The following is a 57,671-nucleotide window of genomic DNA, read 5'->3' as shown; positions in this document are numbered from 1 at the left end:
CCGTCTTCGCCGCCCCGCTGGTATCGGTCCTGGTCGCGTGGGCCTGGCTCTGAGGAGATGGTCAGGGCCAGGCCGGCAGCGGGAAGGCCGTCAGAGGGAGACGAAACGGCAGTGTTCCGGCTCCAGCTCGAGTTCGATCGCGGGCCCCGGGCCAGCCACCCGGCGCAAAATCGCGCTGGAAGGGTAGGTGGTGGTGCCCCAGCTGCCCTGGGCGCCTGGCCGGTCCAGGACGAGGACCCGGTCGCTGTAGTCGGCCATGCCGGCCGGCAGGTGCGCGGCGGTGACCGGGACGTCAGGGTCGTCCGGGTCTTCGGTGACGACCTGCGAAGTGACCAGGACGGCCAAGTTATATTCGCGGGCCAGGGAACGGAGTTCTGCCATGGTCGCGGCGGTGTCACGCCCCTCGTCGGTGAAGTCGCTGAAGTGCCAGAGGGAGTCGACGACCCACAGCCTGAGCGTAAAGCCTCTGCGGGCTGCGGCCAGCAGGCCGGCTCGAAGGCTGTCGGGCGCGCTGGTACCCACATGCGCGCCGTGCCGGAGCAGAGGGGTGGCGTCGAGTTCGGGCACCGCGGTGGCCTTGAACGTCTCCCAGCCGCCGGGAGGCACCTGCGAACGTACGTCGAATCCGTATCTGGCGGCGATGACCTTCTGGGCCAGGGCCTTGCTGGTGATCTCCCCGGAGGTGAACAGGGCGCCGATGCGCTGCTGTGCGTTGTGCAGGGCGACGTTCAGCGCCAGGGTGGAGCGGCCGGCCGTCGGCAGTGACACCAGTGCCGTCACCGTCCCCGGGGCAAGGGATGCAAGCGCGGCGGCGTCCGCGCCCCACGGCCAGAGGCACCGCGGCGGCACGGGGGGCTGTGTCGTGGGCAGAGGGCTGGTGGCGGGTGTTGTCCGGATGGCGCTCGCAGTGGTGACTTCGCGGGTCAGGAGGTCGACGGCCGCTGCTCGTCCCTGGGCGTCGAGGGGGGTGGGCAGGCGGCCGGCGGCTGCGGCTTGCCTGACGCGGCGCAGTGCTTCCTGGTAGCCGCATCCCACGGCGGCGTTCAGATCCTGGGCGATGCGCTGCTGGTGGGTGATGTTCCGGGTCATGACAGCTCCTGCGCGCTGGCTGTGCCGTCCCACCCCGGCGTGCCAGGTGCGCGGGACGTCACGGTCATGTCTGCGGGCACCGCTGTTCACGCCTTCCGAGCGGCCGCTCAGGTTCGCCTTCGGTCAGAGGTGGGTCTGGGCCGTGGCACGCGCAGACGAAGCACGTGCCGTAGAGGATAGCCAGTTGCCCGAGGTGGCCGGAAGGGCCGGTTCACGCCACCGGCGGGCCCGTTGTCGGGGCCTGTGACCGGGGTGGTGTTCAGCTCGCTGGGGACGAAGGGGCGCGGCACTCGCCGGTGTAGAAGGCGAGGAGTTGCGAGCCGTCGTCCAGGACGCTGCGGGGCTCACCGGGTTCTGCCGTCCTACGTGTTCGACCATCTGAGCGTGGACCGGGTCCGCCGGTAGACGCGTCGCCGCCCTGGGCCCGCGTCTGCGGTCATCGCGTCCGTCGGCGCAGGAGGATCTTGAGCGTCTCGCGGGCGTCCCTGCGCCGCTCGGGGCTCCGCGAGACAACCGAGACAGCCGCGACCGAGGCCACGCTGGCGGTGTAGAGGGCGCCGGTAAGAGCAGCGAAGAGGGCGGTCTCGGTGAGCAGGGTCGGCAGCGTGGACATGGTTGAGGTGCCTCCAGGGTTGAGTCCGGGTCGGTCGCCGCCCGGGCACCTCCATCAGGCCACGGCGCAGGGCGCAGTAGGTTCAGGACTGAAGAAACCGGAAGAAACCTGAAGGAACGAAGTCGAAGGGGGTCTCGATGGCGGAGGCGAGGGGCGGGGCTTCGCCCCAGGAGACCGCCAAGCAGGAGTTGGGCGTCGCGCTGCGCTCGGCTATGGCCGAGCGGGGGTGGCGGGCGGCGGACCTTTCCCGGGAGTCGGGCGTGGTGGCACCCACTCTCTCCTCGATCCTCAAAGGTGCCTCTGCCGGTAACAGCGCGAGCTTCAACGCGATCCTGGACGCTCTCTGCCCGCCCCCGACGGCACAGGCACCCGGCAGACACTTGCGTCAGGAGGAGAAGGAGGAGCAACAGAAGCTCCGGCAAAGAATCCAAGGCCTGTGGGAGGACGCAACTCGGCGGGAGCCTCGTCCTGGGCGGCAGATGGAACGATCGGATTTGCCACTCGATGCGTCTGGAACTGCTGGCCGACCAGCCGTGCGCGCAGAGGTCCCGGCAGCCGAGGTCGCCGAACGCGCTGCCGTAGCGGCTGAGCGCTTTCAGGCACAGCAGGAGGTCGTGGACACCTTCGACAGGGCCGCCACCGGTGTCTTGAGTGACGCCCGGGAAGCCTATGAAGCCTGGGTGGGGTTGCCGGAGTCCTGGCCGGACGTCGAGGACGCGCTCAACGCGCTTTGCCGCACCGGGCCGCAGGACGTGATGGCCGACGTGGTGAAGGCCGCCCGGGAGGTCCGTCTCCTTCTCATCTTGCTACCGCAGTCTGCGGCCTGCTGCGCTGCGATCCATATGCTCGACGCCGAAGATCGAGCAGCCCTCGACCAGGTCGCGATCGCGGTCCGATGGGCTGACGGGGCTATCAACGCGCATGTACACGCTGCGGAGGAGCGGGCCCGGGAGGCGATGACGAAGGTTGACCGTATGGGGGGCGGCTTCCTCTGGGTGCACCTGCGGGAGGGGGAGCTCCTTGAGGCCATGCGGCCGCGGTACCAGAGGGCGATCGCAGCGGCGGACGTAGCGTTGCGGGAGTTCCGTTCCCTGGTCAGCCGCCGCCTGTTCGCACCGTACCTAGCGGACTCGGAGTAGCTGCGGCGCGTACGGCACGATCCCGGACGAGCTGCCGGTCGGCCCGCGGTCTCAGCACTCGCCCCAGGGGTCAGCCGAAGGCGGGGACGGGGTTCTCATCCGTCCAGTCGCCGTCGAAGAGGGCGGCGACGAGCTGCGCCTGCTCGGCTTTGATCTGACCGGTCCGCATCTTGGTGCGGGTCTTGGCGAACCAGGGGCCGATCTTGACGGTGTCGCCGTCGACGGTGATCGTCTCGCGGGCAGTGGGGGCGCGACGTTCGCGGTGGAGGAAGAGTTCGAGGATCTGAACGGTCTGGGCGAAGGTGCGCCGCGTTGTGGGGCGGGGTGTGAGATCGCTGGTGGCGGGTGTGAGGTTCAGGGCGGCCAGGAGGCGGTGCTGGCCGGAGTCGAGGGTGGTCCAGGCGGTGAGCTGGCGGGCGGCCCAGCTGCCGAGGTTGATGGTGCCGACATGGGTGTCAGGGGTAAGGGGCTGGCCGGTCTCGATGTGGCGGCGCGCCAGGTGGTATTTGCGGTGCCAGTCCGGGCCGTGTGGGAGCTGCCAGTCGGGGTCGACGGCCGCCAGGTCGGCGGCGCGGGCGGTGTCGAGGCGGCCGCGTGTGGCGAGGGAGCGTTGTTCGGCGAGCCAGCCACCGAGAGCGGTGGTGGCGGGGGCAGCAAGGTGGCCGTGCGCGCGGTGGTAGTCCGCGGCGGCCGTCAGGCGGGCGCGCCACGCGGCGGCGTGCTTGTCCCAGATCATGCCGAGCGCGTCGAGCTCGGCAGTCCAGTCGGGTTCGAGGCGGCCGGCGGTTGCGGCGTCGCGCATGGTGGTGATGAAGCGGCCGAGTTCGAAGCCGGCCGGGTCGGTGTGGTCGGTGGGGACGTCGAGGTGGCCGTAGGTGTCGTGGAACGCCTGGGCGGAGGCGAGGCCTTCACGGCGGGTGCGGGTGAGGGCGCCGCGGGGGTTGAACGCGATGAGGTCCATCGCTTGGGCGATGCGTTCGGGGTGGATCGTGTAGTCGAAGTGCCAGCGGTGCTGGATGAGGCTGCTGGTCTCGGTGGTGAGGCGGTTGGCCTTGTTGGGGAGGCGTTCGATGATGCGGTGGTCGTGGCTGGCCAGGGCGGTGGTGATGGCCCAGACGGGTTCGTAGGGGGTGCCGAGGATGTTCTCGGGGTCGTCGGCTGGCGGGATGTAGACGGGGACGATGAGGCTGGCGGTCTTGCCGGATACGTCCAGGCGTAGGGCGCGACCGAGGCCTTGGACGCAGCGGGTGATGCTGCTGGTGGGGTCGGCGAAGACGACGGCGTCGACGCTGGGGATGTCGATGCCTTCGGCGATCACTTTGGCGTTGGTGAGGATCGCGCGGGGTGAGGCGGCGAAGCGGGCGAAGATGTCGGTGCGCTGGTCGGCGGTGTGGTCGCCGTGGACGTGGAAGACGTCGGGGTCAAGGCCGGGGAAGCAGTCGGGGTCGGCTGTGCGGAGGCGGCGCAGGGTGTGGGGCAGTTCGCGGGTGAAGCGGATGGAGTCTTCGACGAGGTGGAAGAAGACCAGGACCCGGCGCATGGAGTGCTTGGTCATGGCGTTCAGGACGGCGAGGTGGAGTGCGGTGGTGCGCAGGGCGTCCTCGGGGCCTGTGCCGGGGGTGGTTGTGCCGGGGGCGGGGAGGTTGAGGCGGGCGCGGAGGTCGGTGTCGGTGACGGTGGGGACCACGATGCGGTAGTCCGCGGCGACCCCGTCGGCGATGGCCTGTGCGAGGGGGTACTCGAAGACTTTCTTTCCGTAGACGGTCTCGTTGTCCATGCTGTTCGCCGCCGCGTCCGTGTCCGGCACGGGTGTGGTGCGAGGTTGGCGGCGGGCGGTACTGGCGGACTCGGTGAGGTTGGGAGCGGCGAAGCTGCGTGGGGTGGCGGTCATGTAGAGGCGGCGGTCGGTATGGATCCGGGTCGCGTCGTTGATGACGGCCCACTTCTTGTCCGCCCGGCCGGCGATGCGGTGAGCCTCGTCCATGATCGCGAGATCGAAGGGTGGCACGGTGTAGCGGGTGTGCTGTGTCGCCTCGATCTTGTCGAGTGAGTCGTAGGTGGAGATCACTGTCAGGGCGGGGAGCTGGTCGTCCCTCTCCCCCACGACCGACATCAGCGCCGCAAGGGCATGCGGGCTGCTGGTGGAACCGACTCGGCGGGCAGCGAGCGCGTCGTGTGCCGTGGTGTCCATCGAGGACACGATCACCATGTGCTCCAGGTGACCGTCACGGCGCCACGCGAGCGCGGTCTGCGCGGCCAGGTCCAGCGTGGGCACGACAACCAGGACCAGGCGGGCGCCGAGCTCGTCCGCGGCCCGGATCGACGCCAGCGTCTTGCCTGTCCCTGTCGCTGCCACGTACAAGGCCCGGGTATGCGGGCGGCGCAAATGTCGGACCACCGCCCGCAGGCCGCCCTCCTGGTCCGGACGCAGCACGGGACGGTCGGCGGGACGCCAGACGGTGGGCTCGACCGATGTGACCATGCCCGCCATCATCCCGTATCGAATCGGAGCGGACCGGTGGGTGATCCAGAAGCTCCCCGCCCGGCGGACGGCCTGGGGCCCAAAGTCGTGCGCGGTCTGCCGTCAGCTGGATCATCAGCTCGGCAGTCCGAAGGCCGCAATCATGGCGGTGCAGCACGGATGCCTCGTGCACGATCCCCCGTCTTTCCTCAGCCCAGCGCATCCCATCGGCTCGTGGCCGTGACCCTCGCCGCTCACACCTCTCCCGGCAGCACGACCGGCGTCGCAGAGGCCGGTCACCTGGCGCGCATGAGCAGGCTCGCGCGCCTCGATCTGATGGACGCTGTGGAGCTGCTCGTCGCCCGTCAGGCTCTCGGCTCGTGGAATCTCGACCCGTACACGGACGACCTCACTTGGATCACCGGCTCGCAGCGATCCCCGGCAGGTACAAAAAGCCGCCTGTAGCCGACCCGCGCCGGGTGCCAGGCCGCACCGCGGGGTTCACGTGGCTCATCGACTCGGCATGTGTACGGAGTCATGCGGGGATGGAGGCCACGGTCCGGTGTGGCTCTGTGCGGATGATGCTGCGGGGCTGGTGTCAGGTCGCAGGGGATCGGATCTGCTGGCGCCGAGCAGCATGTCGATAATGGCGCTGTTCTCTTGGTAGATCCTGCCCTCGACGCCACTGCGGTCGCGGGGAGGTTCATGGTCGTTCGTCTCCCTGCCGGCTCGTGGAAGTCGGCTCCAGTCGGGCTCGGAATCAGCAGCGCTGCGGTGTGCGGCATCGTCCATGGCGACGAGTGTGGCGCGGTAGCGATCATGGACCGTCGCGGCGATGGCGTGACCCCATGGGTCGTGGTCCCCGGCGTATTCGAGCGCCAGGCCAGCGTCGCGGGCGAGAGCGAGCAGGGTGTGGTCGACGGCGCTGAGGGTTCCCCTCGTGCAGGCGAGTGGTCTGGTGACGCCGCGTTCGAGTGCTTCGTCGATGAGGGAGACGTTCTCGACGACGAGCAGTCTTTGGCCGGCCTGGAGAGTCGGGGGGTGTGCGGTGAGGTCGTGCAGGGTGAGGTGGACGGGGCGCCGGTCCTTGTAGGCGAGGTTGAGCGCTCGGTCGCTGGGACCGTCGCCGGTGGCCTGGACGTTGAACAGCAGGACCGTCTGGGACAGGCGGTCGGCGACGATGCCGAGGCGGGCCAGGAGCCCGCGGTCGCCCGCCGGCGTGTCGGGCTGTTCTGCGTTCAGGAGGTCGCGGGCCAGAAGGACGAGTAGTGCGCCGCGGCCGTTGTCGTTGAGGTCGAAGTAATGGGGGTCGGCGGCGCAGTGATGGGCGAGGCGGGCCAGTGAGAGCCGTCTGGGCAGGGGCAGGACCGCGTGGGCGCGCGCCAGGGCGTCGATGAGGAAGCGCCGTTTCTCGAGGGTGTCTTCGCTGATGCCGTAGGAGCGCAGGCGCTCGTTGAGGAGTGGGGCATCGGGCAGGGCGTGCGCGGCATGTGAGTCGATTTCTGTGCGCAGGCGGCGGGCTGCTGTGCGCGTGCTGGCGGTGTCTGGGATCTGGAGGCCTGCGGCCTCGATGAGGTTGCGCAGGTCGTGGTGTGTGTGTCCGAGGGCGGTCAGGAGTCGGGGTACGGGGATCGTCGTGCCGCTGTCGCCGGTCCGTAGAGGACGGCGGCGTCCTTGAGGCGTGGTGTGGGCGAGCCAGCCGGCGATGCGTGCCCGGGCGGGCCGGGTGAGGGGGACGGTGACGGTCTTGATGGTCTCGGGGGCGTCTCCTTGGGCCAGGCGGTCGGCCAGGGACTGCCAAAGGGGCCGGATGTCGGGATCATGGAGGTCTGAGGGCATCAGGCGCTCCCTTCGGTCTCGGGCTGCTCGTGTGGTCGCGGTGCGGGGATGCTGGCGTGGATGCGGGTGGTGTGTGGTGTGCCTACGCCGGTCCAGATGCTCGGGATGGTGTAGCGGGCGGTGCGGGTCTTGTGGATGCGGTGGATACCGATGGACTGGGTCTCGGCGACGAGGAGCGGGCGCATGGAGGGCAGAGTGACGACGGCGTCGAAGTCCCAGATCCGCAGGAGTTCGAGGAGTTTGCGCAGGTTGCGTGAGTCGAGGGCGGCATCGAGTTCGTCGATGAAGACCATGTGCGGCCCCTGGTAGCCCTCGGTGGAGTAGAAGGCGTGTGCTGCCGCGAGTAGCGGCAGCATGGTGACCAGTCGCTTCTCTCCTCCGGAAAGGCTCGCGAGGGGGTTGTTGCGGGTGGTCAGCGTGCGAAAGACCTCGGCGTCGCTGGTGGGGTCGTCACGGAAATCGTTGTGGGTGAGTGCGATCTCCCAGGTAAACCAGTTGCGGTAGTTGAAGACGTGCTCTACGCGTTTGGCCCATGTGGGGTGGTTGGCTTCTTCGTTCTTCAGCTGCTCGATGAAGAAGTCGTACATGCGGTCGAAGTTGCCTGTGAGGTCGACTGCCTGGATGAGCTGGAGTGCTTCGGTGGCGATCGGGTCGTTCTTGGGCTGCCACTGGAGGCGGATTCCGACGTTGGCTACGCCTGTCCGGACGCCGTCGAGGGTTTTGGTGATGTCGTCGACGATGCTCTGGGCCGTGTCGATGCGGGTGTTGATGTCTCTGCGGAGTTCGGAGAAGACAACGCCCTTGACTTCGTTCTGCACCTGTTCGCTGAAGTCGTTTTCCAGCGTGGTGATGGTGTGGGTGAGGCCGGCCAGGATGGCGCTGAGCGGCTGCATGTGGGGTTGCGTGGCGCCGGCTTCGCTTGCGTGGCCGAGGTGGGTGACGGTGATCCGCCGCCAGGTGGTGCCGGGGATGTCCTCGGAGACGACGTGCCGGTTGATTTCCAGGAGTCGGCTGAGGTTGTGGCGAATGCGGCGGTCGAGTTGTGTTCTGGCTTCGCTCTCGGCTGTAGCTGCCTGTTCGCGGGTCGGCGCGAGGCCGAGGCCTCGTTGTTCCATGACGGCCCGGGCGATGTCGAGTGCCTCGCCGGGATGTTCGGGCCGGTGAAGGCTCTCGCTGTCTGCGAGTTCGGCGACCAGCCCGTGGTCGAACAGCGCCTGCAGTTGAGTCAGGGCCGCTGCTCGTCCTTCTGCCGCGGCCGCGACGCGCGCGGTACAGGCCACGGTCTCGTCGCCTCTGCGCGAATGGTCAAGGCGGGCCTGCTGATCGGCGTTCCGGCGTTCGGCAAGGCGGGTGCCAAGGTCGTTCTGTTCTTTCAGGCGTTGTTCGAGTTCGGCGGAGAGCTGCTGGTACGGACGCTCATGCTGGCGGACCTCCTCGTCATGGCGGTGGCGCGCATGGTCGGCGGCGCGTTGATCGTCGCTGGCACGTCGGCGAAGTCGTTCCGCCTGCTCTTTGGCGGCGGCGGCATTGCTGAGGCTGCCCGCAGCGGTCTGCGCGGTGAACTGCGCGCGCATGGCGGCGTCGCCCCAGCCGGAGAGGGAAGCAATGAGCGTCTGCAGGCGGCTGCGGTAGCGCCCCAGGGCTTCGGCTTCTACCGGGAGCTCGGCGACGCCATCGCGCGCTGTGGAGTGCAGGCGGGATACGGCTGTACTGAGCAGGCGTGTGCGGCGGCCGAGTGCTTCCTCGGCTGCGGTCGCTTCCTTCGCCGCCTCCTGGGCGCACCGGTGGGCCCGGCCGGCCGCTTCCTGGGCTGGGGCCAGGAGGTCGAGTTCGCCCGGGAGGTTCCTGCGGTCCTGTTCGGTTTCGTGTGCGGCTTGTCGTGCACGGCTGAGTGCGTGGTGTGCTTGGGCAGCCTCGACCCGAGTCCTGTCGGCGTACTCGTTGGCGGCGTGCAGGGTGCGAGTGGCTGCGATCGCGGACTTTGTGGCGACGGTCGTGGTGGTGAGGTGCCCGGCCAGCTCGGTGCACAGCGCCAGGGCGGCTTCCGCGGCCTGCTGGTTCATGGTGAGGCTCGCGTTGGTGCAGGCCTGCTGTGCGGTGCGAGAGGTGGACTGCCGGTGCTCCTCCACGACGGCGGCGGCGTGTGCCGCGTCGCCGGCGGCGGCGTTCTTGACCTCGGCTTCGAAGGCGGTGGTGGCGGCGGCTTCTTCAGCGCTGCGCCACGGTACCGGGTCGGGGGTGGCCTGCTCGCGATCGGCGGTGGTCAGGTCGCGCTTGAGGGTGTCGACAAGCGTACGGGTTGCGGCGAGTGCCGTTGTCGCGTGGTGACGTTTCTCGTTGAGGTCGGCGAGGAGCTGCTGGCGAGCGCGTTCGCGGGCTGCGGCACCGATGTGGCAGGCGTCCCAGGTGGCAGGGGACGCGGCGGCCAGGGGGCCGATGTATGCGGTGCCGTCCAGTCCGACGGCTGCCTGCCCGGGCAGCGGTTGTTCACCGGGCTGCAGGAGGCGGATTCCTGCCAGGATCCGTCGGACCAGTGCCGGGTCGAGGGGGGTGTGGGAGTCGGGCACCAAAACGTCGGCCAGGGACGGTCCTTGGTGCTCGGGGGTGAGGGTGAGGGTGATGTCACCGACTGCCATTTCGCCTGTGGGCGAGATCCAGGCGTCCAGGAGTCCGGCCGCGAGCAGGGCTCCTTCCAGCCGGCTGGCTTCGTCGGGCTGGAGGTGCTGGGCGAACTCGACGGCCTCCCACAGGGGCGTCCCGGCCCGGCCGTGCCGCGAGGCCCTCCAGTCCGGTGGGGTGGGAGGGGTGCCGACCTGACGGGCGTGGCGGATCTTCGCCTCGAGGTCTTCCAGGGATGCGCGGTCTGCGTCCAGGCGCAGTTCTGCTTCGGCAAGTCGGCCGGAGAGGGCCTCCACGGCGCTGCGGTGCGCTGTCGCGGTGTCCTGGGCGAGGTGGTGCGCCGCGTTGAGGTCAAGGGGGCCATCGGTAAAGTCCGGCAGGCGCAGGCCGGCCGGGTCGAGGATCTTCAGGTCGTGGGCCCATGCGTGAACATGGCGTGCCCAGGTGTGTGCTTCCTGGTCCGCGGTGCATCGTGCGTCGCGGGATGTCTCCTCCGCGGCGTCTGCGAGGGCTTGTGTCTTCTGGGCCTGGGCGTATGTGGCGGTAGCCCGATCCTGGGCGCGTGCGGCGTCGGTGAGGTCGCGGGCGGCTTGCCGAATCAGGAGCCGGCGGCGGCCGAGGTCGCTGTGGGCGGTCTCCTCCAGGGTGTCGAGGAGACATTCCTCCTGGTCACTGGGCTCCGTGTGAGTGGTGGACTTCGGGCGTGGGGGTGCGGGGCGGGTGACCTCGCGGGCGGCGTGTACGAGGTCGAGCAGGGAGCAGGGGGTGTCGGTCAACGCATCGGCTTTGTTGCTCAGCGCGTCTGCGATGGACGTGGCTTGCCTGACTGCTCCGGCCGCGAGTTCACTGGCTGTGGTGGCACGCGCGGACGCTTCGTCCGCAGCCTGGGATCGGGCATCCGCGCGTTCCTCGCAGGCTCTGACGTCGAGCTTCGCGAGGGCGTCGGCGGTCTGGTCGTTGACCCAGGCGCGGATGGCAGTCGGGTCGAGCGGGGTCGCGTCGCCCAGGTCGTCCGGGAGCGCCGGGAGTCGCTTGAGGTGGGTGCTGTAGCGCGACAGTGCGGTGCGGGTGGCCTCCTCGGCCTGTTCCAGCGCGTCGGTCGCATCCTGTGAGTGTGCTTCTGCTGTTTCGGCGTGCTGCCGCTTGTTCTCGTAGGTGTCTTGAGCGGCGCTCTGCTCGTTCTGCTCGTTGGTGAAGTGCTCCAGCGCTGCCTGAACACGTTCGGCCGCCTGGGACTGTGCCTGGCCCCATGCTGCTGCCTGTTCGCGGGCGGCTACGGTGGCGCCGTTGTCGGCAGGCTTCTGGTGCTGCTGGGTTTCGCTGAGGACGCTGGCCAGCAGCTCGTGAAACGCCGCGGCGCCCAGGTCCCCGGCGAGTCTGCCGAGGTCGTGTGTCGTCTTGGCCCAGGCCGCCAGGGCTTGGTCGGCTGTCTGCTGGTCGGCTGCGCTCTGTGCCTGGCGCTCTTGGTGGATGGCTTGTGCTTCGTCGGCGTGCTGCAGGCTGTCGGAGGCGCGCTTCTCGCAGTCCTGGGCGTGGCGGCTGAGGTCTGCGAGGCTCGTTCCGGGATGCTCGTTGAGCCGGTTCTCGAGGGTGCGGATTGTGCCGCGTAGTTGCTCTGCTCGGTCTTCGTCCTCCTGGAGGGCTGCGGCGGCCTCTTTCTGTCGCTGTTCTGCGAGGGTCTCTGCGTGGAGTGCCTGGTCGCGGGCGGTGACGGCGTCGGCGTGCAGGGTGTGGAGGTTTGCGTAGGTCGTAGCGGTCGTGGTGGCGGCAGCGGCGACGTAGCGGCGGTAGGCGGTTCGGACCTCGGACAGGATGCCGCGCTCGGTGTGTGCCGCTTGCAGGTGGCCCTGGAGCTGTTCGGCCTTGCTCAGAGCGTCGGCAAGGTTTTGGACGCGGCGGGTTTCGAGGGCGGGCAGTGCGGAGGTAAGGGTCTCCTCCATGATCCGGGGGCTGATCTTGTCTCCGGCCTGGACGCTGCGCAGGGCGCGCAGGACGGTGGCGAGGGCGTCGGTCTGGGTGCCGTCCAGCGGCTGGTACATCAGCTCGCGGACTGTCTCCGGATAGTCCTCTTCCTTGCGCAGCACAGAGGTGTGGTCCCGGCATTGCTGTTCCAGGCGGGGGGACGAGGTGAACAGCAGGCCGTCGAATGCCTCCAGCTGGGCGGCGAGGTCGGTGATGGTGACGGGCATGCCGTCCCGTTCGAGGATGAGCTGGGCGTGGACGCGGGCGGGGACAAGGAACCACGCCCGGTCCAGGGTGTTGCGCTGGCCTCCGCCGCTGTGCAGCCACAGACCGGCGGTGAGCCACCGCGTACGGGAGTGCGGGCCGTCGGGGTCGGTTCGTCCGTACTCCTGCCACCAGGTGCCGCTCTTGGGCGGTCCTGGCCTGCCTAGCGTGTGGATGGCGGTCAGCGTTCCGGCGGCCTCTGCCGCGGCCGAGAGGTTCTTGGCGGTGACGTTGCCATCGATGAAGGTCGGGAACAGGACGGCGCTGGTCAGGGACTTCCCGGAGCCGTTCATGCCGACCATGGCGAGGCTGCCGCCTGCGTAGGCGAACTGCTCGTTGGTCCAGAGCCAGGAGTTGACCGCTCCGGCCCGGGTGGGCTGCCAGCGCCCGCGTGCGGTGGGGTGCGGGTCGAGGGTCGGTACATCGGTGAAGGCTCCGGCCGCGTCGGCGAGGAGGCGGTGGCGGGGGGTGTCATTCATCTCGGCTGGATCCCTCGTGAGCTTCGGTAGCCGGGTGCGGGCGGGGCGCGTCGGTGATGCTGAGTCGCCAGAGGTGGATGGCGGGGGTGGGCTGCCAGCCGGTGCCGGGCGGCGGGTCGGCGGTGCACGCGCCGATGGAGAGCAGGTGGTGTACCGCGGCGGTGGCGAGGGTTCTGGCCTTGCCTGTGCCCTGGTAGTTGCGGGCCCACCACGGTCGCTGTCTGAGGTGCTCGGCGAGTACGTCGGTGGTCCAGTGGAGGCCGAACCAGGCCATGGGGTCGTCCCGGCCTGTCAGGGCCTCGAGCAGGAGCAGGGCTGCTTGCTGCTCGACGGTGCGGCTGCGGGGGAAGGTGAGGTCCGTGGTGTGTCCGGCCGGGTCGGTGATCATCCACCAGTCCTGGCGGACCGTGCAGGCCAGGCCGGCGGCTGCGGCGACGTTCAGGGCCTGCTCGCGGCCGCTCCACGAGGAGAGGTAGGCGCCTGGCCCGGTGGCGGGGTCGGGCGCGATCCCGGGGTTGTCCAGGACGGCGCGCAGTGCCGTGTGGCGGTGGTGGCGTGCCGTGTCGACGGGGAGTGCGTCCTCGGGCGGGGGTGCCTGGTCTGGGCAGAGGGCGGCGATGTGGCTGTCGGGGGCGTCCAGGTCGATCGGGAGGAGTGAGGGTGCTGGGCAGGCGATCAGCAGGGCGAGGCGTTCGCGGCGTGCGGTGATGGTCAGGTCTGCGTCGATGTCCTGTTCGAGGACGTTCAGGGGCTGGTCGGAGGTGAGGAAGTGCCAGGAATCCAGGAGGCGCAGGGCGTCGATGAATGCCATGCGGTGTGCGGCGGCGGTGGCCTGCTTCTGTCCTGCGGTGGCGACCGGCTGGAATCGGGGAAGTCGGCCTGTTGAGGCTTCGGTGCCGCATGCCTGGATGACGGCGCGCTGGAGGTGGTTGAAGGTGGTCTGGGTGGCGCGCCACATCTGCTCGCAGATCAGCGCGGTCAGGATCTGTACGAGAGGAGAGACGGGGGTGCGGGCGGACGGCTTGCTGCGGTGCAGGAGGGGGACGCGGCCGGCGGGTGGGTCGTAGTGGCGTTTGTAGAGGCGGCCGATGCCTGCCGGGCGTTCGATGTGGAAGCGCCAGCCGGGGTTTTCGCTGAACCAGCGGGTGATCTCGTGTCGGTGGTGGCAGGCCAGGCGGAACTGTTCGGGGTCGTCCTCCTCTGCCAGGATCTGGTGGCCCAGCAGTCTTGCCACGACCGGCTCTGCTTCGGGGCTGAGCGGTGGCTGGTCGCCGGTTGGGGCGGGGGGTGTGGTGGTCATGCCGCTTCCTCTCCTTCTCGCGGCGGGGTGCATCGAATGCGGATGAGGAAGTCGGGGGCGATCAGCTCTCCTTCTTGCAGCACGACGCTCACCGCGTGACCTGGCGTGCCGATCCACAGGGTCAGTTCGGCCCCGACCGTGGCGGCTGTCCCCGTGCCTGTTGTGTCGTCGAAGCTGTTGAGGGCTTCCTCGATCAGGTCCACGAGGACTTCGGCGTGCGCGGTGTCCAGTCCGGTGAAGTGGGTCAGCGGGACCACTCCGGGCGTGGCCAGCGCTCTGGCAATCGATTCCGTGCGGGCGATCTCGGCTTCGTTGGCGGCTTCTGCCGCTCGCCGCTGCTCGGTGAGGTCGGCGACCTTGCGGGGTGCGCCGGTGGAACGCGCACCGCGGTCATGGGGCCGCAGGACCAGCTTGATGGTGCGGCTGCCTGCGCTGCGGGTGGTGTGCAGTGGGGCGAGGGACTCTTCGACGGTCTCCACGGGATGGCGGGCGGGCCAGATCCCGAAGGCCGCGGCGAACACCTGCTGGGTGCGGGCCTCGGTGGGCTGGGCGTGCAGCATCCGGGCGATCTGGCGGAAGTCCTCGCCGACGTCGCTGCCCCGGGCACTGGCGTAGAAGCGTCGGTCGATGGCTCCCAGCAGGGCGTGGATGGCGTCCGCCGCCGCGTTGACCAGGCGCTCGATCGAGCCGTGGGGTACGAACCATGCCTCGAGGTCGGCCAGGTCCCGTTCCCGGTCGGCCGTCCACGCTTGTCGTTCGGCCGGGTCGAGGATGCCGGCACCGGCGATCGCGCGGTGGACGACGTTCTTGGTGCCGACCTCGGCCAGTGCGCCGAAGGCCGCCCTGACCTGGTGGAGGGACTGTTCGGTGCGGCGTGCGAAGTGCTGCAGGGCCAGGAGAATGTGGCGGCGGCTGGTGATGAACACCGCGTCGTCGGTGACGTCCCCTTGTGCGAGGGAGCCGACCGCGCTGTAGAAGTCTCCGCCTGCCTCCTGGAGCTGCTCCAGGTGTGCGCGGACCTGGTCCAGGGTGGGGTCTAGCATTTCGGCGTCTTCGTGGTACTGCTGCAGCAGGACCTGAAGGGTCTGCTCGACGGCGTCGAGCAGACGCGGTGGAAGCCGCAAGGACCGGTGCAGACGGCGGGCGATGTCCCGGATGCCGGCCACGACCACCCGGCCCTGCCGCGTGAGCGCCCACGCCTCACGGCGCCGGCGTCCGTCACTGAGGCTCTCGACGGCCGCGGTATGGTCGACGCTCGGCGTGACGTATCCGTGGGCCTTGAGGACCTCGAGGACTTCGACGAGGTCTTCGTTGCCGGCCGCGTTCTCGTAGCCCACCTCAACCAGCAGCTTCCTGATGTCGGACAGCGTCCACATCGGGCCGCGGCTGCTCGCCACCAGCAGAGCGGCGAGTACGGCGCCGGTCAGTCGCTGCTTCCCAGCCTGTCTGTCGTCGGTGAAGACGTCGAACAGGCCGGTCTCCACAACGCTCCACCAGTCCTCAGCCACGTGCGCTGGCCCTCCCCTTTCAACACGCCCTGCTGCGAGTGCCGTTCGGCGCGGCCCGCGCCCTGGACAGGGGCGAGCAGCCCCGTCCGGCGGTCCGGACGCGACGACTTCAACGACGGTAGAGGAAGGGTCTGACAATCCAACTTAATAGAATACATAAGCGACATTTAGCACATGCGTGCGGACGCAGGGACAGGCCGGCCTTACCGGCCAAGGCCAAGGCCGGTCTGCGACGTTCACAGCGGGGCCAGTGCAACGACCAGGAGCAACCCCAGGCGCGGTCCATCGCGATATGCCGCTTGCGACTGTTGGCTGCTGACCGCTGTCGCAGTCGCGCAAGACGGCGGGGACCGAAGCCGGCCAGCCTCACCGACCGCGTGTCGACGACCGCCGTGGCCGGCTCCGCCCCCCTCCCGCTGGCCCACCTTGCAGCGCAACCGGTAGTGGGTCTCGGCTAGTTGGCCCCCCTGCCGACAGAGAAGGAAGGCGGCCCCGGCCCGCGGGGATGCCATGCCCGCTGGCACCGGCCGTCAGAAGATCCTCCCTCGACCAGGATGCGTGCCCGGGCAACGCTCCTCCGAGCAGGCAGTACCGGCGCCTTCGCTCTGCCCCACGGCACGGTGCGGAAGCCGCTCGTGGACAACGGCTCCCGCACCGTGCCGTGGGCGGTAGAGGCCGGACGGCCGGATACCGGCCCTGCCCACCCCGCACTTGCGGGCGGGGCGGTCCGGCGGTCAGCCCGCGAACCGCCGAATGGGCGCGGCCCAGGAAGGTTCCGGCGCCGCCCACCACGCGCCCGCTTCTTCAGAGGCGCCGGCTGGGAGCGCTGCTCCCCGGAGTTGCTCCGGTTCGATGCCCAGGGCGGTCAGTGCGGTGATCTGCAGCGAGGTCAACTGTGCGGCGCCGCTGCGGTGCTTGGTGATCCAGCGGTTGAGGAGGACCTCGTCGCCGTGGAGGTTCTCCCGGTGTCCGGCAGGGACCTGGAGGTGGCCTTCGCGTCTGTGGAACTGGCGGGCGGCTTTCAGCCCGCGGTGGAAGGCACGGGTCCTGGGGTGGGAGGCCGGCAGGAGCAGCATGCTGTGGGGGTGTGTGCTGGGGTGCTGGGCTGCGAGGTCGCTCAGGAGTCGGAGCTGCTGGGGGTGCAGGTCGTGTTGGCGTGCGATCTGGTGGTCCAGCCAGGTGGCCGGGGTTTGGCCGGATACGGGTGTGGGCGTGGCTGTCTGGTGAGCGGCTTGGAGGCAGACGTGGGTGTAGTCGTGCTGCCATTCGGTGCCCCAGGGCGGGTTCCACCAGGGGTCGACGGCTTTGAGGGCTTCACTGCGCGCGGAGTGCATGCGGCCGCTGTCGGCGAGGGCGCGCTGGCGGTGGAGCCAGCGGTACATGGGACCGTCGCTGGTGCTGGGGGCGGTGGTGACGGTGAGGGTGCCGTGGGTGTCGGCGAAGGCGATGGCCTGGGTGAGGCGGCTTTCGAAGCTGCGCGGGGGGTGGGGCCAGGATATGTGCAGGGTTTCCAGGGCGAGGGCCCGGTCGGGGGCGAGGTCGCCTTTGGCGTAGAGGGAGCGCTGCTGTCCGATCCACAGGCCGAGGGGGTAGTTGAAGGGGTCTGTGTATTCGCTGGGAACGTTGAGGTGGTGGTGGCGCTCGTAGTAGCCGACGGCGGCTGCCCAGCCGGTTGCCCATACGCGGGTGTCGACCTCGTGGGCGCGCAGGCCGGTGAGCGGTGCGATCTCGGCGGCGCGCTCGGGTGCCGGGGGGAGGGGGTCTGCGGCTGTGTCGCGGTCGGGGTCGCCGAATCGGCGCCAGAGTTGGGAGTCGTGTTCGCGCAGTCCGTTGAGGACCTCCCAGAGGATTCTGTACGCGGACGATTCGAGGGCCTTCTCGGTGGTCTGGCGGCGGCCGACGTAGATGGGGATGATCAGGAGGGCGACCTTGCCGGCGCCTGGGGGCTGGCGCAGGGCGCGGCCGAGGGCCTGGATGATGTCGGAGGGGCTGCGTTTGGGGTCGGCGAACAGGATGGCGTCGGCGTCGGGTACGTCGACGCCTTCTCCCAGGACCCGGACGTTGGACAGGACGGCGCCATCGACGGCGCCGGGGATTCTGGTGCTGTTGGTGAGCAGGGGGATGTTTTCGAACTCGGCCAGGCGGTGGGCGCGTTCGCTGGTGGGCTGGCTGCTGTGGAGGGGGTAGGTCCACAGTTTGCGGATTCCGGTGCTGCGGGTGGTCGCGGCGACGGTGTCGGGGAGGGTCCGGCTGAACTGGTGGGCGTTGACGATGCGGCTGTGGAAGGTTATGACGCGGCGCGCTTTGTGGGTGGCCATGGCGCGCAGGAGGCTGACCTGGAGTGCGGACAGGCGCAGTCCGTCGATGTGCCGTGTGACCCCTGGGGTCTGGAGTACTGCGCGTAGTTCCTCGTCGTTGATGACGGGGACGACGATGCGGTAGTCGGCGAGGATGCCGCGGTCGATGGCGTCGGCCAGGCCCAGGCGGTAGACGACGGGTCCGTAGATGGTGGGGTCGTCCATGGATGCGAGGGGCTCGGGTGCCTTTTGCGGGCCGGTGGTCTTCCGGCGGCTCTTCGTGGGGTCGGGGAGCGCCCAGGTGCGGGGGGTGGCGGTCATGTAGAGGCGCCGCCGGGCGGGGATGGCGGCGTTGTCGTGGACGGCGGCCCATTGTTTGCCGCTGTTGCCGCTGCTGCGGTGGGCTTCGTCGATGATCACGATGGACCAGCGCGGCAGGCGGTGCTTCTTGTGGGCGCGTGTGAGCGCGGGCAGGGAGGAGTAGGTGGCGAAGACGACGGTGGGTCCGCAGTTTTGGGCGATGAGCTCGGCGATGCGGCGGGGCGCGGTCGTCAGGGGGAGGCGGACGGTGCCGGCCTGTGCGGGGGTGAGGGAGCAGACGCCGAGCATGTTCTCGACCACGCTGTCCCGGGCCCAGTGAGCTGCGGTCTGGCTGATCAGGTTCAGCGAGGGGACGACCACGAGAATGTTGCCGTCGTTTGCGAAGTGTTCGCCTACGCGCATGGCGGTGAGTGTCTTGCCGCTGCCGGTGGCCGAGATGACGGTGACGCGGGACATGTGGGCGAGGCTGCGGGCAGCGGCTCTGAACGCGTCGCGCTGGTGGTCCCGCAGCTGGATGGCAGGGTGTGTCATGGGGCTGCGGGCCTTCGGTCGGGGCGGCTGTGCGGGGCAGTGCACCGGGGGTGTGGTGCAGAGCACTGCCCTGGCACCATCGACTTTGCGTCAGCTAAGTAGTCTGTTCCAAGTCATCGCGCCTCGTCGTTGCCGAGATCACAGTCCGGTACGCGGGGGCGAAAGGGTCGGGAGCGCGGGCTTGGAGGGGTGCGGTGCGGGAGCACGTGCGGGCTCTGCCGCTGCGGTCGCGCTTCGTGGCCGGGGAGTCGACCGGTTCCTACGTGACCCGGCTCGCCTCGCGCAACGGGCTGACGGTCGGCCGGTTGCTGGACAGTGTCGGTGAAGGACTGTCGGCGGCGGAGGTCGATCCGCGGTACACGGAGCTGTATGTGAACCGGGCGGCCCGGGAGCGTCTGGCCGCGCTGGCCGGGCGTCCTGTCGAGGAGCTGGTCCGGGCGCTTCCCAGCCTCGGCGAGGAGTATCTGCTGTCCGACGGGAAGTCGGGGCAGCCGTTGTGGAGGTGGCCGTGGGAGCCGCGTGGCGGGTATCTGGTGCGGGGGTGCGCGCTGTGTGCTGCCGCGCGGGATGCCGGTGATTCCGTGTGGCTGATCAGTCCGGACACATGGCAGATATGCATTCACCACGGTCGCTTTACGGATAATTCGCGCGACGACCGGGAGCTGTTCATCGACCTGTCTCGCGGACCGCACGTGCTGGAGGCGGAGCGCCGCCGCGTGGAGCTCGTCCGGACCCTCGGGCCGGCGGGGCGGGCTCTGGTGGCGGACGCGTTCGGTGTTCTCGCGCACGAGTTCCGACGAGCACCGCGGCTGGGCACGTCCCGTACGACGCCGCTGGAGCTGCTGCCGTCCGTGATGAGGATCGCCTCCGTGATGGTCTCGGCCGAACGCTGGCGGCTGGCGGGGCGACTGTCGTCCCCGGAGTTTGAGCAGTGGCTGCAGCAGGCGGCATCCGGGCTCGGTCATGGCTCCGGTTGGGGCCTGAGGGCTTGGAGGGCGCAGCACCCCGCTCTCGGCGCACCGGTTCCACGTCCTCAGCGTGGCACCTATCTGCCCCTGGCCGCACCGCACGAGCAGGTCGGCGGCATGCAGTCGGTCGACGAGCTCTCCTGCGTGCCCTGGAAGGTCCTGGCTGATGTGGAACGTCCCTATGGATAGCAAGAGGGGTCCCGGTGCCCACAGACCGGGGAAGCACTGCAGCCTCACGTTGAACGAGCAGGAATGCCTGCCCACAGACATCGACGTGCGGGTGCACTACCGCAGTGCGGCAGGCCGCACGCTGGTGCACGAGCCCGGTCTGCTGCGCGATATACCGCTGGAGGAGCGTGCACCGCTGTCCGAGCCGCATGCCTACCGGGGGCGGCGGTCCATCCTGACCGACTGGTTCTGTGCGACGAACGGGGTGACCGTGTGGTGTTCCAGCACGGTCCAGATGGACGCGGCGATGCTTCTCGACTTCGATGCGGACATCGCCTGCTTCCAGTCCGGAGTCGCCGAACTGCACTGGCAGCACGAAGGACGGCAGGGGACGGTACGGCCAGCGTTCTTCGCGCGCACGCACGACGGCCGGCGGTTCGTCATCCCGCACCGCCTGGCGGCCCGGGCGGCCGAACTGGAGGAACGGGTGCTGCGTCATGCGGCGGCCGCGGCCGGATGGCAGATCCGTCCCCTTCAGGTACCTGAAGGCGTACTGCACTCCTCGCTTCGGAGCATGGCGCACTTCCGCGGTGCCGAGTTCGCCCCGGGGACGCAAGCCCGGCAGGTGCTGCTGGACGTCTTCGCCGTGCCGCGCCCGCTGCAGAAGGGTGCCGCCGTCTCGGGCCTGGGGCTGCCGGCAGCCGGTCACATCTGGCATCTGCTGTGGACGGGCACGCTGGACTTCGACCGGACGCTGCCGTTGCTCCCGACCTCACGAATATGGGCAGTCCCGGTAACGACCACTCCTGGGAGGACAACGGATGACGCCGGTTGGACCGCTGGCCGCGGCGGCGCAGCAGAGCGGGCTGCCGCTGGGTGCCCGGGTGCGGTGGCAGGGCGGAACGTACCGTGTGGTGGCACTGCAGGGCGCCGAGGTGCAGCTGGGCTGTCTGGACGAGCAGGGGCATGACGTCCGCGCCCTGGTGGCGGCGGTGGTCGGCGCTGAGGACTACGCCCTCCTGGACGATGACGGCCAGGTGCAGGATGCGGTGAGGGTGGCGGACACCAGCGGCCTGTCGTTGCTGTCGCAGGCCGAGCGAGCGGCGGTGCGGGACTGGGAACGGCATCTGCGGGAGATCGACGAGGGCGTGCCACCGGATGCCGCGGAGGGTACGGTGCCGCGCCCCAACTACGATCCGGCACGGTTCACGGTCCGCCAGCGCATCGCCGCCAAGGCCGCCGAACTGAAAGCACTGGGGTTCAAGAGCTCCTCGGTCAGCACGATCGAGCGCCGCCGACGCGCCTATCAGGCACGGGGCGTGTTCGGCCTGGTCCGCGAAGTCGGGACCGGCTCGCCGTGGGGGCGCACGGACGAGCGGGTGGTACGGCTGCTGCTGGCGGAAGTGGAAGCGGGGCGGGACGAGTCCGACGGGCACGGCACTCGCCTGTACGAGCGGCTGCAGGCCGCTGTGGAGCGGGAGCATCCCGACGAGTACGACCGGCTGATGATCTCTCGCGCCACCTTCTACCGGCTGCTGGAGCGGCTGGGCATTGCGGTGGACTCTCTGCGGTGGCCGACCCAGCGGCGGATGGACGCGGCCAACGGGGCCACTGCCCCGTACACGCCGACGTGGGCGCTCCGGCTGGGCGAGCAGGTCCAGATCGACTCCACCGGTCTGGACATCATCGCGGTCGGTGACGACGGCCGGCCGGTGCAGGTCGAGCTGACCGCGGCGATCGATGTGGCGTCGCGGTCGATCATCGGCGCGATGATCGTGCCGAAGGTTCCCGGCCGCGGCCCGCGGGGCCGTCGGCTGGGCGGGCGCGGCACCCGGTCCTTCGACGCGGTGCTGATGCTGGCGCAGGCTCTGGCGCCGATGCCCGGCCGGCCCGGCTGGTCGCCGTCGGCCCTGGCGGAGCGGTCCGAGATGCCCTATGCGGACCTGGTGGCCTGCGATCCGCGCATGGCCGGCGCCGCGGCCCGGCCGGTGATCCGGCCCCGGATGATCGTCGTCGACCACGGCAAGATCTTCAACAGTGAGCACTTCGACGACGTGTGCCGCATGCTCGGCATCAACGTGCGCCCGGCCCGGACGCGTACCGCCACCGACAAGGCCGTCATCGAGAGCACCTTCGGCGCGGTGAAGAAGCGTTTCTCGCAGTACGTCGCCGGATACACCGGTTCGGATCTCGCCCGGCGCGGCAAGCACGTCGCCGAGGGTTCGCTGTGGAGTCTGAACGAGCTGCAGGACCTGCTCGATGAGTGGATCGCCCTGGACTGGCAGCAGACTGCGCACGACGGACTGCGCAGCCCCTTCCTGCCTGGGATCACGGTCAGCCCGAACCGGATGTACGCGACGCTGGTGGCCGCCGAGGGCCACGTGCCGCTGCCGCTCACTGCCCGTGAGAACCGCAAGCTGCTGCCGTTCAAGCGGCTGAAGGTGACCGACAAGGGCGTCACCATCGACAACCGCACCTACAACAGCGAAGCCCTGCAGGAGTACAGGAACCGGCACAGCCAGATCCCCGGGCAGGGCATGCGGTGGCAGATCCGCTACAGCCCCTACGCCCCCAGGTTCGTGTGGCTCTACGACCACACCACCGACGACTGGGTGGAAGCCGAGTTCATCCACCAGCGCCTGATCAGCGACGCCTGGACCCAGTGGACCTGGGAACAGGCCACACTGCGGGTGCTGGAGGACGGCGGCCACAGGGACGACCAACGGCGCATCGCACGCGAGGTGTCCGCGCTGCGCGAGCGCGCCCGGCGCGGCCCCGACCCGCAGGCCAAGCAGGTGCCGCAGCTGTTCACCGGCCCCGTGCTGGACCTGGATGTCGACGTCCCCGATCCCTACGAAGGGGTGCCCGACCCCGACCCGGCAACAGTCGTGCGGGCACCGTCGCTGGCCATGGACGCCGAACACATCCTGGCGGCCGGAGACACCACTCCCCCACCGCGCACGGCTGCCCCGGATCAGTCGCTGCCGGCTGTACCGGACGCCCCCGAGAGCATCGACGACGACGGTCATGAGGATGAGCAGATCTCCTGGTCCCGTCCGTCCGGCGCGGACTCGCTCAGCCTGCGCGGCAACGCGGCCGACATCTTCGCCTTCGGCTACGACCGACCTGCCACCCCGCCCCTACCCAACGACCCCATACCCCACGGCAGCGCGTCCGACGACGACGCAGCAAACGGAGAAGGCCTGTGAGCCGAGAAGAACTGATCCGGACTTTCAGCCCGGAGGTCGCCCATGCCGTGACCCGGCCCATCGAGGCCCCACTGCTGACCACTCGGGAGGGCTGGGACGCCGCTGCCTCACGCACGCTCCAAGCGCCCGACCTCGCGGACTGCGCTCCCAAGGGCACCCGGGTCGGGCCCCGCGACCCGCGGCTGATGTACCACGGCGAGATGCTGCCGGTCATCACCCCGGCGCTGCGCCGCGGTCTGCTCGACGCTCGGCGCCAGCTGCGCAAGAACCGCTTCAGCAGCGTCGGCCGCAGCACCAACATGATCATCGACGGGGACCGCGGCACCGGCAAGACCACCCTGCTCGTCCAGATCGGCCGCGGCTTCCAGGGACTGATCGAGGCCGACCTGGGCTCGGACGCCAACCGCATCCCGGTCATCTACCTCAGCGTCCCGCCCGAACGGGAGACCAACCTGCACTGGTCGCTGCCCTTCGCCGAGTTCCTCGGCCTCAACCACACCCTCAACCCCACCGATCGCACCCGCCGGCCGGCCGACATGACCGAGCCCGTCGCCCACGTCATGGCCCACGCCCGCACCCAGCTGGTCCTCGTCGACGGCGTGGACCGCATCCAGGACAACGAGATCACCGGCGCCTTCGACTACTTCGAAGCCCTGCAGGACCGCACCCGCGCGACGTTCGTCTTCTGCGGCACCGGCGCCCGCGAGATCGTGCACGACGCCCGCAACGGCAAGCGGCGCAAAACCCTGCCCCCGGGAATCAAGGGCAAGACCTACCTCAGCGACCTTCCGGTGCTGTGGGCCGGCGCCATCCCCTACGGCGACGACTGGCACAGCTGCGTCCAGGGCTTCGAAGAAGACCTGCGCCTCCACGACCACCAGCCCGGAACCCTGGTCAAGCTCTCCCGCTACCTCCACAAGCGCACCGGCGGCTACATCGACTCCCTCAACGACCTCATCTGCCAGGCCGCCCAGGAAGCCATCGAAACCGCGCACCTGACCGGCACAGAAGCGATCACCCGCGATCTCCTCGACGACATCCGCATCGGCCGCGGCGACAACCGCTGAGCAACCGGCAGGCCACGAGGGAAGCCAGCGGTACGAAGGGGCTTCGCGATCAGCTGACCCCGACGGTGTGCGCGCTGGGCGCTGCGTCCGATAGAAACATGGCATGTGGTGGAAGCGGACGCGGTCGGCCGTCCTAGCAGTATCCGGTGTGGTGGTGCTCGGTGGAGTGGTGGCTCTTGTTTTCACTCCGCTGACGGTGCGTCTGGCGCGATGGGTGACGAGCGACGACTGGTCTTTGCTCGATGGTCCCGGCCGGGCGGCGGCTGTGGGCCAGTTTCGTCTCGCCGTCGTCCAGGTGGTCGCCGCGGTTGGGGCCGGGATCGCCCTGACCTATACCGCTCGTACGTTCCGGCTGTCTCGGCGGGGCCAGGTCACCGACCGCTTCACGAAAGCCTTGGAACGGTTGAGTTCCGGCGAGCCCTATGTGCGTCTTGGAGGTGTCCTGGCGATGGAGCAGATCGTGCAGGATGCGCCAGATCAGGGCGACGCTGCGGCACGGGTACTCAACGCATTCGTCCGCAAGGAGGCACCGCCTGCCGCGACGACGACACTGGCGACAGCGCAGTTGGCGAAGAAGCCGGACGCGCAGGTCCAAGAAGCGCTGCGCGCGCTCACCGCGGCGCGCCCACGACGTGGTGGCAGTGGTATGCGGGTGGACCTGGCCGGCCTGCATCTGCGGAAGGTGCAACTGGCCGGCGCGTACCTGAACGGGGCCCGGCTGGAGGGGGTCAGGCTCAGTGAAGCGAACCTGCGCGGTGCGAGGTTCAGAGACGCCAACCTCAAAGGGGCTGATCTCACGAAAACCGATCTCACCGACGCCGATCTGAAAGGCGCCGACCTCACTTGTGCCGACCTGTCCTCCGCGTTGGGCCTGACGGCCGCTCAGGTGCTTCAGGCCGGCAGCTTGATCGGCTGCGTGCTGCCGGATGCAGTTGCCGCGAACAGTGCAGTCGCCGCACGCCTCTCTCCGAGTGAGTGACGGGCCCTTGGGCCGCGGGGTTCGTGCTGTGGTGGCGGGGCGTGCGCCGCAGGGAAGCGGTCAGGCTTCCAGGGCCCAGTCCGCGATGGGCTCCGGCAGGCGGTCCAGTACTTGGGTACGGGTCGTCAATTCGCGCAGGTTCTGCCAGAAACGGCGCCTGATCATCTGGGGTGTCGTGCCGTGGAGCACGGCCAGCCGCTGTTCGAGCGGGGCAACAACTCCTGGACGGGCCGCGCCGGTGGCACGTCTGCTGGCGGGAAAGTCGGTCTCGGGCAAAAGGCGTTGCAGAGGGAAGGCCGCGAGTGTCTCGTCCGGCATGGCGGCGTTGACGGAGAAGTAGGCACCCAGGCTGATGGCATGCTGCCGCTCTTCGGGAGTACCGAGGAACCAGTGCAGGATGATCCCCGGATGCGGGTGGCTGGTGAGCAGGTCCATCAAAGCAGCGGTACGTCCGCTGCTGTGCAGCGAGAGGAGGACCGGTTCATCGCGGGCGGCGGTAAAGATCTGGGTGAGGACGGACCGCTGCAGTTCGAGGCTGCCGCGGCGATCGAGCCCGACTTCTCCGATGAAGCAGGTCCGCTGCAGTGTGGTGCGGAACTGGTGTGGGTTGAAGTCTTTGAGGGCGGCGGGCACCGCCGGGTGCACGCCAGTGCCCCAGACCAGGGTGGGGTCGCGGCGTCGCAGGGCGTGGTCGGTCTCGGCCGGGGTGCGCGACACCGCAAAGACAACGGCTCCGTTCAAGGCGCTGATCTGGGAGTCAGTCACGTCAGGGGCGATGTGGGCGTGACAGTCCAGCGCGGGCAGTTCGTTAGGGAAGAGGGACACGGCTCAGTTCCTGAATGCCTCGCTGGCACAAATCCACGATGGCATCAATGTCGGCTTCGGGAGGCAGATTGCCTACGGCGAGGATATCGATTTCGTCGATGCCGTTGAGGTAGGCCTGCTGGACATCCAGGACGTCTCTCCGGCGGCGCTTGAGCAGCAATTCCCGTGAGGGGCCCGCCAGATGGTCGACGAGGTAGACGGTGGGGTCGTGGCGGGGGCCGACGGTAAAGGATCCGCGACGCACAAAGCAGGCCACGCACAGCCCACAGTTGAGGTTGGCGTTGCCGCCCTTGTAGCGGCCTCCGTCGAGTTTTCCGCACGAGACAGTCGCGGCGGCAGCGGCAAGGAGCGCGTCTCCGGCGCGGTTGTGGGCCCGTTCCAGGAGCTCTCCCTTGGTGCAGTGGAGATAGGGGTTGCCGATGGTGACGGGGATAGCTGTGGCGGCCAGAAGGGCATTGAGGCGGCTGAAGGTGCCTGGGTGGGTGGACCGGGTGGTCAGGGCACCGCCACGTGCGGTGGCCAGTGGCGGGTTAATGCTGGTGAATCCGTTCTCGGGCACGGTCACCTGCGGGCTCGACGCGGTGGCCGCCGTGGCAGTTGCAAGCGCGGCAAACAGCAAGCTGCGGCTCCGTGAGGTGGATTCAGCGGGAGTACCGTTGGGGCGGATCTTGATGCTGTGGTGGCGCAGGGGGGAGGAGACGCGGCCTTGCAGCCAGGAGTTGGCCATGTTCTGCGCGCTCCGTACTGCGGTACTGCCGTCGTAGTGGCTGAGATAGATCCGCTCGGTGCCGTCCTGCAAGTGATCGGCAGCTCCGCACAGCGAGTCAAGCCCGCCGCTGAGGAGCATGACGTCATCGGCGGGCACGAGGGGGGCGCGCGTACGGGCAGTCACGGTGGCGGGCACGGCGCGCAGGTGCCATACGTCACCGGTCAGCCAGTGCAGGAGCTCTTCGGTCAGCTCACCGGGTGCACTGTTCCAGGGTTCGGGATTGACGGTGTGGACGGCGAGTTCGAATGTCCTTACGAACGTGGTGGGGCGGGGGGTTCTGCGATCGGCGAGGTAGGCCGCAGCAGCGATGCGCACCAGGTCGGAGGCCTCCACGGGGACGGCGCCGATCAGGTCGAGGTCCCATCCAAGATCGCCGGCCACTTCCGGCGTGGGACTGTGGGCAGCGGTGCGGGCCCAACGCAGGGCCGTGGCGGAGGGTTCGTGCTGCTGGGCGTCGTGGGGCAACACTTCGAGAGCAGTTGTCATGAGCGTCGTGCGCGGAGCATGCGCAGTGCCTCCCCGGTCACCTTGGCCGCTGTTGCGGTGAACTCTTGTACGGTCATGCGGCGCGTGTCGGGGACATCGATGTTCTTGAGGCGGCGCTCAAGCCAGGAGCGGACCCATCGTTGTTTGCTGATCGCTTCCTGCGCCGTCAGGTCTCCTTGTGCCTTTTGTGATCCGAGTTCGACCAGCGAGAGTTCGTAGATCCATTCAGTGACGAGTCCGCGCAGACCGTCTTGTTGCGCGGGTGGATCAGGATCGACGAGCACGGCCTTAACGTACCTGGTAGCGGCCTTGCGCAGGGCCGCCTCATCGGGGTGGCCCGCGTCACCGAGCACCGTCTGCAGGATGCGCGAGACCTGCGCGAGCGGGCGCAGGCTGCGCAGTTCGGCGAGGTCCAGGCCGAGTTCTCGCAGTCGGGCCGCGTCCCCGTTTCGCAATGCGTAGGCGCCGGCCAGAGCAGCGGCGCCGCGGGAGGATCCCTTGATGACCTGGCGTCTTGAACCGGCACCAGCTCTTCCGACGAGGTTGCGGGTGCCTCCCCCTCCGCCGCCGCCCCCGTTGCCGCCGCGTCGGGGAGAGGCCAACAGCCCGGAGAGCGCGTACGGGTTGGCCGGTGGCCTCCCGCGGTCGGCGTCGTCTTTCTGTAGAGCGGTGGACAGCGCGCTGAGCACGCTGTCGAGGAGCTGCTCCTGACCGTCCGGGAGGTCGGGCGGAGCTTGGGAGCCACTGCCGGAGGACACAGAGGCGGGCAGGGCGTCGAACGCTTCGTGGGCGTGCTTCCAGTCCGCGTTGCCGCTCCCTCCGTAGGAACCGGAAGTGCCCATCAGTTACTGCCTGCGGTCGTGATCCGTGCATTTTCCTGCGTCGCCGGCTCGATGTCGGTGGCCTCGGCCAGCTGCGGAATCAGCGCCTGCAGTTCCTCGACGCCGCTGCTGTCCATGTCGACGACGGCTCCGGGCATGAGGTATTTGCGGATCTCCCACAGCCCCTGCGCGACGGCTGACCGCAGTTCGGGGGTGTGGATTGCGATATGCACCAGTGACTCGGCCAGCGGATCGGTGTCCGACTCGCGGCGGGCGCGCTGAACCAGGGCGTCGACGACAGCCTGCTGGTCGGTGACCAGCGCGGTCACGATCTCGGCCTGGGCGTCACGCCGGTGTGGTTCAGAGGCGCTCGCCAAGTCACTGACCCAGGTGAGCTGCTGCTGTGTCAGGGACGCGGCGGCGGTGAGACTGACCAGCGATGCGGCCAGACTCAGGTACGGGCCGATCGGCGCGGTGGTGAGATCGGGATCCGATGCGGCCCATTCTCTGCTGTCCTCGGTGACCTCAGCGGGCTTGTCCTTCTCCTCGTCCCGACCCCAGGCCTGCCAGCGTTCCAACAGCTCGGCCCGCTGGGCTTCCTGTAGACGGACGAGTGTCTCGAAGTCCTTGCCGTGGCTGTCCTCCAGCAGCATGAGCTTGGCGATCACCGAGGCGTCGATGTTGATGCCGTGCCGCTCAGCGATGCGGGTGCGCAGCGCGAATGCGTTCAAAAACCGCTTGATACTGCGAGGGCTTCCCGTACGGTGCGCGGCCAGGCCTGCGGCAAAGCGGCTGGCCAGTGCCAGAGTGTCGGCGTCGGGCACCCACGGCAGGTCCTGCATGTCGGCCAGAACTGGTGAGCGTCCCTGCGCGCGACGCTGCTGGGCGTGCGTAACCAGCCGCTCATAGTCCCCCTCCTGTTCGCACCGGCGCTGTGAAAGCAGGAGAGCGATGAAGGCGCCCGCCTCGTCCGTACTGATACGCGGCAAAGACAGCGGCAGTTGAACAATCTTCTCCACGTAGCGGAGTGCGAACTGCTCGCCGCGGCCCGTAGCGTCAAGACTGACAGCAATGGACTCGCGCACCATCTCCTGATCGGCCGCTAGGACGAACGCCACCTTCTTGACGGACAGGAACAGCTTGATGGCCTCCAACGTGGCCATCACGGCGTCCGGCAGGCACCGGTCTAGATCGTCCACCAAGACAACGAGGCGCTGGAGAGGTTCCACGTCCTGAAGCAGCTTGGCGAACTCGCTGCGGAATCCCGCCAGGCTCTTGGCGTCATGCCTCGGCTGCGGCGTGAAGGCTTTGACGAGGTCTTCGGTCTGCGCCACGAGCTGACCGCGAGCCATACTGGCCGCAACACGTGACCAGCTGATCCGTTCCAGGAGACCCTTCGCAGCATCCTCGAGACCCGCGTCCGGGTAGGCCGTCAGCAGGTCCTGCAGGACTTCACCGATGACAGCGCCACGCACGTCGAACTGGTCGTCGAACTCCCACGGATCGAGACGGATGACGCGATATCCGGGTTCCTGGTCCAAAACCTGATGCAAGAGGCCGAGGACGGTGGATTTCCCTCCACCCCAGGGGGCGTTGATACCGATCGTCACGGGGTCCAGAGACGGCGACCGCAAGGCGGCCACGACAGTGTCGACGATCGAAGCGAATCCCAGAAGATCCACCGTCGTCGGGTTGTCATCCCACAGCTGCAGTTCACTCATCAGGTGCCCCCCGGCAGGCCGATCCACACGCTCGCCGTTTCACCCCACCGACGGATTCCCGTCTCCACACCGCTTACCAGCGGACGAAACGGCGCTACAGCAGCAGCGAGCACAGGTGATCAGGCACACATCGAAGAGTCCCATGCCAAACCAGCAGCATCACCCTCCAATCAAAACCATACATACCACGGCGCCGACGCGAGCTCGGAAAGCGACACGCCAGCAAGCACGCCGGCGGCAACCACATCAAGATCGAACGTGACCGGCCACTGCAGCCTGTTCGACCCGCTGAGACCACTTCCGGCGGGGAGCCAGGGAGCGAGGCCCCGGGGCCGGAGGCGCCTACGCGCAGAGGTGTCCGCTGCTGGCCGCGCTGGCCAGCCGTGATATCACGGCCGCTCCCCCATCAGCACAACTACGGCAGCCCACGCCGGGGGCACGCTCAGCATCCCGCCACAAAACCTTGCCGCGCCCAAGGTCGTCTCAGTGGAAGTGACGCCGCGTCTCATGATCTGCACAAGAGCAGTTCACAGCTCCGACGTACGACCAGTCCGCGAGATTTCAGCAGCCAATCGCCCGGAAGATCACCTTCTCAGCATGTGAAGGTGTGCAGGTCAGAAGCTTGAAGCATAGTCACGTGCTGCAAACATATTGAGACGACATAGCCTCGATGGAGGACGACCCGGACGGACCGTTCGGTGCCCGCTGCTACACGCTGCCCCTCTCGGAGGCGATCGACCGGGGGATCTGCGCGCCGTACCAGGTGGTGTGCGTGGACATCACCGACACGCAGCTCCAGGCCGTGCAGCTCCTGGGTACTGAGCGCCGGTCGGACGAGGTCCGCGGGGCCCGGCTCGCAGCCCTCCAGACCGCGCTGCTCAAGGCGTCCTCGGAGGAGACCTTCCGGCGCACGCTCGTCTTCCACCACGTGGTCAAAGAGGCCGAGGCGTTCGCGGCCGGCCTGCCCGACGTCGCCGCGCAGCTGCACACCGCGGACCCTGAGCTGTACCCGCGCACGATCTGGGCGGACTGGCTGTGCGGTGAGCACAAGCCCATTCACCGGCGCCGGGTGCTGGGCGAGTTCGCGGCCGGGGTCGCCACGGACGGCACAGTCGTGGAGAAGGGCTTCCTGGGCTCGGTGAAGGTCCTCGGGGAGGGCGTCGACACCAAGAACTGCGACTCCGTGTACTGGGCCGACGTGCGCGGCTCCATGCCCGACCTCGTCCAGGCCGTCGGCCGCGCGCTGCGGATGCAGCCCGGCGAGGGCAAGGTCGCATCCCTCGTGGTGCCGGTGCTGCTCGGGCCCGGCGAGACGGCGGACAACATGCTCACCAGCCGGGCGTTCGGCGGGTTGGCGAAGCTGCTGGAGGCACTCAGGGCGCACGACGCCCGGGTGGTGGAGCAGCTCGCCGAGCAGCAGGCGCCCAGCGCCTACAAGCCCGCCTCGAAGGCCGCGCAGGGCGCGGAGAGCCGGGGCGAGGGGACAGGGGCCGGCGGGCCGTCGGCGTCCGCGCGGAAGCTGCTGAAGTTCAGCACGCCGCGCGAACCGGCGCAGCTGGCGGCGTTCATCAACCTGCGGGTCCTCAACCCGGAGCACGAGCACTGGCGGCGCGGGGTGGAGGCCGCCGTCATCTTCGCCCGCGAGCACGGTGACCTGAAGGTGCCGTTCACCTACCGCGTGCCCGAGGGTGAAGAGGCGGAAGGGATCGGGTGGCCGGCCTCGCTCGCGAACTTCCCGCTCGGGCAGTGGATCGCCGACAACCGGCGCTTCTACGCCCGCGGCGACATGGACACCGGCCGCGTCGAGCAGCTGGAGAAGCTGGGCATGGTGTGGTCGCACTTCGACGTCGCGTGGGAGGAAGGCCTGTCCGCCGCGCGCGGGTGGGCCGAGACGAACGGGCACCTCCTGGCCCCGCTGGATGCCACGCACCAGGGGTACCGGGTGGGGATCTGGTTGAAGAACGCGCGGGCCGCCGCCCGCAAGGCTGCCGAGAACGAGAAGCGGCGGGCCGAGGGCCTCCCCGTCGAGTCGTCGGCCGGAGCGCTGTCGGAGATGCGGCGCGAGCAACTGGAGGACATCGACCCATCCTGGTGCCCGGCCTGGCCCGTGGAATGGCAGCGCGCCTTCCACCTCACCCGCCTCCACCTCGAAGAGATCGGCGGCGAGCTACCCGTCGAGCCGGGCGTCGTCGTACACCGCGGCGAGGACCTCGGACGCTGGGTACGCGCGCAGCGCCTCGGCTGGGACAACCTCACCACCGTCCAGCAGTGGATGTGTGAACAGGTCCTCGGGATCGAGCCCGCACCCGAGGACGAAAAGCCGACCCCACGCCGCACACAGGCCGACAAATGGGCGCTCAACTATGAGGCCGCCCAGCAGTTCTACGAGCGCGAGGGACACCTGCGGGTACCGAGGAAGCACATCGAACGGATCGTCGGCGACGACCAGGAGGCGCGGGAACTCCGGCTCGGGGCGTGGATCGGGAACCAGCGCAGCCGGGCCGCGACGCTGTCCCCGGAGCGGGTGGAGCAGCTGTCCGCGATCGGGATGCGGTGGTCGTGATGGGCACGTCGTCACCGCGGCTGTCGTGCTCGCGGCCGGCTACCTGCTCGGGCGGCTGCGCCCCTGGCGGCGTCTGGGCAACTGGGCAGCCGATCAGGTCCGCTTCACCAGGACGTGGGTCCACGGCGGCACCGTGCGGCAGGCCGCCGTCGTCCTGGTCCACGCCGTCACCGTCCCGCGCACTGGTTGGCGCATCATGCGTGCCCCGGCCAAAGAGACGCGGACACCGGTACCCGTACGCAGAGTCCCCAAGAGGGGCGCTGGCCAGGCTCGTTGGTCGGCGGGCCACATCCGGGAGGTGCTGCTTGGCTTGCCGCCGGATACGCCCTCGATCTCGCCCTCGGCGTCCTCGGTGAGCTAGCGGACGGCGTGAGGATCAGGCAGAGGTCTCAACCGTGTAGTTGGGCCGCGCGCATCGCTTCCCGGCAGAGGCCCTGGCTCACCGCCCTCCGTACCCGTGGGCCGCTACGGGGGCAGGGCCCTCGTGCATCACCCCGGTAACAGAATGATCCACTTCCTTGTGCGGCCCGTGTCCACGCCTGTGCAGTGGGCTGATGCGCTTTCCGACGGCAGGCGGTCCGTTCTTCCGCCACCTGCGCGTGTGGCACGCCGTGGTGGCCTCTCTCGTCGTGGTGGCGGTGGTGGTGGCGTTCCTCGTCCTTCTCCCGTCCGACGACGGTGTGCGCCCGGTACCCGGCAGTCCCTGCCGACCGGTCGTTTCCGCGTCTGAGGACACGCCCGCGACCCCCGACCTCGACGGGGACGGCTTCGCCGATCTGGTGCACGAGATCTCCCGGTCGTTGAAGGTCGACGCGGTCCTCGTGCCCGGCTCCGAGCGCGGTCCGGACCACGACCGCACGACCGTCCTCACCCAGGACGACCTCGGTGTGCCGGACGACATCCAGGTGGGCGACGACCCGCTCCAGCCCACGGTCGCCGATCTGGATGAGGACGGCCACGCCGACCTCGTCGTCAGCAGCGCCGCCCAGGTCCTGTGGGGAGGCCCCAAGGGCCCGCGGGCCGACGGGCCGCACGGGCGCGTCCCGCTGCCGGGCAGCGGCTACCACACCGCGCCGATCGCCGGCGACTTCGACGGGGACGGCCACACCGACCTCGCGGTCTTCAAGGACTCGGGCGATGAGCAAAGCGAACTGGCCGTCCTCAAGGGACCGTTCAAGCGCTCGGGCGCCCCCGCCCGGACCGTGAAGATCCCCAGCCCGGTCCACAAGGGCGCGACACCCGTGCTGGTCGCCGGGGACGCGAACGACGACCGCGCCACCGATCTCGCGCTCTACGACTCCCCGTGGGATCCGCCCCTGCTGTTCACCGGCGGCGCCCGTACCGCCGGCGGCCTGAGCAAGGAGCCCGAGCGGCTGCCGGAGGGCGAGAACGTCGTCTTCGGCGACTTCGACGGCGACGGTCGGCAGGACATCGCTGTCGGCCGGAGCTTCGTCGACAGCGACGACGAGGAGGACACGCCTCACCGGCGCGGTCAGGTCAGCGTCCGCTACGGGAAGGAGCCGGGGAAGTGGGTCACCATGGAAGGCGGCGACTTCAAGAAGGGCTTCGGCAGCAAGCTCGCCGCCGCAGACTTCAACGGCGATGGCTGCGACGACCTGGCCGTCCAGCTCACCAAGAAGAAAGAGACAGGGGACGCGCGGATCGAGGTACTGCGGGGCGGCTCTGAGCACGGGCTCGGGTCGAAGCCCTGGCGCGCCACCAAGCGCTCCGTGCCGGGTGACGACGGCTCCAGCGACGGCAAGCTCTTCGACACCCACGACTGGGACGGCGACGGCCGCGCAGAACTGGCACTCTTCGGCGGGGACAGGTGGTGGATCACCGACGGCACGGACCGCGACGAGGCATCCTTCACGGTCGGCCCGGGTGCAGGTTGGGTCTCGGGGCGGCCGGCACGGCGACGGTGCGCGGCCGGGTCCGGGAGTTCAGGCGGTCCGCGCGGCGTACGGCGTGGACCCGGGCCGTGAGGGCGCCTGCGGCGAGGCGGGCCCGCTCGTACGGGGTGGCGGACCGGTTGCGGGCCAGGGGGCGCAGCACGGCCTGGTCCTCGGTGTCGTGCGGGTACAGGGCGCGGAGGTCGGCGGTCATCATCCGGCCCCGGCCGACCGGGCGGGTGTAGTGGTCGATGGCCTCTTGGACGATCTGGTCGTCCAGGCCGGGCTGGTGGGGGCGGCCGTGCAGGACGTAGGCGAGGTGGCGGTTCGGCGAGGAGGTGGTGGTACTTGAGCGGCCCGCGCATCACGTACACCACGGCGATCGTCTGGACGGCGGCCAGGGCGATGTCGACGACCGGGCGCACCCGCGCCCACACGGCCGCGGCCGCCGCCCTCGCTCGCTCGCTCGGCGAGCCGGTAGACGGTGCAGGGGTGAAAGATCTCGTCACCTCCCACACGACCGCCGAGGGACGCAAGATCCTGCACCGGTATGCGACGTGGCACCTCCTTCGCCGTATTCGCCGACGCAGCCACGGCAAGGACATCACGCACACCCAACTCGTCGTCGTCCGCCAGCACCTGCGGGCCGCCCGTCTATCTCCTCGACTGGCTTGAGGGCCAGAACCTGGCTCTTTCCATCTGCCGCCAGAGCGACCTTGAACGCTGGCTGACCAGTGACGACGTCCGCCACCGTCGAGAAGCAGGACACTTCGTGCGCTGGGCCCTCTCCCAGAAGATCGCCCGTGACCTCAGCTTCCCGGCCGTGAAATGGAACGGCCCTTCCCAGCCAATGGACGACGAGGCCCGCTGGGCCACAGCCCGCCGCCTCCTGCACGACGACACCCTCAAGCCCGAAGACCGCCTCGCCGGCCTGCTGTTGCTCCTCTACGCCCAGTGGCCCGCCGCGATCTCGCGGCTCACCGTCGACCACGTCGAGGAGATGGCCGGAGCCGTCCGCATCCGCCTCGGCGCCGTCCCGGTCGAGCTCCCCGCACCCCTCGCTGAACTGGCCCTCCAACAGGTCGCGGTTCGCCGCAGCCATGCCGTCCTCGGCCGAACAGACTCTCCCTGGCTGTTTCCCGGAGGCCAGCCGGGCCGGTCGATCAGCGTCTGGGCCATGGGCGAGAGGCTCCGCAAACTCGGCATCCGCCTCGCCGAAACCCGCTCGACCGCGCTGTTCCAACTCGCAACCGAACTGCCCGCCGCCGTCCTCGCCCGCACCCTCGGCATCGACATCACCGTCGCCGTCAAATGGCAGCGAGCCGCCGCCGGAGACTGGGCCGCCTACGCCGCCGACGTCAGCCAACGCAGATGCACACATTGATCACGCTCGGGCACACTGCGCTGATGAACGCTGATCCAGCCCCGTCTCCGCAGGAACAGGCCATCCGCCACGTCGCCTCGCTGTCGTCCGGCGCCCCGGTCGACCCCGTGCTGAGGGTGACCCTGAACTTTCACCCCGACCGCACAGTGCGCGGTCGACCGATCCTGCTCGCGTTGGCCGAGGACGGCATCTATCACTCGCAGTTCGTCACCGGCACCAGCAACGGCGGCTTGACAGCCCACCTCGGCGGTGACCGATGGCGCTGGGAGAGCCGGATTTTCGGAGGTGCCTATGACCACGCACCCGCACACGAGCGACCTGTCTACGGCGCGTTGAACTTCCGGCGCAAGCCACTCGGTGGGGCGCCCCGGTTCGGCTCCGCTCACCTTCGACTGACTGCCGAGGCCCTCACCCGAGCCACGTTCTGCTACCCGGACAGCTTCTTCGAACCAATGGCCTTCGGCGTCGCGGCCAGCCTGTCCCTCATAGAGCTGGCTGAGAACGACGACCAGGACGCACTCGACGACTACATCGAGGCACAGGTGCACGGCCCACTCATATTGGCCCGCGACGTCGAAGCACTCGTTCTGGACCCAAGCTATCGAGGCACGGACGTGGAAGCCGCCGCCCGCCGCCTGCCATGTCGGCTTGACTGGCACCCGGGACTCCGACTCACCATCGAAGAACTCGCACTCCACCCGGGCTACCGCGGACACGAGTACGTCGAACTGGGCGCGAAAATCGCCGTCGACGGTCACCTCACGCCCCGGATCATCGGTGACGCCGCACGCACCGGACTCCATGACCAACAAGCACTCAAGAAGGTGTGGCACTGCCTGGCACGCTTCGGAACACCCGAGGAACGCAACGCGTGATCAGGCATACATTCGGGCAGTTCCAATACCCGACTGCACCATTAGCGATCTACCCCGACGAGGCCATCGAGGCACACCGGGCCTTCATCGCCCGCCGGCGAGCCCTCCGCCCGGCCAGGAGTACCGCACGCCGACCAGCGAGGAATGGGACGATTTCCTCGGCCACTTCGAGAAGCGGAAGGTGTCCATCGGCACCTGCGCACGCGCCTTCGGGTCCCCTTGTATTCATGAGCACGCTTGTGTCAGATGCTCACTCCTCCGGCCGGATCCGGCCCAACGGGCACGGCTCGTCGACATCCGCGACAACCTCCTCGCCCGCATCGACGAAGCCGAGACGGAAGGCTGGCTCGGCGAGGTCGAAGGTCTCCAGGTCAGCCTGGCTGGCGCTGAGGAGAAGCTCCGCCAGCTCGATCGGGGCCACGGGCAACATACGGCCGTGGACCTTGGCATTCCCACCCACGCGTGGTGATCGATGAACCCACGAAGGGTGGGATGCCGCATGCCCCCTTAACCAAGATCGATAACACGTTCAAAGAAGCGTGCGTCAAACGCCCGTCAGAACACGATCAAGTGCCGCCTGGCCTGCAGGTCCCCAGTTCGGCTTGCCGCCGGGAAGCCCCCGATCTCCGTTCTGCCCCATGAGCATCAGGAAGAGGCTCTTCATAGCGGCCAGCCCGCGGGCGCGCCGGATCGCCGCCTCGTCTGCATGCGCGTACATGTCGAAGAACCGTGAGGCCGTGCCCGCGGGTAGCAGCACCCATGCGGCGGCGAGGTCCCACGCTGGATCGCCGGCGAACATGTCGCCGAAGTCGACGATGCCCGAGAGCGTTCCGTCCGAGACGACGACGTTCGCGGGATGGAGGTCGCCGTGCACCCACACCGGCGGGCCCTCCCACGCGTGGGCCGCAACGGCATCCGCGCTGGGCTCCGTCCTAGCAGGGCCTGTCGCGTTGGGGCTCCGCGCCGTCGAGCACGAGCTCAAGCAGACGGCGTGACCGGGGACCGCAAGCCGAGCCACTGCTCGGCGTCCCAGGCTTGGAACCGCTCCACCTCGGTGAACCCCAGCTTTGCCGCGAGGCGCATCGAACCGACGTTGGCGGTCTGGGTGGTGAGCACCACCGGCTCGCCGGGAAGGACGCCGTCGAACCAATCGAGTGCCGCCGCGCACGCCTCGGCGGCATACCCGAATCCCCACGCCCGCGGCAGGAACAGGTAGCCGAGATCGGCCTTCCCCGCAGCAGCCGGGCGACGATGCTCCGTTGCCCTCCTGAGCAGGATCTGGCCGATCATCGCCCCGTCGAGATCAACGACGAAACTCCCCGGCCACCGCTCGGGCACCCCGGGCATCTCGCGCTCAAGCTCGTCACACGGCCGGGGGCCGCCAAGGTAGGTGTGCACCTCTGGCGACGCCAGCAGCTCGATGAACACCGCACGGTCCCGGGCCTCGGGCTCTCGGAGCACGAGCCGCTCGGTCCTGATCGGGGCAGGCGGCCAGGCGACGGGTCCGAGTTCAGTCATGCCGACCAACTAATCAGCAGGCTCGGCAACGATCAAGGCTCGCGGACCGATCAAGCCAACGGCCCGGGCACCACACTCACCACCGGGGCCGTGCAGGCCCGATCCGATCCATCCGCCAGTCACCAGGTACGCCAAAACCTGCATTCTGGTGATCACGGACCGCTCTCCGCTCCCCATCTTCCCCAGACAGTTCAAAGACCAAGCAAGTGGGGCGAGGAGCAGCCCCGGCCGTTTTCAAAGGTCCCCATCAGCGGGACTGCCGTGTCCCGGCCGCGGCCGGAGTCGTTCTCCCGGGAGAGGCGTGCACGCCCGTCCCCCGGGGAAGCACGCCGCCGAACCGTACGGACTGGTCGGCCCCGGCCGTACTGCGTCCCGTATGGGGACCGGGGCCTACTCCGCACTGCGCCCCTTCGGCTTCGTGGTTCGGACGCCGCCGTTCCTCTTGGTCGTCGCTCGGGTTGCGCTGGGCGACGTCTCGCGGGGTCACAGTGCCAGGCGCCGTGGAGGGATGGGCGGCCAGCGCCTGCCAGACGAGGGTACGGACAACGCGCCAGTTCGAGGTAGTCGGCAGGCCTATGCACGGACATGGCCCCTCAGGGCCGTAGATCATTTACCGGACAAGCCTCAGGTCCGAGAGGCTTCCCATCCGCCGCAGTAACTGAAGACTCCGGCCAGGGTGCACACTCGAATCTCCACGTACCTGCCTTCGGCGAGATTTTCATCGCAGGTAACCGCACGGCCGCGACTCGGGCCGCAATAACCGGCCCTGCCGTAGTTGGTTTTCCACTCCAAAGTGGTGAGTTCATAAAACGGGTCCGGAGACAAGTGGCTCACCGAGAAGACATCGCCGCCGCTCTGGTACGTTCCCATCCCCCACTCGTTGCTTGCCCATGCGTCGGCTTCCGCCGTCCCGCTCGTGGCCACCACAAGGGCAGCCGACGCAACGGTCGCCCCAAGAACCTTCAACCATCGCACGGAAACCTGCTCCCATCGCCGTTCGACCCAGTAGAGACAACACTGCGTGCACCCCGCATGGAAATTTGGGTGCCGGAGTTACAGGTTCCTGGTCCAGATCTCCTGGACAGCGGAAACCATAATGACGGACGGCTGCACCAGAAGCTAGAGCTCGACTCCTCTTCCGCGGGGTAGGAGCAGTGGTGACGGGTGGTCATTGGGGGCGCTCGGAGGTGAGTTGCTGTGGTCCGTAGGCCGGCCGCGGCGAGGCATACGCCAGCTGACTGGATTCTGCGGTCGAAGATCACCGCGCTGAGCTGGGACACTTCACCGAGGTTCCCCTTATCCATCTCCAGCCGTTGCAACGAACCGCCCCCACTGGCAGGGCTCCCCATCGAGATCGCCGCCGACACCCCGCTCGGACCCGAGCAGGCCGCAGCCCGGCTCCGGGTAAGTGGTTGTCCGATGGGTTCCCCGAAGGTCCTCATGCTGACGTAGCCGCATCTCAGCAGGTCCAAGGTCTGTACCGGGCAGTCACTCGTTGGTGTGAGATCTCCGCTGTTCCTGGCGGATTCTGCGAGTGATCCCCGTAATTTGCCGGTTCGTGGATGAAACCAGAAGCCGTCGGCTGTCGCTGGTCCCGCAGCCAGCAGTCACGCCGAGTGAGTCACGTCCGCCAGAGGAGGGTCTGGCGGACGTGCTCACGCTGCAGCGGCGGGCCGCCGCCATCTCGGACAGCGCGGACGAGATCGCGTTCTTCCACGACGCCGTGGCCGAGTACACGTGGGCACGGGACGTGGCCGAGTACACGTGGGCACGGGACGTGGCCGGGCGTTCCGCCGGTCCTTGAAGGCCGCCTCGAAGCTGCATCTGTCGGGTTCGGTCACCGAGCTCCATCCGCATCTCCTGCGGCACGCGTGCGCGACACACAACTACGAGTCCGGCATGGCCTTGTGGGACGTGCAGAAGATCCTCGGTCACGAGTGGGCAACCACCACGGTCGGCTACCTCGGATCGGTCAAGTCCGATCCTGAGAAGGCGAGTCTGGAGGCGTCGCACAGGGCGGTGCGACGGCTGAGCGGAGAGGCGTGAGACGGTGAAGTGGAACCTGCGCTGGGTCGCGGCCCGGCGGGACATCTGGCAGCCGACGCAGCTGCAGGCCGCCTTCCAGGAGGTTGGGTTCAATCCCTCCCTGAGCAAGGTCGCCGCGCTGTGGTCGAACAAGCCGATCACGGTTCGGCTGGAGGACCTGGACAAGATCTGCGCGGCCCTGGACTGCACGGTCGCCGATCTGATGGAGGCCGAGCCGCAGCAGCACCAGGCCGAGCGTGACCAGCCGCAGCAGCGGGCCGTCGGCCAGCAGCGGGAGGGCGGCGCTGTCCGGCCGGTCCCCCGCAGCGGCGGCACCGGCCGACGAGGGCTGCCGCCGAACTCATGGACCCGAGGGAGACGAGGATCGGCGGGTGCGACCGCTGCCACGGCTGGGGGCGGCCGTTGAGGCCCATGGGCAGCTGCACCGTCTGCATCAACTGGGCGCCTCGCGGCGGCGGGGACGGTACTTGCCGCCGTTGCCGGCATCGGGCCAAGGTCGACCAGGACGGAATCTGTCGACCATGCACTGTCCAGATCCGGCTGCTGCCCGATCTTGAGTGGACTCGCCGCGCGGTCCGGCGTCGGCCTGGGCCGGTCCGTGACCTGCAACTGTCCTTGCGGCTGCCGGGCATTCGGAATCCGAACAGGTACGTCTGCCGGAAGCGGCGACAGCCGGTCGGGCTGCCGCCCGCTGATGCCTGGAAGCGGAACTACGGCCGTGGCGCCCGGGGCCTACAGGACGACTCCCGGGTCTGTCCGCCCCAGGTGGTCGGGCAGTTGGCCCTGCTTCCCCTGCTGTCTCGGACGTTCACCCGTGAGCATGCCCAGCGGATCGCCGACCGCTCGTTCCCCGAGATGGCAGAGGTCCTCGACGCCGTCGAGAGAATCCGCGAACGACGCGGTCTGAGTGCCGGCTGGCGGTTCAGCGTGACGGAGGTGATGATGCTGGCGCTGGCGTCCCGGGAGGCCGGAGAGCGTCTGGTCGACGAGTACGTCATCGCCGAGCTGCCGCGGATGCGGCCCGCGGTCGCCTCAGTGCTCAAGGAGGCCGGACTGCTGCGGCGGCGTCTCGGCTCTGGCCTCGCCCAGTCCGCCTACCAGCGCGAATGGCGCCATATGGTGTCCTGCGAACACTGCCTTGCCTGGGCCGGAGACGCCAAACCACTCTGCGACTGCTGCCGCGAGTGGGCCCGTCACCCAGGCCGGACGACCTCCCCTTGCGAGCGCTGCGGCCGGACCTGGCCGCTCAAGGACGGGAAGTGCCGCTTCTGCCACCAAGTGCTCTACGAGCACCTCGGCGACGGACCCGTGGTCGAACAGCTCTGGTACGGCGGATACGCCCCCGGCCTCAACAACGCCCGGCCCGGCGACTACGGCCGCGACAAGGGCCGCCGTTCCGTCCTTCGGAGAGAGAAGATCGCCCGGGAGAATCCCCGCGTCCGCTCCGCGATGCTCGTCAGCCCCAGACAACTGGAACTCTTCCCGATCTCGGCCTCGACCCATACTCGCCAGTGGGCCCGCCTGAAGGACATGCGACTGCCCGCCCTCACCCCACAAGCATCCCAACTCGTTGAGGCATTCTGGACGTTCGCCAAGGAACAGCAGTGGACAGACATGGCCCGAGCCGTCAACCTGCGGACCCTGCGGTTCCTCGCCGCCTGGCTCGGCGTCGACGCCCCCCTCCACGAGGCCGACGTCCGAGAAGTCGCCCGGTTCGGATCCAGCTGGAGCGGTCGACGCGTCGTCCCCTTCCTCAGCAAGCGCGGCCTTCTCATCCCGCTGGAGCGGACCGACCCCGAACAAGCCGCCGTCGAGCGGCTCCTCGACACGATCCCCGATCACCTACACGGCGAGGTGAAAGTCTAGGTCCGCGTCATGCGGGGAGAAGGCCGCCGCCCCTCCCCGGCGATGGACTGGACCACCATCCGCCGCTATTCCCACTACCACGTCCCCGTCCTGCAGAACTGGGGCAAACGGATCGACAGCCTCCGCGAGATCACACCAAAAGATGTCGAAGACGCCGTCACCGCACACACCGGCAATCCCGCCCATGGCGTCCACGGCGCCTTGCGATCGCTGTTCCGGGCCTTGAAGCGAGAGCGGGTCATCTTCCGGGACCCGGCCCGCAACGTGTCCACCACCCACGTGAACCGCACGCCGCGACGGATTCCGTCCGACCGCCTCGCCGGCCTGCTGGACAGGGCGCCGACCGCGATGGCCAAGGCCGTCGTCGCCCTGGTCGCGATCCACGCGCTGGGATCGACGGAGATCCGACGCCTGCACCTGACGGATCTCAACCGGTCGGCCGGTCGACTCATCGCTCGACGTCGTGGCGACAAGCACACCGTCTACCTGGACGAGCTGACCCTGGAGCTTCTCACCGACTGGCTCCGCGAACGCTACGAGCGCTGGCCCCACAGCACCAACCCACATCTGTTCGTCACGCAGGTCACCGCCCTCGGCCCAGACGGGCCACCGGTCGCCAAATACGGCGTCCAGCCGATCTTCACTCAACTTGACTGCCAGCCCCAGAAGTTGAGGATTGACCGGATCCTCGACGAAGCACACGAGACTGCCGACCCCGTCCACCTGATGCGCGTCTTCGGGATCGCACCCGACACCGCGATGAAGTATGTCAAGGCCGCCCACCCGCACCGCTTCATCAAGGACCCCACCCAGGCGTGACGAGCTGGCTGGTTCGCGGCCCCGCTTGTCACTCAGCGATGGGCCCGCCGACGTGGGTCAGCACGTTGTCGGCCAACTCCTTGGGGGACAGCTCGCCGTCCTGGAACAGGGTGTCGCTGGGCAGCGTGTCCATTGCGACCGTGCATGCCTCGATCTTGGCCTTGCACCACTCCGGACCCGTTCATCCTGCTCGGGTCGTCTGGAGTGAAGCTCCGTCCGTCGATCCGCTTCCTCAAGACCTCCTCGGAGACCTGCTTGGCGGGAAGTGGTATGGATCCACGACGAACACAAGGACGGCAGGCAGGCCATCGTCCAGGTCTGGGGAGACCTGCCCGGTCCGAACAAGCAGACGTTCGCCGATGGTGAAGCCGGAGGTGTCGGGGAAGGGTCCCCGTCCACGAGGGTCCTGTTCAACCTCAAGGAATGCAAGCCCTACAAGTACCGGGTCTGTACTGGCAAAGACATCTACCACCCGAAGCACTGCAGTCGCATCAGGAAGACGTACAGCTGAGCCCTCGGCCCAGCCGGCCCGAGGCTGCCGCCTCATCCCTGCGGGCTCACCGACCGCAGCAGCAGTGCGGCCAGCGCGTGTTGAATAGCTCGCGGCCGTCTCGTCGCACAGCCATGCCCGGCGTGCCGAGACGGCTTCGTGATGCGGACGCCGCCGTTCATCTTCGCCGCTTCCCGGGCGGCGACCAGGCCCTGGCGCGCGACGTCGACCCCGCTCAGCTCGGTCATGCGATCACCACCCCGGCCGTGCCACCGTCCAGCGAGCGGCGTGCACAGGCCGCCGCCGGTCCGCCCACGGCACGGGGGCGACGGAGAGCTGGAAGACACCCTCCTGCACGGCCTGGCCTTCGCCTGGGGCGCCCGCCACCGTCTGCATCGGTGAACAACCAGCGCCGTCGGCGGGCTCCTCACCGCCGCGTATCCCACGGCTTCACCAGTGTGGCCCCGGTCCGGTCATCCCGGATCGGGGCCGCGCTGTTTTCACAGGGTAGGGCGCCTGCGCGGGAGAACTGCTCTCGCCTACGTGGGCGCGGTTCCAGCAGCGTTCCGCAGGGCTGAGCGTGCGGTGCCGGCGTCGAGGAGGAGCGCGAACTCCCTGAACGCGATCTGCATGACGTCCTCGGGCTGTCGACGATCAAGTTTTTCCCCGGGTTGGGCGGTTTGAGCGTCATGTAATTCCCCATCCCGCATTCTCCTAATTGGCCATGGGTAGCGCGGAGGTCGGGATCGAGGGACCTGGTCGTCGCGGAGCTGCTCATGTTCCTCGTTCCGTGGTTCGGATGGCCGATGGGCAGCCCGGATGGCGAGGAGAACGTTCGTCGTGGTCGACATCACCGAGATCTACGTCCACTGGTACGCGGGCCGCTCGAAGAGCGAGCTGGCCGCGTCACTGGGGGTGGACCGCAAGACCGTCAGGAAGTACCTGATCCCGGCGGAAGCCGCCGGGATCAGCCCGGGCGGCCCGCCGATGAGCGAGGCCGACTGGTCAAAGCTGATCAAGGAGTGGTTCCCCGGCCTCATCGACAGACGACTCAGGCAGGTGACCTGGCCGGACATCGACCAGCACCGCGACTACATCAAGAGCCTGCTCGGGACGGTGACTGTTTCGACGATCCACCAGCGCCTGCGTGACGAGCACAAGCTGCAGGTGTCGATCTCCTCGTTCCGCCGCTGGGTTCATGCGACGCTGCCGGACGAAGTGGCGAAGTCGCAGGTCACCGTGTTGCGCGACGAGATCGAGCCCGGCTCGGAGGCTCAGATCGACTACGGCTTCCTCGGACAGTGGATCGATCCGCGGACCGGCAAGCGCCACCGGGTCTGGGCGTTCGTGATGGTCCTGCCGTGCTCGCGGCACATGTTCGTCCGCCCGGTGCTGCACCTGGACCAGCATGCCTGGACCGAAGCGCACGTCGCGGCCTTCCGATACTTCGGCGGCGTCCCGCGCCGGCTCGTCCCGGACAACCTGAAGACCGGCGTCGACAAGCCCGATCTCTACGACCCGAAGATCAACAAATCCTATGCCGAACTCGCCACCCACTACGGCGCGTTGGTCGATCCGGCCCGGGCGGCGAAGCCCAAGGACAAGCCCCGGGTCGAGCGGCCGATGCCCTACGTCCGCGACTCGTTCTGGCGAGGCCGGGAGTTCACCTCGATCGAACACATGCAGGCCGAGGCCACGACCTGGAGTCAACAGGTCGCCGGGCGGCGGAAGTGCCGGCCGCTGGGCGGGGCCGCCCCGATGACCGTGTTCGACGCGTTGGAGGCGGCAGAACTGCTGCCCCTGCCACCCACTCCATTTGTGCTGGCCCGCTGGTCGACGGCCACGGTCGGCCCGGACATCCACATCAAGGTCGGCCGCACCCTCTACTCGGTGCCGTGGAAGCTGATCGGCCGCAAGGTCGATGTCCGCTCCACAGCCACGATGGTGCAGGTCTTCCACGAAGGCCAGCTCGTCAAGACTCACACTGCCCTTGACCAGGGGAAACGCACGGACAAGAGTGACTATCCGCCGGAGAAGATCGCGTTCCAGATGCGGACGCCGGTCTGGTGCCGCAGCCAGGCGTCCGAGGTCGGCGACGCCTGCCGCGAGGTCGTCGACCACCTGCTGGAGGTCAACGTCCTCTATCGGCTCCGCGCGGCCCAGGGGGTTCTCGGGCTGCGGAAGAAGTACGGCGAGATGCGGCTGGAAGCCGCCTGCGCGAGGGCCATCGCGGTCGGCGAACCCGTCCTACCGCACCATCAAGGGCATCCTCATCGCCGGCACCGAGACTGACCCAGAGCCCGAGACCAGCGGAGACGCCGGAGCCGCGGCCTTCCTCCACGGCCCCGCCCGGCTCTTCGCCACCGTTCCGACCCCCGACATGACGGGCGACGACCACGACGACCAGCTCCACGACGAAGCCGAGGTGGAAGCCCGATGACCGTGATGGACGCCGCCCTGCGAGAGTCGCTCAAAGCTCTGCGACTGTCCGGCATGCTGGAAACCCTCGACGCCCGCCTCGCCCAGGCACATGGCGGCGAGCTCGGCCACCTGGACTTCCTCCAGGTCCTCTGTCAGGACGAGATCACCCGCCGCGAGACCGTCGCCTTCCAACGACGCCTGCAGCGAGCGAAGTTCGAGCAGCAGGTCACCCTGGAAGAGTTCGACTTCACCGCCTCGTCGAAACTGCCCGCCGCCCAGATCCGCGATCTGGGAGCCTTGCGCTGGCTCCACGCAGGCGAGTCGGTCATCCTCTTCGGCCCCGTCGGAGTCGGCAAGACCCACATCGCCCAGGCCCTCGGCCACCTCGCCGTCCGCCAGGGTGCCCACGTTCGCTTCGCCAAGACCAGCCGCGTCCTCGCCGACCTCGCCGGCGGCCACGCAGACCGCACCTGGGAGAAACGGATCCGCGAGCTTGTCCGTCCCGACGTCCTCATCCTCGACGACTTCGCGATGCGCCAGCTGTCCGCAGCACAGGCCGACGACCTCTACGAACTCGTATCCGAGCGGCAGGGCCGCTCGCTGATCATCACCAGCAACAGGGCGCCCAGCGACTGGTATCCCCTCTTCCCCAACCCCGTCGTCGCCGAGTCCCTCCTTGACCGGCTCATCAACACCAGCCACCAGGTCATCATGAACGGGCCCAGCTATCGTCCGAACAAGCGCCCCAAGAACCCCATCGACAAGCCCGGTAAACCAATCACCTAGCAGGAGGCGAGAAGGTCGGCGAGGATGCCTGCTGGGTCGTGCAGCAAGCGGGCGCCATCAGTAACGACGCGCTGTGTTCCAGGATCGACGGGATCGATCTTTGCCCAGGTCGGAGAGCCGATGCCCATCTCAACTTCCAGGCCAGAGGCCGTGGAATAGCGTCGTTCCGTGATCGCTCCCCACGACTGAGCGCGGATCAGTTCGCCCAGCCCGAGCTCCATGGCCCAGGCGTCGTCGAGGAGATATCGGGACTCGTCCGTGGTGAGCAGAACGATGTCGATGTCGGAGTCGGGTCGCGCAGCGTTGCGAGCACATGATCCGACCAGAAGCAGACCGACGATGTCTTCGCGACCCCTCGCCCAGCGGGTGACGCGACCGATGACCTCGGCGATCTCGGCGATCCGCTCCGGCGACAGCGCAGCTGGAAAACTCGCAGCCTGATCGTCACGAACCACCGTAATGCCCCTTGCCATAGTTGGTGCCTGGCCATGCTACGGCGTTTCAGGACCTGGGGAATTACGTGAACTCAGCCCTGGGGAAATTCGTGAGCGTCCACACCGAGGTCGGGCCAGCGGCCGAAGGGACCGCTCGGCCGCTCAGGGGTGGCGCCCAGGACGCCGGGACCCTTGGTGCGGTGCAGGGGGCAGCGTGATCACTCCGGCCACCCTATGCGGCAGCCGACCGGGAGGAGAGCGGATGACGCGGGATGCCGGCGCCCTCTATCGAAGGCCCGACGGGCGGGTCGAGCCCGCGGGGAACGACACGTTCGTCCATGGGCTGGCGGAGCGCCGCGTGGCGGTAGCCATTGCCCGGCCGGTCCCGGCGTCCCAGACGGCGTCCAGGGCCTGTCCATCGCCGACGATCCAGGCCTCGACCGCGGCGTGCCACACGCCGTGAACCTTGGTGTTGCGGGTCTCCAGCACCAGCGGCGAGCGGGAAGACTGATTTCGCCATGTCCTCGCTGTCCGGGATGCCGTCCGGACAAGGCCCTGACCAGCCCGGACAACCTCCAGGTTGTCCGGGACACGGTCAACGCGTGGAACGTCACCCGAAGAGCTGCCACTGTCAGCACCGAGGCGGTCTCAAGAGGGTTCGGCCCACCGGTGACACCCATGTGGGCATCGAAGCGGATCCGCCCACGAGTTGGTCTCACTGCACGGTCGAGAACGCAGCGAGGCTGACGACCACACGCAGCAAGGCCGCACAGTCCTGTCGCCGGCGCGGCGACGAGTCCATGAACGAGACCAGGGAGAAGCTGTGAACATCCGACGCATCCTCACGGGCAGTGCCCTCCTCGCCGTACTGGCGGTGCAGCCCATGGCCGCGAACGCCGCCTCCGCCGCACCGGCGGAGGCAACCGCGAGCACGGCGAACGCAGCACCCGACTGTCAGCGGTGGCCCGACTCCAACACCTTCGGCACCTACTGCAGCTACGCAGACGGCAACCGCTACTTCCGGGCCATGGCGAAGTGCAAGAACGGCCGGACCGTGCCCGGCCAGTGGAAGCGGGTCGGCAGCGGCACCTGGTCCTACGCGTACTGCACCTCGGTGAACTCTTCGCTCTCCTATGGATGGGCCGAGATCGGGAACTGACCTCCATCAGGGGCAAGAGGGGGCCTCGTCAGCGCCGGAAGCGTGGCTCCGGCGGCGGCAGCACGAGGCTACGCCCATGGGGTTACCGTGATGGCGAACGGCCCGGAGTCAATTGGAGTGACTCCGGGCCCTTCGCCTGTGCGGGTGGGGTGTCAGGCGGCCCAGCCGACGGAGGAGACGAAGGTGTAGCCGTCCCAGTCGGTGCCGAGGGCCTGGATGATCTCGTCCCAGATCGCGTCCAGCTCCTCACGGTCGCCGGCGATCCAGGCGTCGACCGCGCGGTCCCAGATGCTGCCGCGGACGTTGATGTCGCGCGTCTCCAGATCGCGTTGGTGGCGGCGGTCGACCTGGGACTGGTCGACCGGGTCGATCTCGATGCGGGTGCCGCGGCCGCGGTTGTTCAGCCGGCGCTTGAGGTCGGCGACGACGTTGCGGCGGCGCAGGTCCCAGTAGGCGGCGTCCAGACGCGCGAGGTTGGCCCGGGTAGGGGTGCGTTCCTCGGCGAGCCAGGCGATCAGGGTCCGGGGCCGGACATGGATGCCCGCACGGTCCATCGCCTCATACCCCGCGTCGGAAGCGGTGAGGTAGCGCAGGCGGGCGGCCAGGCCCCGCTCGGAGTCCACGGGTGATTCGATGCCGGTGACCATGCGGTCGAGGCCTTCGGCCAGCGCGGCCCAGCCGGGCAGTCCGCGGGCCCGGTAGGCGCCCAGGTTCCTCCAGCGGCCTTGTGCGGTGCCGGCCATCAGCGGCTCACCCGCCCGACGGTGTATTCACCCGAGGCCTTGGCGTCGCTGTGCTTGATCTTCATCTGGGCGACGCTGCGGCCCTCGGAGAAGACGGTGCGCCAGTCGCCGGTGACGTGCAGCTCGTCGGTGCCCATCATCGCGATGACCTCCAGCCCGGCCTGATGGGCCTTGTACGCCTGGCCCCAGAGGTTGGCGTAGGCCTGGCTGTGGATGATGTGCATCCAGTCGGGGCGGACCATGTCCCGGTTGTGGATCGACTCGCCCATCGTGGAGATGAACTTCGAGTACATGGCCTTGATGTACTCCGCGGTGACGGTGTCCTCCCGGGCGATGGCGTCCTCCCGCGCGGCGGTGAGGGTCTTGCGCAGCGCGTCGAGGAAGTTCTCCGTCGCCCCCGACGTCCACGACTCGTGAATTTCGGGCGCCTCGGCCAGCCCGTACTTCGGCCCGGACAGACGCATAAGGAGCCGGAGGGTGGCGTCGGTGACCCACAGCGTGCCGGGCTCATCACGGTCGCCGAGAGGGTCGGGCAGATGCGGATGGCGCCAGCCGGCGGGGGTGATCAGGTGAACGCCCCGAACGCTTGGAGTCCACGCCTTCGGCGCCGGTGGTGTGCTCCAGCTTGCCGATCGGCAGCCAGCACTTCAACGCGGAGAGGTAGGCGGCGTTGACGTCCAGGGCGGTCACCGCGATGTCCCCGCCGGCCTTGAAGGAGTAGCCGGGGTGACGGAAGTTGGGACGGGCCTCCCAGATCTGGTCCGGCTCCTTCTTCGAGGGCTTGTGCAGGATGTCCGGCAGGGCCGGGTAGGCGGTGTAGGTGTAGCAGGGCCGTCGCCCGCGTCTCCTCGAACATCGTCATGACGTCGGGGATCGCGCGCTTGACCAGGGCCTTCAATGCGGCCTCAGTGTCGCCCTTCGCGCGCTGAAGCTCCTCATCGACCGCGCGGGCGATCAGACCGGTGGTCTCCGCCTGGGCACGAGCCGCCGACTTCGCACGGCGCTGCGGACGCGACGGCACCGGCACCGGAGACGGAGACTGAGCCGGAGCAGCCGGAGCCGGTGCGGGAGCCGCCGGAGCATGGGAAGGCGAGGACGGGGCGGGAGGCGAGGCGGGCGCCGGGGTCTGGGTGAGCGAAGCCGGAGCAGCCGGGCCGGGGTGGCTGCCGCAGGGAGTGTGCCGGGGCCGGGTGCCGGGGCCTCAGCAGCGGGGGCGGGGGGCTGGCACATGGCACCGACGTGCAGGGAACGGCCGCGTCGGTGGCCTTGAACGGGGTCACGGCGCCGCAGCGGACACACGGCCCGGGCTCAACCCTGAACAGCCCTGCCCTCCGCGTCCCGCGCCGTCTGCGGCTCAGCGAACGCGTGCACCGCGGACTCGTGCGGGACCGCGCCGGGCGCTTCGGCGGGGGCGGGGTGAAGCTGGGCCAGGCCCTCCAGGAGACGCAGGTACTTCGCCCGCCCGGGCGGCTGCGGAGTACTGGTCCCCTCCTCCCAGTTGGCGATCGTCTGACGGCCCACCCCCACCGCCGCCGCAACCTGAGCACGCGAGAGATCAGCCGCCTGCCGCAGACGCAGCCGCTCCGCCGGCCCCGGCATCCGCGCCGTCAGCCGCGCCTCCTCCAACAAGGCTTCCACGCTGTCGATTTGCTCATCACTCATACCCCCAACCTACACCACACTAGGCAAGAAATGGGAGCAGATTAGGCAGTTATTAGGCATCGTTTTGTTGTTCGACAAGTCCGGGTGAGCACAGGGCCGCGACTGCGGTCTACGGGGGACCTGCTCAACGACGCCGACGGACGGCTGGGCTACCTGGAGCGCCGGGCGGCCCTGCTGCACCGGCTCGTCGACGCACCGGAGACGAGGCATCGCGCTACCTCGCGCAGGACGCCGACGACCGGGCCGGCCGGGCGCGGTCGGTGGCCGAGGCCCTGGCCGAGGAGTGCGGCGACCCGCCGCCCGCACCGCACCGCCAGCCGTAACCGCTGGCGAGGTCATGGGTCCGCCACCATTACGACCAGGGGGTCAGCGCTGGTCAGCAGCCTGGACTGGGTACACGGACCCGTCACGCGTGACGTCTTCGTGTACCCGCTGGGCGCGGTGACGTGCCCGGTGCGCGGCCTGTCGGCAGGCGTGCGAGCAGTAGACCGCGTCTCGGCGGTGTCCGTGGCCGCGGGCGAACCGCCGGCCGCACGCCGGGCACCGGACAATGTGCTGGGTCTCGATGCCCTGGGTGTACCACAGGCCGGTGGCGACGGCCTCCAGGAAGTGCCGGCGCCACCGGCGCTCGGCGGCCTTGCACGCCTTCGAGCAGAACCGGGCGTCGCTGCGGGCGGTGGCCCGCAACGGCTTCCAGCAGTGCGCGCACCGGCGCTCCCGCCCGGCCATGTCTCGACCGTACGCCCGGCCCGGCGGGAATGTACGGGTCAGCGGCGGCCCTCGCCCGGGGCCGTCAGCCTCGCGCGTGCAGGCCAGGGGCCGCCACCGCGGCTGGTATCACGGAGCCGCTGATTCGGTATGGACAACAACGCCTGGCGACCGGTTAGGACGCCACGACATCCCACCCCAGGATCCCGCTCCGGGCCGGGGCAACAGACACCGGATCCGGCTCCTGGGGCAGCGGGCGGGGCCGCCCGTGTCCCGGCCACGGCCGGGGTCGTTGTCCGGGAGACGCGTGCACCGCCCGTCCCCCGGGGAAGCACGCCGAGGGCCCCCTGCTCACGCCTGCCTCGCAGGGGCCCTCACACCAACCCGGCCCGCGCGGAGCACGGCTGTCCTCACGCGGTGCTCCGGGGAACGGAAACCGTACGGGTGACAGCAGGCCCCGGCCCGGCCGTGGCGGCGAGGCCCGGTGGGCAGCCAGGGGGCAGGATGCGATCAGTGGCACGTCCCGGCGACGCGTGCCACACCTGCCCGGCCCGTTCCCTTCCCGTGCGGGCAGAGCCTCCAGGGCGTTCGCCCTGGAGGCTCAAGACCGGACCAGGCCCCAAGCAGCGGCAGGACACGCGCAGCAACGACAGAGCGTCCCGCCGAGCTGCCGCCCTGGGAGCAGGTGGCCGGGGGCCGGGGGCCGGGCCGGCTCAGGCGGTGCTGGTGAAACGATGCGGGGGCCGTCCCGCCACTCAACCCAGCGCGGATCGTCCAGCACCGTCTCGGCATCGAGTCGTGGCACAGGCACCTTCAAGCTCTATGTGTCCGGTCCCTCGCATGTTTCCCTGACCATTTCCTCCCAAGCCTCCACCTCGTCTTGAGCAGCATTCCGCCCGGAGCGGGCGAGCTCCACGCTGTTCTCCTTGACCTTGATCACTTCCGGGGCCGCCCCCGACGCGCGCAGGGCTGCGAGCTCACGCTCCTGTGCGCTCAGACGCTGTTCAGCGGCTGCAGCCCTCCCTTTCGCCCGCTGCAGCCCTGCTCTGGCGCTTCGACATAGCCGCTCACTACCCATCTCCTCAGCTCCTCGCCGCGCAACCGTCGGGTTGGGAGGAATCTCCTAACCCGCTCTCCGAGCAGTCTTTCTTGCTGGTCAGCGCCACACACTTCGAGTCGGCCCTTTGGCCGACTGCATGACGCAGCCGAGCGGCAGCATCTGAGGGGTTCCACGCGGTCCGCATCCATGACTGTCACGGACGTCGAGCAGGCCGCGTAGCGGGACATCGCAATGCCCGACCTGCGCGGCGGCCTGCTCGTCGAGGGCCCGGCAGGGCGCGGCAGTCGGTGAAGTCGACGCGTTCGATCTCCGGCCCATCGGCCATGGTTCGGCTCCTTTCACCGGGGTGGCAGAGCCTGCTATCTCGATCACCGAACGACCAGGGGTACAGCAGGTCAGGGCGTATCGCCGGACCAGTAGAAGCGCCCTGCCTCGCCGGGGCGCGGGTCATACAGCGCGCGGCCGCCGTGGAATTGCCCGAGGTCGGTGGGCAGGGCGGCACCGGCGCCGAGCTCGTCCGTCGTCCAGCCCGTGACGTCCAGGAGCAGCCCGTCCAGCGGACCGCCGACCAGCTCGACGTAGGTCCGCCCGGGGCCCGGGCCGGTGTCGGAGTCGTCATGGTCGTGTCCGTAGACCCGGCCGCGGAGCAGCTGCTGCTCATCGTCGTCGTTCATGGCGTTCAGCGTTTCAGCCGCCACCGACAGCACGTCCCGGGGCGCCGCCGGCCCCGGCCGTGCCGACGTCGGGCCCTCAGGATGTAGCTGGGCTGCTGTCGGATCCGGGTTTCTCTCGGATCGCTACTCGTCGGCCCGCTGGCCGGTCAGCCCTGGGTTGACGGTGGTCGCGGACGTTGACCTGCGGTTGCGACTATCCACATGATCGCTTTAGCACACCTGCGGATGGTCGTATCGGACTGCCAGTGACGGCCTTGGGTGTGATGTGCGTTGCATTAGCTAAGTAGGTGGCACGCCGTCACATTTCCCGGGCCCGGCACCTGGGGGTGTTTCCGCAGGCTGCGGGACTGAGGTGGTCTGCACCTCCAACGCGACACGGCACGCGGTGCCGTGATGGTCTGTCGGTTCCTACCGCTGCCTCTTCTGACTCTGATCGTAGTTGTCGACAACCGCGAGTAGCATGCTCAACACCAACCTTCGTACCGGATGTTGAGACAAGGTTCATGGCGCCCCCGGGCGTCATGAGCATGGGCGTCCGGAGAGGAGGAAGGCCCGGATGGCCTCCGAAAACGGCTCCCACGAGGAGTCCGGCCAGGCGGGCCAGCGCAAGACCGCGATCGTCGTCGGAACGCGAGCGGCCGAGGCCGCCGGCAAGGTGGTCAACGTGGGCAAGGTTGTTCTGCAGGCGGTTTCGGCCCTTGGTGCCGGGCTCCGCGTGTGGGACTTCCTCACGCGCCACTGGTTCTGAGGACTGTGGACCCCGGCCGGGTGGAGCCGACCGGGGCCACGGTCTGCGATTGGTCCGGTAGCTCCGTCCCGCGCCTACCAAGCACTCTGGGGCGGAGCTACCTTCATGTCGCACGTCTTCCGCGCATGCGAGCACGCACACACCGGGGTGTGATCTCTGCATCACGCCTCCCCGGGGAACTCTGCCATCTTCTCTCGCTCCCGGCGAGAAGCGCCATTACTTGCGTCACGCCTTGGGCCCGCCAACTACCGTGGCGAGCCCCTCCTCGTGCCGCATTCCTGAGCTCACCAACTGCGATCAGCCCTTCCTCGTGCCACATCCAACGCACACTGTGACGCACTTCACACCCGTGAGGATGGGATTCCAACTCCCGTCCGAGTCGGGGGAGTCGGAACCAATGGCCAACGCCTCACATTCTGGCATCAATAAGCACCACTGGCCCCACTCGTCCCCGGCGCGATTCCAGATGCACGTGCACCCGTACATACGCCCGGACCGCTAAATGCCATAAAGCGCCATCTAATCCTCTAAGCCCTCTACGACAGCCTGCCTATACCACCCCCCACTGACACAAGTACTGGCTTCCCGGCCATGTCACGGCGGACAGCCGGAGATCGGACCGTCGGCCTGCAGCGCGTACACCTGGCACGGCAATCGTTGCGGTGCCTGCGGTGTTCATGGTGGGTGCCCCTTCTCGGTGCCGGTGGCGCTGCGGCCCCCGTGGCCCGGCCGGGCCACGGGGGTGGTACCGGGTGCCGCGCCCCCGGGGATCCGTGGTCGCTCCGGGGGCGCGGCGGTCTCAGAGCGCCCTGGCGGGCGGGGGTGCGACCTTGGCGAGGTGGTCCAGGCGCTCGTAGAGGGCGTGGAGCAGGCGGGCCCGGTCCTGGGCGCAGCGCGCGGTGCCGTGCGCGGTGACCGTCAGGCGCCGGGCGGCTTCGGCGAGGGCGCGGGCGGGGTGGCCGGCGGGGAGCTAGTTGGCTGCGCGGCGGGCGTCGGCGGCCGCGGCCCGGGCGGCGCCGGTCAGCTGCAGGGCGATCTGCTGGAGGTCCGCGGGGGCCAGGCCGGGGTCGCCGGCCCACGCGAGGACCGCTTCGGCCAGGTGCTCATGGGCGCTGCGGTCGAGGGCGAGTTCGCCTTCGAGGAGTCCGGCGGGGTCGTGCAGGACCGTATACCTGCGGCTCATCGAGGCCTCTGCTCGTCGCTGCGGCCGGGCCGCCGACTGGCGTCGGTTCGTGCGAGGAAGCGGGCAAGGCCTTGCTGAGCACGGACCTGGAGGGCCGGGGAAGGGACACCGTGACCGGGCGGTTGAAGTCCGCGGCCGTATGGAGTGCGAGTGGCAGGCAGTCGTGAGCCCATGTGCCGTCTCCTTGCTGGAGCGTCGGTTCCCTGACGCTACGGAGGCGACGGCCCGGGCTTCAACGAAATTGCGGGGAATTGCGGAGGTTCACTCCAGGGCGTCGAGCGCGGCCCGGATGAGGGCGCGGGCGGCATCACCGTGGACAGCCATGGATGCCAGGCGGTTGAACGCGCGGGCATAGTCGCCCAGTTCACGCGGCTGCCTCACGGCCAGGAGATGGCGGAGCTGACCGCGTATGGCGTCGGGGGCGGCGGTGCGGTAGCGCAGGACGGACTCTTCCATGAGGACGACGTAGCGGTGTCCGCCCTCGTAGAGGAACCGGGAGCGGGTGATGCGGGCGGCGACCGCTTCGGTGACGTCGTTGGGGGTGCCCTGGAACTCGGTGATCTGCTCCATGAGGGCGGTGGCGAAGCCGGGGGGCTGGAAGAAGCCGGGCGGGACGTTGGAGACGTAGACCCGGCAGACGCGGGTGCGCTCGTGCAGGGTGTTCTCGTCCTGCTGGACCTTGCGCATGCCGGTGCGGTGCAGGCGGCGCCACTCCAGGTTCATGGAGTCGACCGCGCGGGCGGTGGCGATCAGGTCCTCGGCCTGGTCGTCCGCATTGCAGGCCGCGCACCAGGTGCGGATATCCGCATCCGAGGGCGGGGCGTCGCCCTTTTGGATGCGGGTGGTCTTCGCGGGGTGCCAGCCGCACCGGGCGGAGAGTTCCTTCCCGGTGAGGCCGGCATCCTTGCGCAGGTGCTGCAGACGCACCGCGAGCGCCTCGCGGGCTCCTTGGCGCTGGACGATGGGGAGGCAGGCATGGGGGCTGCTCAGGGGCCTAGGCGGTGTACTTCTCGTGCGGGACGCCGCGCTCCCACACCGTCTCGAACGCCGTCGCGCACAGCGCGACCGCGGCTGGGTCGGCGGTGCGTTCCTTCCCGTCCATCGCCCAGTCGCCGGTGCCGGTGAAGTGGTGGAACTGCACGACGCGGCCGTCCAGGAGCCAGAAGTCGTTGCCAGGCAGCGAGATGTCGGAGGCACGGCTGCAGGGCAGCCAGCGCACGTCCTCTCCGGCCTGGAGGTTGAGCGGGGTGATGGCGTGCTCATAGCGGATGTAGTCGGTGACCGGCTCGGAGACGATCCGCGCGCGGCGCATCACCAGGCCGCGAGCGACCGCGTCCTTGACGAGCGGCCCGGATCCAGGTTCGGGACGCCGGTGCGCAGGAAGGTCTCGAAGTCCTCCCGTTCGTCGCCGACCGCGTAGACGTCGCGCATCTCCAGATGCACGGCCGTGTGGTGGGTGTCGGCCAGCAGCTCAGCGAACGTCGCGGTGTCCAGCTGCAGCGCGTTCAGCGGCATCACACGCCTCCCTCAGAATCGACACCGTGCGGGCCGGAATCCGGATCACCCGCTTGTGGGCAGGGATCCCCGCCCTGTGGCCGGGCACCCACTGAGTAGAGCCGATCCGGGTCCTGAGGAGTTCATCAGCCTCCTCACCCTGGAGGACCAGATCCGCGCTCTCCTCTTCCACACACCGTCGGCGATCCCTCGCCTCCGGTGTTCGGGTCGATCCCGACGAACCGTAACGTCATGGCACTCTCCCCTGCGACGTGGTTGCGCATAGTTGCGCGCACAGACCGTCCCGCAGGCCGGGACCGGCGTCAAGAGCCTCTGCCCTGCCGGGGACGCGGTGGCGTCCAGCGGGCTGGGAGCGACTCTGGTCCGTACGGGTGAGCACGGGGCCGCGACGGCGGATTGCGGGCACGCAGGCCTCTAGCGTGCGGCCATGGACTCCACTCCGATGCCCGAGCCGCTGCGGCGGGCGATCCACCACTTGGTCTCCGAGGGCGTGCAGAACTGCCAGGAGGTGCTGTGGTACACCGAACCCGACCAGGCGCACACCTGGAAGCGGTCAGCGCCCCGCACCAGCCGGTGCTCCCCGACGCCTCGATCACCGTCGTGTCCGCAGTGGTACAGGCCTTGGGAGATGAGGGGGCCGACGCCCCATGGTCGTCGGCCCCCTCGTTCAGGCAGTCGCCGCAGCGGTTACGGCTTCCTGAGGCCTATGTACTTGGCGTAGACCCAGCCCTTGGTGCCCTTGTGAGCTCCGGTGAGGATCTTGCCGTAGTACCAGCTGGTGCTCTTGGTGGTGTATTCGCAGTAGTAGTAGAACTTCGTGTACTTGGCCAGGTGCCCCTTCGAGGAGTAGTTGCTGCTGGGGCCGGTGCGCAGGCTGGCGTTGCTCTTGAGTACATCGAAGTCGGTGTTGCTGAAGTTCGAGTTGCACTTTGAGGAGCCGACGGCCCCGGCAGCCGGCGCCATGGCCATCGCGCCACTGGCCAGGACGGCGGTCGCGGCGAGGGTGGTCAACCCTCGCCGGAGTAGAGACTGTCGCAAGACGATTCCCTTTCGGGTACAGAGCGCGGCGCATCAACATTCGTTCCGCACCACACAGTTCATGCTGGTCAGCTCGACCATATCCGTGCGGCATCGGCCGACTGTCGCCAGTGGGCGTACTTCACCTACCCTCCACATAGAAGGGCTCCGAGCCCGTGCCGGGTGAGATTCCGCCGAACCCGCCCGCCGACACACCCGCACCCGCCAGGCGAAGAGCTGGCTGGAGGTCATGCGCCCTCACTCCACCAAGCCCATGCACGCACTTCTCATCCAGTCGATCCCTCACTGACAGCCGCTGAGTCGCCACCACGCCGCACCGGTGGTGGGGCAATGCCTACCCGGGAGTTACCCCTCGATCGTGTGCCGGAGCCCGGTGTGTCGGCCTGAGTAAGCTCCCGCCCGACCGGGAGAGGCATGAGCAGGTGGTGCGCACGACGCTGCCCTGGTCCTCACCGCAGGACGTACCGGCCGACGACGTCGCTCAGATCGGTCGCCTCCTCGCCGGGGCCTCGCGGGTGGTCGCCGACGAGGTGCGCGCCAACGCGGACCGACTCCCCCCCCCGTTATGTTCTTCGTGGTCCTGCAAGAGGGCCGCTGGCCTCCGGGCCCGGTATGACTGTTGCCCCCTGTCGAAGGGATGACCTGGGGGGTG

43 protein-coding genes and 6 pseudogenes are annotated in these 57,671 nt (G+C 68.9%); 20 read left to right on the top strand and 29 right to left on the bottom strand.

The features are described from left to right. Positions 1 to 90: 90 nt before the first annotated feature. Both ACFYYR_RS31440 and ACFYYR_RS31435 read right to left on the bottom strand, forming a co-directional pair. A complete protein-coding gene (locus tag ACFYYR_RS31440) occupies positions 91 to 1,089 on the bottom strand; it encodes a DnaB-like helicase C-terminal domain-containing protein (RefSeq protein ID WP_351510424.1) in 999 nt (332 codons plus the stop codon). 436 nt (positions 1,090 to 1,525) lie between these two features. Then, positions 1,526 to 1,702, bottom strand: a complete 177-nt coding sequence (locus tag ACFYYR_RS31435; RefSeq protein WP_351510427.1) for a hypothetical protein — start codon at positions 1,700 to 1,702, stop codon at positions 1,526 to 1,528. Positions 1,703 to 1,839: 137 nt separating this feature from the next. Here ACFYYR_RS31435 and ACFYYR_RS31430 point away from each other — a divergent pair, with 137 nt between their 5' ends. Then, positions 1,840 to 2,841: a helix-turn-helix transcriptional regulator gene (locus tag ACFYYR_RS31430; RefSeq protein WP_351510429.1), complete on the top strand. Its 1,002-nt coding sequence runs from the start codon at positions 1,840 to 1,842 to the stop codon at positions 2,839 to 2,841. Positions 2,842 to 2,911: 70 nt separating this feature from the next. Here the strand turns inward: ACFYYR_RS31430 and ACFYYR_RS31425 are convergent, their stop codons facing one another. Next, entirely contained in the window at positions 2,912 to 5,323 is a 2,412-nt protein-coding gene (locus tag ACFYYR_RS31425; RefSeq protein WP_388861223.1) for a Helicase associated domain protein, read from the bottom strand. 219 nt (positions 5,324 to 5,542) lie between these two features. Here ACFYYR_RS31425 and ACFYYR_RS31420 point away from each other — a divergent pair, with 219 nt between their 5' ends. Next, a complete protein-coding gene (locus ACFYYR_RS31420) occupies positions 5,543 to 5,767 on the top strand; it encodes a hypothetical protein (RefSeq protein WP_388861220.1) in 225 nt (74 codons plus the stop codon). Between the two features lie 45 nt (positions 5,768 to 5,812). Here the strand turns inward: ACFYYR_RS31420 and ACFYYR_RS31415 are convergent, their stop codons facing one another. The 5 genes from ACFYYR_RS31415 to ACFYYR_RS31395 form a co-directional block, all read right to left on the bottom strand. Beyond that, positions 5,813 to 7,141, bottom strand: coding sequence for a DUF2399 domain-containing protein (locus ACFYYR_RS31415; RefSeq protein WP_388861217.1), 1,329 nt, complete (start codon positions 7,139 to 7,141; stop codon positions 5,813 to 5,815). Continuing rightward, positions 7,141 to 12,465: an SbcC/MukB-like Walker B domain-containing protein gene (locus ACFYYR_RS31410; RefSeq protein WP_388861214.1), complete on the bottom strand. Its 5,325-nt coding sequence runs from the start codon at positions 12,463 to 12,465 to the stop codon at positions 7,141 to 7,143. The genes ACFYYR_RS31415 and ACFYYR_RS31410 overlap by 1 nt, the downstream gene beginning before the upstream one ends. Beyond that, positions 12,458 to 13,765, bottom strand: coding sequence for a DUF2398 family protein (locus tag ACFYYR_RS31405; RefSeq protein ID WP_388861211.1), 1,308 nt, complete (start codon positions 13,763 to 13,765; stop codon positions 12,458 to 12,460). The genes ACFYYR_RS31410 and ACFYYR_RS31405 overlap by 8 nt, the downstream gene beginning before the upstream one ends. Then, a complete protein-coding gene (locus tag ACFYYR_RS31400; RefSeq protein ID WP_376215182.1) occupies positions 13,762 to 15,273 on the bottom strand; it encodes a DUF2397 family protein in 1,512 nt (503 codons plus the stop codon). The genes ACFYYR_RS31405 and ACFYYR_RS31400 overlap by 4 nt, the downstream gene beginning before the upstream one ends. A gap of 734 nt (positions 15,274 to 16,007) precedes the next feature. Beyond that, positions 16,008 to 18,422: a Helicase associated domain protein gene (locus ACFYYR_RS31395; protein ID WP_388861208.1), complete on the bottom strand. Its 2,415-nt coding sequence runs from the start codon at positions 18,420 to 18,422 to the stop codon at positions 16,008 to 16,010. 194 nt (positions 18,423 to 18,616) lie between these two features. Between ACFYYR_RS31395 and ACFYYR_RS31390 the strand changes: the two genes are divergently transcribed. From ACFYYR_RS31390 to ACFYYR_RS31370, 5 genes are all read left to right on the top strand, one after another. Then, positions 18,617 to 19,579, top strand: a complete 963-nt coding sequence (locus ACFYYR_RS31390) for a TniQ family protein (RefSeq protein ID WP_388861205.1) — start codon at positions 18,617 to 18,619, stop codon at positions 19,577 to 19,579. 49 nt (positions 19,580 to 19,628) lie between these two features. After that, the gene (locus ACFYYR_RS31385; RefSeq protein ID WP_351510449.1) at positions 19,629 to 20,528 is read left to right on the top strand and encodes a hypothetical protein; all 900 of its coding nucleotides are present in this window, start codon (positions 19,629 to 19,631) and stop codon (positions 20,526 to 20,528) included. Continuing rightward, the gene (locus tag ACFYYR_RS31380) at positions 20,443 to 22,767 is read left to right on the top strand and encodes a Mu transposase C-terminal domain-containing protein (RefSeq protein ID WP_388861239.1); all 2,325 of its coding nucleotides are present in this window, start codon (positions 20,443 to 20,445) and stop codon (positions 22,765 to 22,767) included. The genes ACFYYR_RS31385 and ACFYYR_RS31380 overlap by 86 nt, the downstream gene beginning before the upstream one ends. Further along, a complete protein-coding gene (locus ACFYYR_RS31375; protein WP_351510451.1) occupies positions 22,764 to 23,834 on the top strand; it encodes an AAA family ATPase in 1,071 nt (356 codons plus the stop codon). The genes ACFYYR_RS31380 and ACFYYR_RS31375 overlap by 4 nt, the downstream gene beginning before the upstream one ends. 148 nt (positions 23,835 to 23,982) lie before the next feature. Further along, positions 23,983 to 24,813, top strand: a complete 831-nt coding sequence (locus tag ACFYYR_RS31370; RefSeq protein WP_388861201.1) for a pentapeptide repeat-containing protein — start codon at positions 23,983 to 23,985, stop codon at positions 24,811 to 24,813. Between the two features lie 60 nt (positions 24,814 to 24,873). Here ACFYYR_RS31370 and ACFYYR_RS31365 read toward each other — a convergent pair whose 3' ends face one another. Genes ACFYYR_RS31365 through ACFYYR_RS31350 form a run of 4 tightly spaced genes read right to left on the bottom strand, consistent with a single transcriptional unit; the run spans position 24,874 to position 29,435 of the window. Further along, positions 24,874 to 25,638: a TatD family hydrolase gene (locus ACFYYR_RS31365; protein WP_351510455.1), complete on the bottom strand. Its 765-nt coding sequence runs from the start codon at positions 25,636 to 25,638 to the stop codon at positions 24,874 to 24,876. Further along, a complete protein-coding gene (locus ACFYYR_RS31360; RefSeq protein WP_351510457.1) occupies positions 25,622 to 26,893 on the bottom strand; it encodes a hypothetical protein in 1,272 nt (423 codons plus the stop codon). Before ACFYYR_RS31360 ends, ACFYYR_RS31365 begins: the two co-directional genes overlap by 17 nt. Beyond that, a complete protein-coding gene (locus ACFYYR_RS31355) occupies positions 26,890 to 27,735 on the bottom strand; it encodes a hypothetical protein (protein ID WP_351510459.1) in 846 nt (281 codons plus the stop codon). The genes ACFYYR_RS31360 and ACFYYR_RS31355 overlap by 4 nt, the downstream gene beginning before the upstream one ends. Continuing rightward, on the bottom strand, positions 27,735 to 29,435 hold the full coding sequence (locus ACFYYR_RS31350) for a P-loop NTPase fold protein (protein ID WP_351510461.1): 1,701 nt from the start codon (positions 29,433 to 29,435) through the stop codon (positions 27,735 to 27,737). The genes ACFYYR_RS31355 and ACFYYR_RS31350 overlap by 1 nt, the downstream gene beginning before the upstream one ends. A gap of 670 nt (positions 29,436 to 30,105) precedes the next feature. Between ACFYYR_RS31350 and ACFYYR_RS31345 the strand changes: the two genes are divergently transcribed. Both ACFYYR_RS31345 and ACFYYR_RS31340 read left to right on the top strand, forming a co-directional pair. Continuing rightward, the gene (locus ACFYYR_RS31345; protein ID WP_388861196.1) at positions 30,106 to 31,998 is read left to right on the top strand and encodes a Helicase associated domain protein; all 1,893 of its coding nucleotides are present in this window, start codon (positions 30,106 to 30,108) and stop codon (positions 31,996 to 31,998) included. A gap of 554 nt (positions 31,999 to 32,552) precedes the next feature. After that, entirely contained in the window at positions 32,553 to 33,983 is a 1,431-nt protein-coding gene (locus ACFYYR_RS31340) for an FG-GAP repeat domain-containing protein (protein WP_388861194.1), read from the top strand. Here ACFYYR_RS31340 and ACFYYR_RS31335 read toward each other — a convergent pair. After that, a pseudogene (locus tag ACFYYR_RS31335) lies at positions 33,874 to 34,357 on the bottom strand (conjugal transfer protein TraA); the annotation flags it as partial. The gene ACFYYR_RS31340 and the pseudogene ACFYYR_RS31335 sit on opposite strands and share 110 nt — an antisense overlap. Positions 34,358 to 34,440: 83 nt before the next feature. Here ACFYYR_RS31335 and ACFYYR_RS31330 point away from each other — a divergent pair. Together ACFYYR_RS31330 and ACFYYR_RS31325 are read left to right on the top strand one after the other, a co-directional pair. Then, complete coding sequence (locus ACFYYR_RS31330) at positions 34,441 to 35,274, top strand: hypothetical protein (RefSeq protein WP_388861191.1); 834 nt, start codon at positions 34,441 to 34,443, stop codon at positions 35,272 to 35,274. Between the two features lie 23 nt (positions 35,275 to 35,297). Then, positions 35,298 to 36,149 (top strand): DUF3626 domain-containing protein, encoded by an 852-nt coding sequence (locus tag ACFYYR_RS31325; protein WP_388861236.1) that lies wholly within the window; start codon positions 35,298 to 35,300, stop codon positions 36,147 to 36,149. A gap of 250 nt (positions 36,150 to 36,399) precedes the next feature. Here ACFYYR_RS31325 and ACFYYR_RS31320 read toward each other — a convergent pair whose 3' ends face one another. From ACFYYR_RS31320 to ACFYYR_RS31310, 3 genes and pseudogenes are all read right to left on the bottom strand, one after another. Then, positions 36,400 to 36,570, bottom strand: coding sequence for a hypothetical protein (locus ACFYYR_RS31320; RefSeq protein WP_388861188.1), 171 nt, complete (start codon positions 36,568 to 36,570; stop codon positions 36,400 to 36,402). A 123-nt stretch (positions 36,571 to 36,693) separates the two neighbouring features. Further along, a pseudogene (locus tag ACFYYR_RS31315) lies at positions 36,694 to 37,065 on the bottom strand (phosphotransferase); the annotation flags it as partial. Between the two features lie 62 nt (positions 37,066 to 37,127). Next, positions 37,128 to 37,667 carry a GNAT family N-acetyltransferase gene (locus ACFYYR_RS31310; RefSeq protein WP_388861185.1) on the bottom strand — a complete coding sequence of 180 codons (540 nt, stop codon included), beginning with the start codon at positions 37,665 to 37,667 and terminating at the stop codon, positions 37,128 to 37,130. A gap of 1,651 nt (positions 37,668 to 39,318) precedes the next feature. Between ACFYYR_RS31310 and ACFYYR_RS31305 the strand changes: the two genes are divergently transcribed. From ACFYYR_RS31305 to ACFYYR_RS31285, 5 genes and pseudogenes are all read left to right on the top strand, one after another. Beyond that, the gene (locus ACFYYR_RS31305) at positions 39,319 to 39,471 is read left to right on the top strand and encodes a hypothetical protein (RefSeq protein WP_388861242.1); all 153 of its coding nucleotides are present in this window, start codon (positions 39,319 to 39,321) and stop codon (positions 39,469 to 39,471) included. Next, entirely contained in the window at positions 39,405 to 39,713 is a 309-nt protein-coding gene (locus ACFYYR_RS31300) for a tyrosine-type recombinase/integrase (RefSeq protein ID WP_388861182.1), read from the top strand. Before ACFYYR_RS31305 ends, ACFYYR_RS31300 begins: the two co-directional genes overlap by 67 nt. Positions 39,714 to 39,717: 4 nt before the next feature. Then, positions 39,718 to 40,053: pseudogene (locus ACFYYR_RS31295) on the top strand (helix-turn-helix domain-containing protein); the annotation flags it as partial. A 437-nt stretch (positions 40,054 to 40,490) separates the two neighbouring features. Then, positions 40,491 to 41,579 (top strand): hypothetical protein, encoded by a 1,089-nt coding sequence (locus ACFYYR_RS31290; RefSeq protein WP_388861179.1) that lies wholly within the window; start codon positions 40,491 to 40,493, stop codon positions 41,577 to 41,579. Between the two features lie 42 nt (positions 41,580 to 41,621). After that, entirely contained in the window at positions 41,622 to 42,398 is a 777-nt protein-coding gene (locus ACFYYR_RS31285; protein ID WP_388861176.1) for a hypothetical protein, read from the top strand. Between the two features lie 543 nt (positions 42,399 to 42,941). Here the strand turns inward: ACFYYR_RS31285 and ACFYYR_RS31280 are convergent. Beyond that, positions 42,942 to 43,136, bottom strand: coding sequence for a hypothetical protein (locus tag ACFYYR_RS31280; RefSeq protein ID WP_388861173.1), 195 nt, complete (start codon positions 43,134 to 43,136; stop codon positions 42,942 to 42,944). A gap of 592 nt (positions 43,137 to 43,728) precedes the next feature. Between ACFYYR_RS31280 and istA the strand changes: the two are divergent. Next, positions 43,729 to 45,328: pseudogene (istA, locus tag ACFYYR_RS31275) on the top strand (IS21 family transposase). Beyond that, positions 45,325 to 46,095 carry an IS21-like element helper ATPase IstB gene (istB, locus tag ACFYYR_RS31270; RefSeq protein ID WP_388861171.1) on the top strand — a complete coding sequence of 257 codons (771 nt, stop codon included), beginning with the start codon at positions 45,325 to 45,327 and terminating at the stop codon, positions 46,093 to 46,095. Before istA ends, istB begins: the two are co-directional and overlap by 4 nt. On the opposite strand, the gene ACFYYR_RS31265 is transcribed toward istB, so the two are convergent. Continuing rightward, complete coding sequence (locus ACFYYR_RS31265; RefSeq protein WP_388861168.1) at positions 46,092 to 46,550, bottom strand: nucleotidyltransferase domain-containing protein; 459 nt, start codon at positions 46,548 to 46,550, stop codon at positions 46,092 to 46,094. The genes istB and ACFYYR_RS31265 overlap by 4 nt on opposite strands. A gap of 802 nt (positions 46,551 to 47,352) precedes the next feature. Here ACFYYR_RS31265 and ACFYYR_RS31260 point away from each other — a divergent pair. Beyond that, entirely contained in the window at positions 47,353 to 47,688 is a 336-nt protein-coding gene (locus ACFYYR_RS31260; RefSeq protein ID WP_388861165.1) for a hypothetical protein, read from the top strand. Positions 47,689 to 47,840: 152 nt separating this feature from the next. On the opposite strand, the gene ACFYYR_RS31255 is transcribed toward ACFYYR_RS31260, so the two are convergent. The 5 genes from ACFYYR_RS31255 to ACFYYR_RS31235 all read right to left on the bottom strand — a co-directional run bounded on the left by ACFYYR_RS31255 (position 47,841) and on the right by ACFYYR_RS31235 (position 52,535). Further along, positions 47,841 to 48,431: a transcriptional regulator gene (locus ACFYYR_RS31255; RefSeq protein ID WP_388861162.1), complete on the bottom strand. Its 591-nt coding sequence runs from the start codon at positions 48,429 to 48,431 to the stop codon at positions 47,841 to 47,843. Further along, complete coding sequence (locus ACFYYR_RS31250; RefSeq protein ID WP_388861159.1) at positions 48,431 to 48,895, bottom strand: hypothetical protein; 465 nt, start codon at positions 48,893 to 48,895, stop codon at positions 48,431 to 48,433. Before ACFYYR_RS31250 ends, ACFYYR_RS31255 begins: the two co-directional genes overlap by 1 nt. A gap of 844 nt (positions 48,896 to 49,739) precedes the next feature. After that, positions 49,740 to 50,093 (bottom strand): helix-turn-helix transcriptional regulator, encoded by a 354-nt coding sequence (locus ACFYYR_RS31245; RefSeq protein ID WP_388861156.1) that lies wholly within the window; start codon positions 50,091 to 50,093, stop codon positions 49,740 to 49,742. 366 nt (positions 50,094 to 50,459) lie between these two features. Continuing rightward, positions 50,460 to 50,822 (bottom strand): hypothetical protein, encoded by a 363-nt coding sequence (locus tag ACFYYR_RS31240; RefSeq protein ID WP_388861153.1) that lies wholly within the window; start codon positions 50,820 to 50,822, stop codon positions 50,460 to 50,462. Between the two features lie 1,434 nt (positions 50,823 to 52,256). Next, positions 52,257 to 52,535 carry a hypothetical protein gene (locus ACFYYR_RS31235; protein ID WP_388861150.1) on the bottom strand — a complete coding sequence of 93 codons (279 nt, stop codon included), beginning with the start codon at positions 52,533 to 52,535 and terminating at the stop codon, positions 52,257 to 52,259. 556 nt (positions 52,536 to 53,091) lie between these two features. On the opposite strand from ACFYYR_RS31235, the gene ACFYYR_RS31230 reads away from it, so the two are divergent. Continuing rightward, on the top strand, positions 53,092 to 53,283 hold the full coding sequence (locus tag ACFYYR_RS31230; protein WP_388861148.1) for a hypothetical protein: 192 nt from the start codon (positions 53,092 to 53,094) through the stop codon (positions 53,281 to 53,283). Positions 53,284 to 54,253: 970 nt separating this feature from the next. On the opposite strand, the gene ACFYYR_RS31225 is transcribed toward ACFYYR_RS31230, so the two are convergent. The 6 genes and pseudogenes from ACFYYR_RS31225 to ACFYYR_RS31200 all read right to left on the bottom strand — a co-directional run bounded on the left by ACFYYR_RS31225 (position 54,254) and on the right by ACFYYR_RS31200 (position 56,992). Continuing rightward, positions 54,254 to 54,466 carry a hypothetical protein gene (locus tag ACFYYR_RS31225; protein WP_388861145.1) on the bottom strand — a complete coding sequence of 71 codons (213 nt, stop codon included), beginning with the start codon at positions 54,464 to 54,466 and terminating at the stop codon, positions 54,254 to 54,256. A gap of 261 nt (positions 54,467 to 54,727) precedes the next feature. Then, the gene (locus tag ACFYYR_RS31220) at positions 54,728 to 55,393 is read right to left on the bottom strand and encodes a Scr1 family TA system antitoxin-like transcriptional regulator (RefSeq protein WP_388861142.1); all 666 of its coding nucleotides are present in this window, start codon (positions 55,391 to 55,393) and stop codon (positions 54,728 to 54,730) included. Between the two features lie 67 nt (positions 55,394 to 55,460). After that, positions 55,461 to 55,981 (bottom strand): annotated as a pseudogene (locus ACFYYR_RS31215) (DUF6879 family protein). Continuing rightward, positions 55,938 to 56,214 (bottom strand): annotated as a pseudogene (locus ACFYYR_RS31210) (hypothetical protein). Before ACFYYR_RS31210 ends, ACFYYR_RS31215 begins: the two co-directional pseudogenes overlap by 44 nt. A 181-nt stretch (positions 56,215 to 56,395) precedes the next feature. Next, positions 56,396 to 56,548: a hypothetical protein gene (locus ACFYYR_RS31205; RefSeq protein WP_388861139.1), complete on the bottom strand. Its 153-nt coding sequence runs from the start codon at positions 56,546 to 56,548 to the stop codon at positions 56,396 to 56,398. Positions 56,549 to 56,668: 120 nt separating this feature from the next. Further along, on the bottom strand, positions 56,669 to 56,992 hold the full coding sequence (locus ACFYYR_RS31200; RefSeq protein ID WP_388861136.1) for an SH3 domain-containing protein: 324 nt from the start codon (positions 56,990 to 56,992) through the stop codon (positions 56,669 to 56,671). Between the last annotated feature and the right edge of the window lie 679 nt (positions 56,993 to 57,671).

Origin of the sequence: Streptomyces sp. NPDC001922, assembly GCF_042891165.1 — a bacterium.
GTDB lineage: Bacteria > Actinomycetota > Actinomycetes > Streptomycetales > Streptomycetaceae > Streptomyces.
The sequence above is the reverse complement of the archived record's forward strand: the minus strand, read 5'-3'. Positions and strand labels throughout refer to the sequence as shown.

Coding starts and splice junctions, on each gene's coding strand:
- ACFYYR_RS31350 (WP_351510461.1), bottom strand. CDS start 29,435: ATGAGTGAACTGCAGCTGTGGGATGACAACCCGACGACGGTGGATCTT.
- istB (WP_388861171.1), top strand. CDS start 45,325: ATGACCGTGATGGACGCCGCCCTGCGAGAGTCGCTCAAAGCTCTGCGA.
- ACFYYR_RS31355 (WP_351510459.1), bottom strand. CDS start 27,735: ATGGGCACTTCCGGTTCCTACGGAGGGAGCGGCAACGCGGACTGGAAG.
- ACFYYR_RS31245 (WP_388861156.1), bottom strand. CDS start 50,093: ATGAGTGATGAGCAAATCGACAGCGTGGAAGCCTTGTTGGAGGAGGCG.
- ACFYYR_RS31340 (WP_388861194.1), top strand. CDS start 32,553: ATGCGCTTTCCGACGGCAGGCGGTCCGTTCTTCCGCCACCTGCGCGTG.
- ACFYYR_RS31425 (WP_388861223.1), bottom strand. CDS start 5,323: ATGGTCACATCGGTCGAGCCCACCGTCTGGCGTCCCGCCGACCGTCCC.
- ACFYYR_RS31225 (WP_388861145.1), bottom strand. CDS start 54,466: ATGAGCCGCAGGTATACGGTCCTGCACGACCCCGCCGGACTCCTCGAA.
- ACFYYR_RS31285 (WP_388861176.1), top strand. CDS start 41,622: ATGGACTGGACCACCATCCGCCGCTATTCCCACTACCACGTCCCCGTC.
- ACFYYR_RS31280 (WP_388861173.1), bottom strand. CDS start 43,136: ATGACCGAGCTGAGCGGGGTCGACGTCGCGCGCCAGGGCCTGGTCGCC.
- ACFYYR_RS31345 (WP_388861196.1), top strand. CDS start 30,106: ATGGAGGACGACCCGGACGGACCGTTCGGTGCCCGCTGCTACACGCTG.
- ACFYYR_RS31405 (WP_388861211.1), bottom strand. CDS start 13,765: ATGACCACCACACCCCCCGCCCCAACCGGCGACCAGCCACCGCTCAGC.
- ACFYYR_RS31360 (WP_351510457.1), bottom strand. CDS start 26,893: ATGACAACTGCTCTCGAAGTGTTGCCCCACGACGCCCAGCAGCACGAA.
- ACFYYR_RS31325 (WP_388861236.1), top strand. CDS start 35,298: ATGAACGCTGATCCAGCCCCGTCTCCGCAGGAACAGGCCATCCGCCAC.
- ACFYYR_RS31440 (WP_351510424.1), bottom strand. CDS start 1,089: ATGACCCGGAACATCACCCACCAGCAGCGCATCGCCCAGGATCTGAAC.
- ACFYYR_RS31255 (WP_388861162.1), bottom strand. CDS start 48,431: ATGGCCGGCACCGCACAAGGCCGCTGGAGGAACCTGGGCGCCTACCGG.
- ACFYYR_RS31330 (WP_388861191.1), top strand. CDS start 34,441: ATGCGACGTGGCACCTCCTTCGCCGTATTCGCCGACGCAGCCACGGCA.
- ACFYYR_RS31410 (WP_388861214.1), bottom strand. CDS start 12,465: ATGAATGACACCCCCCGCCACCGCCTCCTCGCCGACGCGGCCGGAGCC.
- ACFYYR_RS31310 (WP_388861185.1), bottom strand. CDS start 37,667: ATGACTGAACTCGGACCCGTCGCCTGGCCGCCTGCCCCGATCAGGACC.
- ACFYYR_RS31435 (WP_351510427.1), bottom strand. CDS start 1,702: ATGTCCACGCTGCCGACCCTGCTCACCGAGACCGCCCTCTTCGCTGCT.
- ACFYYR_RS31415 (WP_388861217.1), bottom strand. CDS start 7,141: ATGCCCTCAGACCTCCATGATCCCGACATCCGGCCCCTTTGGCAGTCC.
- ACFYYR_RS31240 (WP_388861153.1), bottom strand. CDS start 50,822: ATGGCCGGGCGGGAGCGCCGGTGCGCGCACTGCTGGAAGCCGTTGCGG.
- ACFYYR_RS31395 (WP_388861208.1), bottom strand. CDS start 18,422: ATGACACACCCTGCCATCCAGCTGCGGGACCACCAGCGCGACGCGTTC.
- ACFYYR_RS31230 (WP_388861148.1), top strand. CDS start 53,092: ATGGCCTCCGAAAACGGCTCCCACGAGGAGTCCGGCCAGGCGGGCCAG.
- ACFYYR_RS31430 (WP_351510429.1), top strand. CDS start 1,840: ATGGCGGAGGCGAGGGGCGGGGCTTCGCCCCAGGAGACCGCCAAGCAG.
- ACFYYR_RS31235 (WP_388861150.1), bottom strand. CDS start 52,535: ATGAACGACGACGATGAGCAGCAGCTGCTCCGCGGCCGGGTCTACGGA.
- ACFYYR_RS31250 (WP_388861159.1), bottom strand. CDS start 48,895: ATGCGTCTGTCCGGGCCGAAGTACGGGCTGGCCGAGGCGCCCGAAATT.